We start from the raw sequence: 57,671 nt of genomic DNA, 5'->3' as shown, positions 1-57,671 counted from the left end.
TGTTTAGCAGATTTAGTTAGTTCAGTTTGCGCGTATGCTCTGCTAAGGTCTCTGCCTTTGCCCGTCACCTTCTCATGTCCAGCGATTCCCCATCCATGCTTCTCCAGGTGCATCGGCTCAATGTCGATTATGGTGCGCACCGCGCCGTACGGGATCTTTCTTTCGATATTGCAGCGGGTGAATCTCTCGCGCTGGTGGGCGAGTCGGGTTGTGGCAAATCCACCACTGCCATGTCGCTGATGCGCCTGTTGCCTAAGCATGCGCTCACGCAAGGCACGGCGCGTTTCGAGGGCGTCGATCTTCTGAGTGCACCGGAAAGTCGACTCGCGGACTTGCGCGGCAGTCGCATGTCGATGATTTTTCAGGAGCCAATGACCTCGCTCAATCCGGTGCTGAGCATCGGCACGCAGGTCGCGGAAGCACTCATCCTGCACCGGGGTATGTCGCGTACGGCGGCGAAAAAGCGTGCGATCGAATTGCTCGATCTGGTGCGCATTCCCGAGCCCGCGCGCCGTGCGGACGACCATCCGCATCATCTTTCCGGCGGGCAGCGCCAGCGCGCAATGATCGCTGCGGCAATTGCGTGCGAACCCGTGCTTTTGATCGCCGACGAACCCACCACCGCACTCGACGTTACCGTGCAGGCAGGGATTCTGCGTCTGCTCGATGACCTTCGCCGCGATCTGTCGATGGCGCTCCTGCTCATTACCCACGATCTCGGCGTGGTGTCGGACTGGGCGGATCGCGTGATCGTCATGCACGATGGTCAGTCGGTCGAGGCGGGCCCGACGCGCGAGGTGCTCGATCGTCCGCGTCATGCCTATTCGCGCGGCCTGCTGGGCGCAGCGCTGGACTTGTCCGCCGACAAGCACTACCGCGATGCGCGTCTGCCTGAGATTCGGGCCGTGCTCTCGCCGGCAGGGAAGCCGGATTTCGCCCTCCATGTGCCGGAGCGTGCTGTACGGTCAGACCTGCCTGCAAGCAACGCGCCTTTCCTCTCGGTAGACCACGTGAACACGGTCTATGCGACCTCGCGTGGCGCGCGTCATGTCGTGCGTGACGTATCTTTCGATATCTCGCGGGGCGAGACGCTCGGTCTCGTCGGCGAATCGGGGTGCGGCAAGTCTTCGCTCTCGCGCACCATCATGCGCCTGATCGAACCGCAGTCCGGACGCATAGTGCTCGATGGCGCGGACATCGCGAAGTTGTCACGGCGCGAACTCGTCCCGCACCGGCACAAGATGCAGATGGTGTTTCAGGACCCGTATGCATCGCTCAATCCGCGCAAGACGATCGGGCAGATTCTGGCGTTCGCACTCGACGTGCAAGGCACCGTGCCCAGACGCGATCGCGAGCGCAAGATCAACGCCATGCTGGATGCGGTCGGTCTGCCCGCAAGTGCCGCGAAGCGTCATGCGCATGAGTTTTCGGGCGGCCAGCGGCAGCGCATCGGCATTGCGCGGGCGCTGATTCTTGAACCCGCGCTGCTAATTTGCGACGAACCCGTGTCCGCACTCGATGTTTCCATTCAGGCGCAGATCCTGAATCTGCTGTGCGATCTGAAAGATCAGTTCGGGCTCTCGATGTTGTTCATCTCGCACGATCTCGCCGTCGTGCGATATATCGCCGACCGCGTGATGGTGATGCAGGACGGACGGATCGTGGAGCGAGGCGGTCACGACGAAATCTGGTCGAAGCCGTCGCATCCTTATACCCGCGCGCTGATTGCGTCGGTGGCCGGGCAGCGTCACGGTGCGAGCAGCGATCCGGTCGCTGCCTGACACGGCTTCAGCGCTGCGCCCGTAGTCCGAACAGCGCGGCGAGACCATCGCCGAGCAGGTTGAGCGCCAGCACCGTCACCAGTATCGCGATGCCGGGCAGCGTCGCGATATACCAGTCCGTGCGCAAGACCTCGCGCCCCGCGCCGACCATGTTGCCCCAGCTTGCGACGTTGGGATCGCCCAGGCCAAGGAAGGCGAGGGCAGACTCAGTGAGAATGGCCGTGGCCACCAGCAAGGTCGAGGACACGAGCACCGGCGTCAGCGTGTTCGGCAACACCTCCGACAGGATGATTCGCAGGTCGCTCGCCCCTAGCGCGATGCTGGCCTGAACCATTTCCCCATGCCGCAGCTTCTGAGTTTCTGCGCGCACCAGCCGCGCGAGATTCGGCCAGGACGTGACACCGATGGCAAGTGCGATCGTCAGCACTGAGGGCTGCACGATGGCGACGATGGCGAGCGCGAACAGGAACGGCGGCACGGTCTGGAAAAACACCGTGATGCGGTTGATCTCGCGGTCCGCCCAGCCGCCGAAATATCCACCGAACAAGCCCGCCAGAACACCGAGCACGACACTGATGAGCGTTGCGGCAGCAGCGATCAGTAGCGACGCACGCGCGCCGTACAGCAGCCCGGCCAGAATATCGCGCCCGAGCATGTCCGTGCCGAGCGGAAAGGCCGGATCCTGCCCAGGTCGGAGGAAGGGCTCGGCGACAAGTTCGAGCGGGTCGCCGGGACGCAGCCAGTGTGCGAACAGCGCCGCGGCGATCACGCCCGCCAGCATGACGCCACCGATCAGCGCGGACGGTGCGCGCAGCCAGCGCCAGGAACGGGTGAGACGAGTAAGCGAAAGATCGGACATGAACGTTCTCAGACGATGCGCGGATCGAGCCAGCGGTTCACGGCGTCGGTGGCCCAGTTGACCAGCACGACGAGGACCGAGCTGCAGAGCAAGATGCCGAGCAGCACGTTAAGATCGCGGCGCACCAGCGCATCGAAGGCAAGACGTCCGAGGCCGGGCCAGGAAAACACGGTCTCCACCACGACCGCGCCGCCGATCACCGAGCCGATCTGCATGCCGAGCATCGTCACGAAAGGAATCAGCGCATTGCGCAGTACGTGCACGCGAAACAGACGCCAGGGACGCACGCCGCGTGCAATGGCGGTACGGACGTAATCTTCGCGCCGTACTTCGATGATGGTCGCGCGAATCAGCCGCGCATAGGTGGCGACATAGAACAGCGCGAGCGTGACAGCAGGCAAAATCAGATGATGGATCACGTCGACGACATGCGCCCAACCGTTGAGCCCCGATGAGATGGTCTGCATGCCGCCGACCGGCAGCCAGTCGAGCCACACGGAGAACACCACCACCAGCATCAGGCCGGTCCAGAACAACGGCGTCGCGAAACACAGCAGCGACAAAGCAGAGATGACGACATCGACCCATCTGCCCGCATACCACGCCGCCAGTGCGCCGAGCATGACGCCGACCAGCGCAGCGAGCAGCACGGCGGCGCCCATCAGCAGCAAAGTCGCGGGCACTCGATGCCAGATCAGTTCGGCCACCGGCATGCCTTCGCGAAACGAATAGCCGAGATCGAGATGCGCGAGATGACCGAGGTACTTGAAGAACTGCACGTAGAGCGGCTGATCCAGCCCGAACTGCTGGCGCAGCGCGGCGAGATACGCCGCCGACGCCCCGCCGGACTCGCCGGCGATGACCTGAGCGGCGTCGCCCGGCGCGAGTCTGAGCAGAAAGAAGTTCACCACCGCGATGCCGAGCACCACGCCCACGAGTTGCACGACGTGGCGCAGCGCGACGGACACCCATCGTGCGGCGCGCTGCGGGCCGGATAAGCCGAGATCGCTCATGTTTTAGGGATGCTTCGACGGGTCGGTGTACCAGACGTTCTTGAACGATCCGTAGACCTGATCGACGCCCGAGACCGTATCGTTCAGATCGGCCGAATGCACGGTGAAGAAGTGCAGTTCGAGCAGCGGCAGCGAGGGCAGGTCGGTCTGCACCTGACGCTGAAACTGCTTGAAGAGTTTCACGCGTTCGGCCTGATCCCCGGACGCCTGCGCTTCGCGGATCCATTGATCGACCTGCGCATTGCGGTAGCCCGAGCCATTGGTGAACGGAATGTTCTTGCCGATGCTGTCCGACTGATATTCACGCGTGACGCCCACTTGCGGATCGGAGAAGCCTGCATACCATTGGATCGTCACGTCGTAATCGCGGTCGCCATAGATGCGGCGCGTATAGGTCGGTGTGTCCTGATTGCGGATGTCGGCATCGATACCGATACGCTTGAACGCCTGCTTGATGAATTCTGCGCTGCGCAGGAATTCATCGCCATAAGGCAGATAGTCGATGGTCAGCTTGAAGCGCGTGCCGTTCGCCCCCGCCTTGTAGCCGGCCTGATCGAGCAGTGCATTGGCCTTGGCGACATCGTACGGATACTGCGGCACGTTCGGCTCGAAGAATTCGGTCAGCGTCGATACCACCGGGCTCACCGCCGGTTTCCCGAATCCGGACCAGACCACCCGGTTATACGCATTGCGATCGATGGCCAGATAAAGCGCCTGTCGGACGCGAGCATCCTTGAGTTGCGGGCGCTCATTATTGATATCGAGGAACAGCCACGGCGAGAGCCATTCGTAACCCTTGGTATCGACCTTGAGCGTCGGCAGCTTGGCGAGGCGCTGTGCATCGCGCGCGGGGACCGGGCTGAGCGGCGCATATTGCACTTCACCCTTTTCGAGCGCGGCAGTGCGCGCGCCGCCATCGGGAATCACGCGGTAGATGACCTTGTCGAGATACGGCTTGCCCTTGTCCCAGTAGTCCGGATTGCGTTCGAGCAGGATGTAGTCACCCTTCACCCACTTACGGAAGATGAACGGTCCCGTGCCGACCGGCTTGTTGTTATACGGATTGTTGAGAATGTCCGTGCCTTCATACAGATGCTTCGGCAGCACTTGCGCGCCGTTGCTGTTGAGCGAACTCAGCACCGCGAGCGAAGGCTTCGAGAAATGCACGATGACGGTGTAATCGTCGGGGGTATCCACGCTTTCCGCATTGGCGAACAGCGCCTGATTGCGCGGATGATATTTCTTCCAGACGTTTTCGAGTGTCCACTTCACGTCTGCCGAGGTGAAGGGCTTGCCGTCGTGCCACTTCACACCTTGACGCAAATTGAGCGTCAGCGTCTTGCCGTCCGGCGAGAACGCCCATTTCACCGCAAGGCCGGGTTTCAAGTGAAACGCATTGTCGTATTCGATAAGACCGTCGAAGACATTCGTACTGAAGATGCCGGTTGGCGACGACGTGCTCAGAGCCGCCGTCAGGATCACCGGCTCCGGCTGTGCGATGACCGTGAGCGTGCCGCCGCGTTTGGGCGTCTGCGCATGAACGCTGCTCAGGCCCGCGAGGAAAAGCGCCGCGATGGCGAGCGGCCGCGACCAGCGCTGCAGGAGCGTGGGCGAACTGTTGATGGACACGTGTGATTCCCCTTGGATCGATTTAATGTTCGTGGCGCGTCCGATAACTTTCCAGGACGGGCGGGACCGCACGATAGCAACAAAGCGCGCTATGCCGAACCAATTAAATCTGCGCTGCATATGACGGTTCGATGCGCACCGGTGGTGCATCGAACAGCACTGCGCAATGCGTACGAATGGTGTACGGTTCGCCTCTGCGACACAGAACTCCTCTCAATCTTCACGCCATGACCCATCAAGCCGAAGCCCGCTCACTCGCCGCGCTCGAAACGCGCAATGCCCACGCGCAGGCGTTTCGCCGCCTCTCGCAGCCGCACTGGAATGACGGCTTGTTATCGAGCCGCGACAAACACCTGATCGCCGTGGCGGTCGCTCAGGCGACGCGCTGCGAGTACTGCATCGAGCATCACGCGGAAATTGCCAAACGACTCGGAGCGTCGCTCGACGAACTGATCGCGGCGTCCTACATCACGGCAGCGCTGGAAACGTATGGTCGCGGTACGTTGCGCATCGACGAAGATCTGCGCGTCGGGCAGCCTGATTCGGCGCTGACGCAGACGGCGATCGGTGCGAGCCGCGATGAATTCGCAAGCGCAGTATTGCGCGACGACACGCTGCCCGTTGCGTTGCGTCTGGTCACGGCAGCCGCCGTTGCGCAGGCACAGGACAATCAGGCCTTGCGCGCACAGCTTCATACGCGCGCTGTAGAGAGCGGCGTGTTGCCGGGAGCACTCGACGAAGCCTACGCAGTCGCCGTGATACTGCGCGCCGGGGTGGTCTACGCCCACACGCTGCCGATTGCGAATTTATTCAAGGCATCCTGAATTTTGTGACAGTCCAGGTGGCGGAGTATTCGCATATAAGAAGCCCCGCATCGCGCGAAGCGACGCGGGGTTGCATGAAGCGGGCAAGCGGACAGAATCAGAAGTCGAAGCCCGGACCGCCCGCGCCGGGACCGCCGGGTGACGCAGCCGGTGCGGCATCCTTGGGCGCTTCGTGGATAGTTGCATCCGTCGTCAACAGCAGACCCGCCACCGACGCCGCGTTTTGCAAGGCCGTGCGCGTGACCTTGGTCGGATCGAGCACGCCGGCTTCGACCAGATCGCCGTACTCACCGGTTGCGGCGTTGTAGCCGAAATTGCCGGTGCCTTCGGCAACTTTAGACACCACCACGCTCGCTTCCTCGCCCGCGTTCGATACGATCTGACGCAGCGGCTCTTCGAGTGCACGCAGCACGATCTTGATCCCCGCGTTCTGATCCGGCGTTGCGCCCTTCAGATCGGCGATGGCCTGCTTCACGCGAATCAGCGCCACGCCGCCGCCGGGCACGATGCCTTCTTCCACTGCCGCGCGCGTGGCGTGCAGTGCGTCGTCCACGCGGTCCTTCTTTTCCTTCACTTCAATTTCCGTCGCGCCGCCCACCTTGATCACGGCCACGCCGCCCGCGAGCTTCGCCACGCGTTCCTGCAACTTCTCGCGATCGTAGTCCGACGTGGCTTCCTCGATCTGCGCGCGAATCTGCCTCACGCGTGCTTCGATATTCTTCGTGTCGCCCGCGCCGTCGATGACAGTCGTGTTCTCCTTGCCCACTTCCACGCGCTTGGCCTGGCCCAGTTCAGCGAGTGTGGCTTTGTCCAGCGTCAGACCCGTTTCTTCCGAGATCACCTGGCCGCCCGTGAGAATGGCGATATCTTCGAGCAAGGCCTTGCGACGATCGCCGAAGCCCGGCGCTTTAACGGCCACCGTCTTGAGGATGCCGCGAATGTTGTTCACGACTAGCGTAGCGAGCGCTTCACCTTCCACATCTTCCGCGATGATGAGCAGCGGACGCCCCGCCTTCGCCACCTGCTCGAGCACCGGCAGCAGATCGCGGATATTGGACACCTTCTTATCGTGCAGCAAGATATACGGCTCGTCGATGGCTGCGACCTGGCGGTCCTGATTGTTCACGAAGTAGGGCGACAGATAACCGCGATCGAATTGCAGACCTTCGACCACATCGAGTTCATCGGCGAGCGACTTGCCGTCTTCCACCGTGATGACGCCTTCCTTGCCGACGCGATCGATCGCTTCCGCAATGCGCTGGCCGATCGATTCTTCGCCGTTGGCGGAGATCGTGGCGACCTGCGCGATTTCCTTGCTCGTGGTTGTCGGCTTGCTGATCTTCTTCAGCTCTTCGACCGCAGCGATCACGGCGCGATCGATGCCACGCTTCAGATCCAGCGGATTCAGGCCTGCCGCAACATACTTATTGCCTTCGCGAACGATGGCTTGCGCCAGCACCGTCGCCGTGGTCGTGCCGTCGCCGGCGAGATCGCTGGTCTTCGATGCCACTTCCTTGACCAGTTGCGCGCCGATATTCTGCAACTTGTCCGCAAGCTCGATTTCCTTCGCCACCGACACGCCGTCCTTGGTCACGATCGGTGCGCCGAAACTGCGTTCGAGCACGACATTGCGGCCCTTCGGACCCAGCGTGACCTTCACGGCGTTGGCGAGAATATTGACGCCCTCGATCAGTTTCGAGCGGGCGCTGTCCGAGAAAACAATGTCCTTTGCTGCCATATCCGACACTCCTTATTTTGCGTTCACGACTGCGACGATGTCCTCTTCGCGCAGCACGAGCAGTTCGTTGCCATCGACCTTGACGGCCTGTCCCGAGTATTTGCCGAACAACACGCGGTCGCCCACCTGTACATCCGGTTCGACGCGCTTTCCGTCGGCATCGCGCCGGCCGGGTCCGACGGCGAGAATCTCGCCCTGATCGGGCTTCTCGGCTGCACTTTCGGGAATCACGATCCCTGACGCAGTGCGCGTTTCCTGGTCCAGTCTTTTGACGATCACGCGATCGTGCAAGGGACGCAAACTCATCTGCTATTCCTCCGGCGGCTACGGTTGATCTATCTGAATTGGCACTCTCACGAGGCGAGTGCTGACGGAACTGCGAGTATAGAAAGCACGACCGGACGGACCAAATACGCGTTTCTCGGATCGATAGCGTCGAATGCGCGCAATGCAAATCATCGCCGGCGGCCGGCGTGCATGCGCGCTTCTATACAAATGAAAATTGCTTGGTTCGGCTTCGGGACCGCACCTCGGACAATTGATTTTGATGGCTATAGACGGCCTTGTTTTACGAAAGCGTCATCAGCAATCCTGCGCCGCCGGGGTCCGCGCTAGCGGGTCCGGGCGGGACGGGTACGGGCATTCCGGGCAATGCGATCCCGCAAGGCATAGTGCCCGGTGCGAATCTCGCGCCCTCGTCACCGCTTCATGTGCTGGCGCTCGGGAACCGCGTGCCTGCGCTTGCCCCGCATGCGGTTGCGCATGACGGCGTGCCGGATCTCGTGCAAACGGTCGCGCCTGCGCTCGAACCGCGTTTTGGTGGCGCCGCGCTCGGTACGGAACCGGTGGAGGCGGAACGTCCGGCGGCATCGCAAGCAGTGGCGTCGGGCTATTATTTTTGGAGTGAAGGCGGTCAGCCTTCGTTTCCGCAGCGCAACGGCCTGAAATCGATCGATACGGAATCGTTTGGATTCCATAACGAGGATTTCCTGAAGTCGTTGTCATTGGAACCACCCGTCGCACCAGCCTCCGCGCCGTTTTATTTCACCGACGACTCGCGCACGCACGCCAAACCGCTTGCGCCGTCGGCGCATCCGCCATTCGACCTCAACGCCATTCGTCGCGATTTCCCGATACTTCAGGAGCGCGTGAACGGCAAGCAACTGGTCTGGTTCGACAACGCCGCGACCACGCAGAAGCCGCAGGCGGTGATCGATCGGCTCGCGTATTGCTATGCGCACGAGAATTCGAATATCCATCGTGCGGCACATACCATCGCGGGGCGCGCGGCCGACGCCTACGAAGGCGCACGCGATACCGTGCGGCGCTTTATCAACGTGGCATCGACGGATGGAATCATCTTCGTGCGTGGCACGACGGAAGGGATCAATCTGATCGCGAAGTCGTGGGGCGTGAAGAATGTCGGCGAAGGCGATGAGATCATCGTGTCGCATCTGGAGCATCACGCCAACATCGTGCCGTGGCAGCAACTCGCGGCGCTGAAGGGCGCGAAACTGCGCGTGATTCCCGTCGATGATTCCGGTCAGGTGAAGCTCGACGAGTATCAGCGCATGCTCAACGGACGCGTGAAGATCGTATCCGTGACGCAGGCGTCGAATGCGCTGGGCACGGTCGTGCCGGTGCAGGAAATCGTGGCGATGGCGCATCGTGCGGGTGCGCGTGCGCTGGTGGATGGCGCGCAGTCTGTATCGCATATGCGAGTAGATGTGCAGCAGATCGATGCCGACTTTTTCGTGTTCTCGGGCCACAAGGTTTTTGGACCGACGTTGCATCGACGCGGTGTATGGCAGGCGTGACGTGCTGGAAGATATGCCGCCGTGGGAAGGTGGCGGCAATATGATTCAGGACGTCACGTTCGAACGCACCGTGTTCCAAGGGCCGCCGAATCGCTTCGAAGTAGGGACGGGCAATATCGCGGATGCGGTGGGTCTGGGCGCGGCGCTGGATTATGTCACGCGTATCGGCATCGAGAATATCGGGCGATACGAACATGATCTGCTCGCGTATGCCACCAACCTGCTTGCGCCGATTCCCGGTGTCAGATTGATCGGCACGGCGAAGGATAAAGCGAGCGTGTTGTCCTTCGTGTTGAAGGGGTATGAGACGGAAGAAGTGGGTAAGGCGCTGAACGAAGAGGGCATCGCGGTGCGCTCGGGGCATCACTGTGCGCAGCCTATTTTGCGGCGATTCGGCGTGGAAGCGACCGTGCGGCCGTCACTCGCGTTCTACAACACGTGCGATGAAGCAGATCGCTTCGTCTCGGTAATGAAGCATCTGTCGGGACGTCGTTGAAGCAAAGCGCGGATGGTGATGCGACTCACCTCGCACATCATCTGCGCTTCGTTTATGGAGGGCCCCGCAACTGCATGGCGAATGCAGTTTGCATTCCGGCGCGCGCGATTTCCTTATATCGCGTCAGCGCATAAGCGTATGAAAAGATCGTCAAACGGCAGGGCGGCCCGAACCTTAGACTCTAGGGTTAGCCATTTTTACCCGGACTCCCATGCCCCGCCAGATCCGTCTCAACGCGTTCATGATGAATTGCGTCGGCCACCTTGCCCCTGGTCAATGGACCGCACCGGGCGACCAATCCGTCTCCTATCTGAATACGCGCTATTGGGTCGACCTTGCGCAAACGCTCGAAGCCGGCCTGTTCGACGGTCTTTTTCTGGGCGATGTGACCGGCCTCTACGATGTCTACGGCGGCAGTCCGGACGCCGCATTGCGCACCGCCGCGCAAACGCCGATGAACGACCCCGTACCGCTGATTCCGCTGATGGCGCACGCAACACAGCACCTCGGCTTCGGCGTGACGGTTTCGGTCGCCTACGAGGCGCCGTATCTGCTTGCCCGGCGGTTCACGACGCTCGATCACCTGAGCCAGGGACGTGTGGCCTGGAACGTCGTCACGTCGTATCTGCAAAGCGGAGCGCGCAGTCTTGGCCAGAACGAACTGCGCGCGCACGACGAGCGCTACGATCGGGCCGACGAGTTTCTCGAGGTTTGCTACAAGCTCTGGGAAGGAAGCTGGGAAGATGCCGCGCTTCAACGCGATGCATCACGTGGCATATACGCCGACCCTGCGCGCATCCACTCTGTCGAGCACAAAGGCCGCTATTTCGATAGCGAAGGCATTTTTCAGTGTGAGCCATCACCGCAACGAACGCCGCTGCTGTTTCAGGCGGGCGGGTCGGCGCGCGGCACTCGCTTCGCGGCGCGGCATGCCGAATGCATCTTTCTCGGCGCGCCGACGCGTAATGGTCTGCGCAGTTCGGCGCGCGCCATCCGCTCGGCACTGAGCGAGGCGGGGCGCGAACCGGACAGCGCGCTGCTGTTCGCCATGCTCACTGTGATCGTCGATGAAACCGCCGAGCGCGCGCAAGCCCGTTACGCCGCGTATCGAGAACGCGCGAGCGACGAGGGCGCGCTGGCGCTGCTGTCGGGATGGACCGGCATCGATCTGTCGCGCTACCGGCCGGACGATACGCTCAGCTATGTCGATACCGACGCCGGACAATCCGCGCTCGCGTCGTTCAGCAAACTCGATCCGGAACGCGAATGGACCGTGCGGGACGCGGTGGAGTTCGTGTCGATCGGTGGCCGCGGCGCGGTCGTGGTCGGCGATGCCGCTCAAGTGGCCGATGAACTGCAGGCGCTGGTCGAAGAAACCGGCATCGATGGTTTCAATCTGACCTGGGTCGAGTCGCCGCGCACCTTTCACGACATCGTGCAATACCTCGTACCGGAACTTCAGCGGCGCGGCGTCTACAAGCAGCATTACGCCGAAGGCACGCTGCGCGAAAAGTTGCTGGGGCAAGGTGCGCGTTTGCAGGCGCCGCATATCGGCGCGAGTTTCCGGCGCGGTTGATCCCGTACACGCGGGCTTCGGACCGCGTGCGGCGCTTCGTTCTTGCTTCAGTCCGGAAGCACCGGCTCTCCGAGTGTGAGCATCAGCCGGTTGGCCCACGCAAACATCGCCACCGCGTAGGACAGGTCGAGGATCTCGGGCCGGGTCAGCCCCGCCGCCGCGAGTGCGGCGACAGACTCTGCATCGATCGATTCCGGTGCGAGCGTGAGATCGATTGCATAGCGCACGATGGCGCGCTCGCGGTCGGTGGTGCCGGCCGTCTGCGGGTCGGCGAAGACCTGTGCGATCACATCGTCCCGCTTCGCGAGTTGAGTGAAGCGCTGCGCATGCACCGATGCGCAATACACACAGCCGTTGACGCGCGACACGACCGTGGTGGCCAATTCGCGCTCGGCGCGTGGCAGACCGCGAGGCGCATACATGACGCTGTTGAACGCACCCGAACGCTGTTCGAGGATCTGCGGCTCGTGAGCCAGCAGAAGATAGTAATCGGACGTCTTCGCCTGCGGATGACTCTTTTCCAGTACGGCGATTTGCTCCGGCGTGGCCTGCGACAGGTCCGCCTTGTCCAGCCACGAAGTCCATCCGAGCGTCTGCGAAGTGAATGCATGGGAGCGCATCATGCCGACGCCTCCAGTGCCCGCAGCGCTGCCACGACCCGTACCTGATATGACACGAACGCCACCAATTGCGACAGCGCGACGATGGCAGGCGTGGACAGCCCGACGTGCTCGAGTTTGCCGAGCGCTGCCCGGTCGGCGCTTGCGTCGAGCACGCTCAGCGCGCGCGTATGCGCAAGAATCGCGGTAAGCCGGGCTTCCGTTCCGGCCGGTGCCAAGTCGTCGGCGATGAATGAATCGAGCACGTGTCGGACGTCGCCCGCTTCAATGGATTGCCGATAAAAGTCCGCAGCATCATATGCGCGGGCAAAATGTGCGGCATAGGCGGCTGCGGCCAATCTCTCGTCGAGAGAAAGCCCTGTCGCATCGGGTGCGAACAGCGCATCGAAGCTGCCCTGTGTGAAGCGTGATGCATCGCCGCGCGCGGCGCGTAACTCGGCCGTCGTGCCATGCGGTGCAATGCCGGCAAGCCGCGCGACGACATCGTCGTCGGAGAGTCGGAGGGGGGGAATCATCGAAGCTCCTTGAGAAAGGTTAAGGCGCGTCCGCGTCTCGCCATTCGTCGCCGAGCAACTCGGCTCTGTCGAAGGCTTCGAGCGCAGCGAAATGCCGGTCGCGGTCAGCATCGAACAGCATGGCGGCAATGCCGCGCGCCAGTCGCTGCGCGCCGTCGCTGATGGCGGGCACATCGCCCGCGACATTTCCGTGCGAAAGACTGGAGCAAAAGAATGAGCGACGTTGACAGTCGTGGCAGCACGGTTCGGGCGGCCGGCGCGAAGACGCTGGCAGCGTATCTGCGTGAAGAGATCGCGTCTGGTCGGTTGAGCGAAGGGGCGAAGTTGCCTGCCGAGCGCCTTTTGAGCGAGCAGTTTGGAGCATCGAGAGGGGCCGTCCGGAGGGTGCTCCAGGATTTGAAAGAGCGCGGACTGATCACGCAGTCCGTCGGCAGCGGCACTTTCGTGCGGCCCGGGGCTGCCAGTACATTCCCTGCGAGGATTCGCGAGCGAGCAGAACCGCCACCGGAGGACCAGACGAGTCCCGCTGAACTGATGGAAGCGCGACTCCTGATCGAACCGCTTATGCCTCGGCTTATCACCCGCAATGCGACGGGCGCAGATTTCGCAAAGATGATCGAATGCATCGAGCGCTCGGAGGCCGCGCAGACTATCGAGGAGTTTGAGCATTGGGACGGTCAGCTCCACCGAGTTTTCGCACTTGCAACGCATAACTCTTTTTTCCTCAAGATCCTTGAGTTGACGAATCGCGTGCGAGAGCAAGGCGAATGGGGGCGCCTTAAAGCGCGCTCGCTGACTCCGGAACGGCGCAAGGAATATGAGGCCCAGCATCGTGAAATCGTTGAAGCCCTCAGAGACCGCGACACAGATGCAGCGGTGAAGGCGCTTACTGAGCATCTTATTGGTATTCAGCACAACCTCTTTGGCTAGAAGAGAAACGCTAGCGCCAATTCATGCAACAGCGAGCTACAGGACTATCGACGTTATCCGACCGCAAAGCGTTGATCGCCTGTGCGTGGGGCCGTTCGCAGCAGTTCATTTAGTTCCCGCTTGTAAAAGCGTGCCAGCACGTTCGTACCGTGACCGCACGTGTCCTCGCTGCCAGGTATTAGAAGCAGCCGGCCGTTGCGCACAAATTGCAAGCCCGCTCCATCAGCGGTCTCCGGCGGACAGCGCTCATTGTCGGCGGCGTTAATGGCGAGGACCGCAGCCTCACGCTCCCTAGGTCAGGCACAGGGGTTATAACCGCGTGCGGCGTTCCACTGGTATGTAGCGTCGTTGGCATCGAGTTCGAACGGCTGCGCCAACCTATCGTCGACCGACTTATCGGCCAGTTCGATTGTCGGCGCCGCCTTCCGGCAGGCGAGGGTGCCACCGTTGGTCGCAGGGCGAAAATGGCAATCAAAAGCCGCAACGAACGTGGCTGACTGGGGTAGTCGTCGCCCCGGTACTCCGCATCATCTCGAAACAACTCGATAGGCATGCGGCGCGGCATCCCGCTGCGACCGGACATCTCCGTCGGATGTGACGCCATGAGCACGAGCGCGTCCATGAAATCCCCAGCTGACCGCGTCCGTTCAACGGCGGGCGCTTTCCATGCCGGACTCGCGGCTTCGCCCGGCGTCGGCCCACCCACGCCTGCTTCCACTGTAACCACCTTGTGTGCACGCGCTGCAAGACGCCATGGAGCGCTGGTGATGCGTCGTTTTCACGCGTTGAAGAAGAGGCAGCGGCACTGCGGGATCACCCCGGTTCTCTGTGCCGCAGACAATCGCTGTCGCCGCACGTCGATGCGAGGGGCGGCTCACCTTCCGATAGCCGACGTTGAGACGACGGCAGTGCGAGCGTCGCCTATGGGTCGGGAGGCGACACGCGCGCTGGTCGTCGATGACAGGCGGACCTCGCGTAACAGCTAGCCAAGGAAGCGAGGGCCGCGGAAAGGTGTGAAACGGCATCTTTCGATCGGCTCCGGAAACGCTGTCAAGCCAGTTGGCATCGTCGACAATTAGCGCTTTCGTCGCCTATGAACACGGGAGGGCGGTTATATGCCGGGGACAGCAGACCAAGTCCACACGAAGTAAGCGCGCATCGACACGCTGCTTCAAGGCAGGATCAGGAGGCGGTCAATCCCACGGGACTCAGCCCATCACAACCCCCTCACGAGCTGCGGCACCGCCTCGAACAGATCGTCCACGAGCCCGTAATCCGCGACGCTGAAAATAGGCGCTTCCGCGTCCTTGTTCACGGCGACGATGACCTTCGCGTCCTTCATGCCGGCCAGATGCTGAATCGCGCCCGATATGCCGACCGCGACATACAACTGCGGCGCGACGATCTTGCCCGTCTGTCCGACCTGCCAGTCGTTGGGCGCGAAACCCGCATCGACCGCCGCGCGCGACGCGCCGACCGCCGCGCCGAGTTTTTGCGCGAGCGGATCGAGCAGCGCGAAGTTCTCCGCGCTTCCCATGCCGCGCCCGCCCGAGACGACGATGCGCGCCGACGTAAGCTCCGGCCGCTCGCTCACCGCCATCTCGCGACGCACGAAACGCGCGCGCAGCGTCCCCGCGACGGCCTCTTTCGTGTCGACGGGAGCGCATGCGTCGGACAACGGCGCGGCATCGAATGCAGTGGTGCGGATCGTCAGGACCTTGATCGCGTCATCGCATTGCACGGTGGCGATGGCGTTGCCCGCGTAGATCGGCCGGTCGAAGGTATCGGCGTCGTGAATGGCGATGACATCGGAAATCTGCGAGGCATCGAGCTTCGCGGCGACGCGCGGCGCGACGTTCTTCCCCGACGCCGTCGCCGGAAAGAGCACATGCGTATGGGACGGCGCGAGCATCAGCACCTGTGCGGCGACGTTCTCCGCGAGACCATCGGCGAGATGCGATGCATCGACGAGCACGACGCGATCCACGCCTTCGATACGGCTCGCGGCATCGGCCGCGCCGCGCGCATCGTGACCCGCGACCAGCACGTGCACGGGCGCGTTCAACTGGCGCGCGGCGCTGATCGTATTGAGCGTGGCCGCCCTGAGGCGCGCGCCGTCGTGATCCGCAATGACGAGTGTGCTCATTCAAATGACCTTGGCTTCGTTCTTGAGTTTGTCGACGAGCGCGGCGACGTCGCTTACGCGCACGCCCGCTTTGCGCGCCGCCGGTTCGACGACCTTCAGCGTCTTCAGGCGCGGTGAAGGATCGACGCCGAGATCGGCGGGACTCAGCGTATCGATAGGCTTCTTCTTCGCCTTCATGATGTTGGGCAGCGTCACGTAACGCGGCTCGTTCAGGCGCAAATCCGTCGTCACGATGGCAGGCAGCACAACCTGGATGACTTCGAGACCGCCATCCACTTCGCGCGTGACCGTGGCGGTATCCGCGCCCATCTCGATGTGACTCGCGAAGGTCGCCTGCGGCCAGTCGAGCAACGCGGCAAGCAACTGGCCCGTCTGACCGGCGTCGTCGTCGATGGCCTGCTTGCCGAGAATCACGAGTCGCGGCTGTTCGCGCTCGACCGCGGCCTTCAGCAACTTCGCGACGGCCAGCGGCTGCAATTCCGCGTCCGTCTGAATGAGCACGCCGCGATCCGCGCCGATGGCTAGCGCCGTGCGCAGCGTCTCCGTGGTTTGCGCCGGACCGCACGTCACCGCGATCACTTCGCTCGCGTGCCCGCCTTCCTTCAGGCGAGTGGCCGCTTCGACGGCGATCTCGTCGAACGGATTCATCGACATCTTCACGTTGCTCATTTCCACGCCGCTTCCATCCGCCTTCACGCGGACCTTCACGTTGTAATCGACGACACGTTTCACTGCTGCCATGACCTTCATGGTTGCATTCCCTGGTTCGAATCCGATGAGAAAAGCGCGGCGCCGCGCGCCTCAGGACACCGCGCCGACGCCGTATTTGCCGGTCAGCAATGCGCCGGTCGCAAAGCGTTCGACGGAATACGGCGTGAGCGACACATCGGTCGGCAAGCCGAGCGCGGCCTGTGCGAGCACCTTGCCGACGGTCGGCGACAGCTTGAAGCCGTGCCCCGAAAAGCCATAACCGACGACGAGACCTTCGATGCCCGGCAACGCGCCGAGCACGGGATTCCAGTCGGGCGTGACGTCATACACCCCCGTCCACGACGACGCGATGCCCGCCGCCTCGTATGCCGGAAAGCGTTCGGCGACCTGCGCGCCGACTTCGACTACATAATCCATCGAGATATCGCCTTGCTCGATGTCCGCTGTGCCGAGCTTCTCGCCAGCAGTGCCTTCGCTAACGAGCATCTGATTGCCGCCGTAGCTGCGGCAATACAGCATGCCCGGCGATGCGAGGTCCTTGAACACCGGCATTGTGTACGTATAGGCCGCGCCTTCGCATTCGAGCGCGAGCACCGCGTGACGCTCGGGCGACACCGGCAGCGTCGCGCCGGTCCAGCCCGCGAGTTCCGGCGTCCAGATGTTCTGCGTGCTGACCACCATCGATGCCGCGAAATCGCCCGCGCTCGTCGATACGCCACGCACCCGGCCGTTCTCAATCAGCAAGCGATTCACCGTGACGTTCTCGCGGATCGTCACGCCGCCGCGCCGCGCGGCGCGCGCGAAACTCGTCGCCGTGAGATAGGCGTCGGCGAAACCGGCTTCGGGCTCGAAGCCGATCAGTGCGGCATCGTCGAAACGCGCGATCGGCATGAGTTCGTGCGCCTGTTGCGCGCTCAGCAATTCGAGCGGAATGCCTTGGCTCTTCTGCTGTTCGAGCGATGCGCGCAACGGCTCGACCTTGTCGCCATCGGCCGCGACGATCATATAGCCGCTCTTGACGATGCCGCACGATGCTTCGTCATCGCCGAGATAGGCCGCGAAGTCGTTGAACACGGCCCACGACTTGCGCGCGAGCTCGACGTTCTCCTTCACCGAATAATGCGTGCGCAGAATGCCCGACGATTGCGACGTCGTGCCCGCGCCGATAGTCGCGCGATCCAGCACGAGCACGCTTTTCGCGCCCAGCTTCTGAAGATGAAACGCGACGGAACTGCCGATCACGCCGGCCCCGATCACCACCACGTCATAGGTATTCACTGTTGCGCGTCCTTTCTCATGCGGATGATGATGCAGTGTGCCGCGTCGCTGCCGCGATGCCGCATCCATAAGCGAAAACGATGCTAAGCAGAAGCGATTTCACGCAGCGCCTTCGAGTCCCTTCATGACTTCCGCCTGCACCGTTTCCCAGATCGATTTCTTCATCTCCAGATACGCGGGCGAAAGCTGCACTTCGGCGCTGCGCGGCAACGGCAGATCGTTGCGGATGTCCTGCACGATGCGCCCCGGCTTCGCGCCCATCACGATCATGCGCGTGGAGAGCATCAGCGCTTCGTCGATGGAATGCGTGATGAAGACGATGGTCTTGCCGCTCTTTACATAGAGCGACAGCAGTTGTTCCTGCAGCACTTGCCGCGTCATCGCGTCAAGCGCGGCGAAGGGTTCGTCGAGCAGCATGACGTCCGGATCGTTCGCGAGCACGCGCGCGATCGATACGCGCTGCTTCATGCCGCCCGACAGCTTGCCGGGATAGCTGTCCTCGAAGCCCTTCAGTCCGACGGCTTCGATATGACGCCGCGCCGCCTCACGCCTTTCGGCCTTGCCGACGCCGCGCATCTTCAGCCCGAACGCGACGTTCTCGCTCACGGTCTTCCACGGAAAGAGCGCGTATTGCTGAAATACCATGCCGCATGCGGGCTCGACATCCTTCACTTCCTTCCCGTTGACGAGCACGCGGCCCTGCGTCGGCTGTTCGAAGCCGGAGATCATGTTGAGCATCGTCGATTTGCCACAGCCCGACGCGCCGAGCAGCACGACGAACTCGCCCTTCGCGATATCGAGATCGACTTCCTTCAACACCTCCAACGCGCCATAACGCTTCGCGACGCCTTCGAGCCGGATCATCGGATGATTCATCGTTGCCATGACAGCACTCCGCGTTCGATGAGCCGGAACACGGCATCCGTCAGGAGCACCGTGATGCTGATGAGCACCATGCCGAGCACGACGGTATCGGTCTGGAAGAACTCGCGTCCGTTCATGATCATGAAGCCGAGACCCTGTTGCGCCGCGACGAGTTCGGCCGAGATCACGCAAGTCCACGAGAGTCCGAGAATCACCTTCATGCCCGACAGAATCTGCGGAATGCAGCCGGGCAGAATGACTTCGAACATGACCTGCCAGCGGTTCGCGCCGAGATTGCGCGCCGCGCGGATGAAGATCGGATCGATGCTGCGCGTCGCGTCGATCACATACAGCAGTGCGGGCGCGAACGAGCCCATGAAAACGATGCTGTACTTCTGTGTTTCGGTGATGCCGAACCACAGCAGCGAAAGCGGAATCCAGCTCATTGACGGCAGCGGTCGCAGGAACGACAGCAGCGGATCGAACACCGCGCGCGCCACACGCGACGTGCCGAGCATGATGCCGAGGGGTATCGATACGACCGCCGCCGCGAGAAAGCCGACCATCACGCGGCGCGTGGACGCGAGCACGTTGTCGAAGAGCGAATGCTGATTCCACATGCGGATGCCGCGCGCCAGCACTTGCGATGGCGCAGGCAGAAAGACCGCTTCGACGAGACCCGCGCGGCACACGAGTTCCCACAGCAGCAGAAAGCCGATCAGCGAGCACGCGCTGACGACGAGCAGGCCGCCGCCTGCCCATTTACGATTCGATGCCATCCGTCGAGGCTCACAGATAAGTTGCGTTGATCCAGTCCGCTACCTTCGGCGACTGATCGATCTGCTTCAGATCGACGAGCATGTCGGAGAGCTTCTGAACGCCATCGACGAACGGTCCCGGCTTGCCGCCGCTGCCCACGAAAAGCGCTTTCTGCTGCGCGTGCGAATACCACTGCGTCTGCTTGAGAATCGCCAGTTGCTCGTCTTCCGACAGATTCGTGAGCGTCATCAGAATGGGCGCCGCCTTTTCGGGGCTTTGCGTCATCATGTCGCTGGCCTGCGCGATGCCTTGCAGAAAGGCCTTGGGCACCTCGGGATGCGCGCTCGCGAACGCCGTGCGCACCAGCAGCACGTCCGGTCCCGGCGTCAGTTGATACGGCTTGTAGAGCGAGAACGACGAATCGTCGAGCAGGAGCTTGGTGTCGGGCAGCGCCTTGATGCGGTCGAAGGTCGGCGTCCATGCGGCGGCGGCATCGATCTGATGGCCGCGATAAGCGGTAAGCAGTTCGTTCGCGGGCAGATTGATGATGCTCACGTCCCTGGCCGGGTCCATGTTGGCCTGACGCAGCACGTCGAGCAGCAGCACATGCGAACTCGATGCATACGTGACGCCGATCTTCTTGCCCTTGAGATCCGCGAGCGACTTCACGCTGCTGCGCACGAGCAGCCCTTCGGACTTGCCGAAGTTATTGGGCGTGGAGATGAGCTGGAACTGCTTCGCGCCGTTGGCCATCAGCGCGAGCGCCGAGACGACGCCCGTGCCCGCGATATCGATATTGCCCGCCATCACCGCGCCCATGCGCGCCGAGGACGTCGAGAACGATTGCCAGCGGCAGTCGATGCCGAGCTTCGTAAAGATATCGGTCTTCATCGCGACATACGCCGCGTAGTGGCCGAGCCAAGCCGAGCCGCCGTAATTCACGGTCGTCGCCGCGCGCGCGAGCGGCGCGAATCCCGCGCTGAAACCCGCCGTGGCCGCAGCCGCGCCGATCCAGGATGCCTGCTTCAGAAATGTACGGCGATTGCTTGTCATCGTTATGCCCTGTCTGAATGTGAGGTGGGTCCGGCGGTCTGTTTCCGATGGTAGTGGCGAACGTCGCCCGGCCATTAAGCCATCTGACCGAATCAGAAACTCTTATGTTTTGAAGCAGTTCCGCTAATTTCATGCTGCGCCGCGCGCATCGAGGTCATGCGCGTAGACGTCGAACAGTTCGGCGGGCATGCCGGGCAGGGCGGCGAGCAATCCCGGCGCGATCACGTCGCGCGCGACGGCGATGGACTCGCGCGACACGGCATCGGCCATCGCGGACCATTCGGAGCGGCGCGTGAGAATGTAGAAGTGTCGATGTCCGATGCGCGTGGCGGGCAGCGGCACGACCGTCACGTCCGGCAGATGCGCGCGCGATTGCCAGAGACACAGCGGCGATGTGATCGCGCAGCCGAAACCGGACGCGACGAGACTGAGCAGCGGATCGGTGTCGTCGAACTCGTAGCGGTTGGGCGCATGGAAGTTCATGTGCCTGACGAGCCGCTCGACCTGTTGCCCGATTAGCGAGCGTCCCGTGTAACGCAACAGCGGCAGGTCGCGTACGACGTCGTGAAAGTCGCGCGGCTTGCGGCCCGCGCCGAACGTTCTCGGCGCAACGGCGACGAACGTCTCCGAGAACAGCGGACGCAATTCGACGCGGCGCGGATCGAGCGTTGCTTCGGTGCAGATGGCGAGATCGAGTTCGCGATTGGCGAGTTGTTCGCTCAGCGTCGGCGTGAGGCCGGACCACATCGAAAGCGTCTTCATGCGATCGGACAGGCGCTGCACGAGATGCGGCCCGACGCTCGCCGCGAACGAATCCACGCAGCCGATGCGCAGACTCGGCGCACCTTCGCTTGTCGCGTTGCGCACGTTATGCGAAACCGCCTGCGCATGTCCGAGCAGCGCGCCCGCCTGTTCGAGCAGAATGCGGCCCGCCGCGTTCGGCCGCACCGGCCTGAACTCGCGATCGAACAGCGCCACGCCCTGTTCGCGTTCGAGTGCCGCGATGAGCTGGCTCACCGCGCTTTGCGTGACGCCCAGCACGCGCGCGGCCTCGGTCATCGAACGCGTTTCGCAGACCGCGACGAACGCCTGCAATGCACGCAGGTCTACCCCGACGAAAGTGTTTCGCATGGTTTCCTCCCGCGCCCATTCTGCCGTATAAGCCTCGTCGCGCTCTGTTCGCACGGGTATTTTCGCGGCGATAATGACGGGCAGACGCATCGAACAAGGCGCCTTCGCTTAGGCGGAGGTTTTCATGGTCCATCTCACGCGCCGCGCTTTGATCTCTCACTCTCGTTCGTCCGATGCCGGGCCGCGCCGGTTCGTGTTTCTGCTCGCGGACGGCTTGTCGATGATGAGCCTGTCGTCCGCCATCGAGCCGCTGCGCTCGGCCAATCGCCTCGCGGGCGACACGCTTTACGACTGGACGCTCGTGAGTCTCGACGGCGAGCCGGTGCATTCGTCGAGCGGCATTGCGCTTGCGGCGCGCATGTTCGACGACGTCTACAAGGACGCCGATTACGTGTTCGTCTGCGGCGGCCTGCGTCTCGCGCCCGCGCTCGAACCGGCCTTCGTCGCGGCGTTGAAGCGCGCGGCGCGCACGCAGGCGGTCATTGGTTCGCTTTCGACGGCGACCTATCTGCTCGCGCTTGCGGGCTTGCTCGACGGCTACCATTGCACGATCCACTGGGAGAATCTCCCCGCGTTCACGGAGGCGTTTCCCGATCTGATATGCAGCAGCAAGCTGTTCGAGATCGATCGCGACCGCATGACGTGCTCGGGTGGCATCGCCGCGATGGACATGATGCTGCATCTCATCAAGACTCAGCAGGGCAGCGATCTCGCGGTGCGCGTCGCCAATCAGTTTCATCACGAACGCATGCGCGATACCGCCGACGATCAGCGCGGCTGGCGCGATCAGAATCACGCGAGTTTGCCGCGCGGCATCCGCCGGGCCATTGAAATGATGCGCGCGCATGTCGAGACGCCGTTGCAGATCAACGATATCGGCTCGGCCATCGGCATGACGTCGCGGCAGATGGAGCGTCTGTTCCTGCGGCATCTGAACGCGACGCCCGCGCGCTATTACGTGCAGTTGCGGCTGGAGCGCGCGCACGACATGCTGACTTATTCGAGCGTGCCCGTCGCCGATGTCGCCGTGGCGACGGGATTCGCGTCGCCGTCGCATCTGGCGCGCTGGGTGCGTCGCGCGTACGGCATCAGTCCGACGGAGTTGCGCGCGGCGCAGCCGAGATCGTGACGCGCTTATGCGGTTTCGAGCACTGGCGCCGTGGCTCGCAGCGGCAGCGGCAGCCAGCCTTGAAGTTCGCGCCAGTGCGGTTCCAGATGCGCGAAGCGCGCAAGCGACAGCGACGAGAGATCGGCGAATCCGCATCGCCCGTCGACGACCAGATCGCGGATCGCGTGGCCGCTCGCCGGCGACAGGCCGAAGCCCACGCTCGATAACGTCGCGACCGTCACGTTCTCTTGCGCAACCGGACGATCGATCACGGGCCGTCCATCCGGCGTGTTCTCGATATAGCCCGCCCAACTGCGGATGACCTTCGCGTGCGCGGCCTTCGGCAGCAGCGCCGCGAGCCGTGCTGCGATGCTGCATTGAAGCGGCGTCGAATGCGCACGCACGTTGCGCACGTCATCGAGTCCGATCCATTCGTGCGGACCGCCGCCGAACGCGAGATTGCCGCGCAGCGTCTGCCGTCCGTAGAGGCCGTTGCCGTCGACGCCGCCGAGCGGCATCAGCGGAAGCGGCTCGGTGACGATCATCTCCGCGCGCGCCGCCGCGAGCGGCACGTCGATGCCGAGTTGCGCCGCGAGCACGCCCGTATGCGGACCGGCCGCGATCACGAGATGATCGCAGGCGAAGTCTTCGTTCGGTGTCTGCACGGCGCTTACGCGCCCGCCTTGCGTGACGAAGCCTGTCACCGGCGTATGCTGCAGGATGCGCGCGCCGTGATCTTCCATCGCCCACGCATAAGCCTGCAACGTGCGATGCGGATTCGCATGTCCGCCGAAGTGATAGAAATAGCCGGCATGCACGTTGTCGCCCGCAAGCGGCACGAGTTCGCGCACCTGCCTGGCATCGAGCACTTCGGAGCGCAGGCCGTGATGCTCGCCGTTTTCGAGCGCCCGGCGATACAGCCTGAACTGCTGCTCGTCGAGCGCAATGCGGATGCGCTCGCGGCAAAACTCCGTCGGATAACCGAGCAGGTCGTCCATCATCGGCCAGAGTCGTTGTTCTTCCATGAAGAGCGGGCTGTGATGATGCGAGCAGCCGCCGCCGTTCCGTCCTGACGCGCCCCAGCCGATCATGCCCGCTTCGAGCACGAGCACGTCGATGCCCTCGCGCGCGAGCCACCATCCCGCGGAGAGCCCCGTCACGCCGCCGCCGACGATGACCACCGAGGCGCCCTTGAGTTTGTCTGCTGTCGATGTGTTCATGCTTGCGCGCCTTCGATTGCGTGATTGGCCTGGTTATGTCGACGTAAAAACGACGCCGCTATTCGCTCGCCACCGGTTCTCCGGTCTGCCGCGTGCCCGCTCGATACAGCGGATCGACGCGCCAGAACGGCACCCATTGCGACGCCATGCCGAACCAGCTATCCCAATGCGAGCCCGTCGACGAGGCTTCGGCCACGTCCGCGAGTTGCCGCAGCGCGAGCGGACGCACCGGCGCGCGGAACGTCGCGAGCGGAATGCGCGGCAGCGCGCAGCCGGAGCCGATCGCGAGCAGCGCCGCCACTTGTTCGCGGCATCGGCGGCCCTGACACGGACCCATGCAGGCGCGCGTGAGCCGCTTGACCGCATCGGGATTCGGCGGGCCGCTGCGTGCGAGTCCGGCGACGCCGCGCGTGTCGTGCGCCGCGTCGGCGGGATGCCAGTCGAGATAACGCGGCGGACGCACGTCGAGGATTTCGCGCGCAGTGACTTCCTCGCACTGGCACACGAACGGCTCGCCCGCCGCGTCGAGCACGCTCGCGCGCACCCACGCCACGCGCGACGCGGCGATGTCGTGCGCGGGCGCGTCGGGCTCCGTGACCTGCGCGGTGCCGCAAACGCCCGGAGCATCGAGCGCCGAACGCGCCGCGCGCCGGCCTTCTTCCCGCGCGATGCCGTCATCGCGGCTCTTCGATGCCCACACGCCCGCGCAGTCGCCCGCCGCATACGCGAACGGCAGCGACGTGCGCTGCATCGCATCGACATTGGCGACGTGACCGCCGCGCGCGGCATCGAATGTCGTGGCGCAACCGGCCGCTTCGAGCAGTTCGATCGCGGGCAGCGCGGCGACGCCGAGCAGCACGGTATCGCATTCGAACGTGACCGATGCGTCCGCATGGGGCGATGCCGCTTCGACCGAAGTGACGCCGTACGCATCGCCGCGCGCGTGCCGCACGACGTGCCGTGTGAGCAAGCGCGCGCCGCCCGCTTCGAGTTGCGACGCGAGCGCGGCATCGCCGACGATCGCATCGGACTGTTCGATCACCGCGACGATCCGCACGCCGCGCGCCATCAGATCGACGGCGATGTTCAGCGCGTGCGTGTCGCTGCCGACCAGCACGGCGCGGCGCGCATCGAGTGCGCCGTAGAGCACGGCGAGCCGCCACGCGGCGCTCGCGCCCATCACGCCGGGACGCTGCCAGCCGTCGAAGGCGAGGCCCATGTCGCGCCGTCCGGATGCGACGATCACCTGTTTGAAGCCGATGAGCCACGTACGCGATGCATCGGCGAGACCGGCAACGTGCGTGTCCATCCACGCGCTCGCCGGGCCGTGCGGAAAGAGGCCCCAGACCGCCGTGCCGAGCTTCACGTCGACGCCCGCTTCCAGCGCATCGCCGAGTTCGGGGCGCGCGGCGAGCATGGCTTCGAGCATCGCGTTGGCGTTGCCGGCCACGGCGCCCATGCGGCCGCCGAAATGCAGCGGCACGTCCTCGCCCATCGTGTGGAGCGGCACCGGGTTTTCATCGACGAGCGTCACGCTGACTCCGCGTCCCGCCGCTTCGAGCGCAGCCGCGATGCCCGCCGGGCCCGCGCCGACGATCAGCAGATCGGTCGATTCATCGACGGGCGGCGCCTTGCCCGCGACGGATGCGGGATCGTAGAAGGGCGTTTGCATGGCTTGGTTGTCCATCGGGACTCTCATTGCGTAAAGTTGGGCGCGTTCAGCACGAGTTCGCATAACGTCGACGCGCTCGCGTGAGGTTCGGCGAGCGCGTCGACGGCGGCTTCGAGTTCGCTTGCGAAGCGTGCGCCGAAGCGCGCTCCGGTCAACGCGCGGAACTTGCCGCGTTCGGCTTCGGGCGTCATCGGGCGCGCGGGATCGCCGCTCGCCTGCATCGCGCCGGAGTCGAGGCGCCGGCCATCGCGCAGTTCGACCGTCACGCGCGCCCAGCGCTCGGCGGGAAACGCCGCGTTGAAGTCCGCGCGCTCGTGCGTGACGAAGCGCGGCAGCAGCGCGCGCACGGCGGGATCGATCAGTCCTCCATCGCCGATAGTGTCCGCATCCACGCGGCCATGCAGCAACGCGGCGGCGACGGGAAACAGCACGCCGTATTGCGCTTCCTCGGTGGTGCGCGGCGCGTCGGACCACAGGCGCTTCGCTTCGTGGAAAGTTTCGATTTCCACACGTTCGATGCTGGCCGCGTCGAAGGCGGCCTGCGCGCGCACCGCGAGCGCCGCCGCAATCGACGGATGCGCCCAGCGGCATACCGGATACGGCTTCACATACTGTTCGAGGATCACCCAGCGCTCGCCGAGATCGGCAAACATCGCGGGCGCGTCGCGTTCGACGGTCGTCGCCGGCGCGCCGGTGAAGCCGCGCGAGGCGAGCAGCGCCGCGCTGATGCCCGCGAGCGCGCCCCAGCACGAGCCGTCCTTCAGCATCGTCGGATGATCGATGCAGCGCATCATGTCCGAGCGCGGCCCGTGATACTCCGCGATGCCGAGCGCATGACGCGTCATCGGCACGTCGAAGCCGAGCGCGCGGCTCGCGATGGCCGCCGCCGCAAGCGCATTCCACGCACCCGACGTGTGATATTCGCGGCTCGTCGCATGCAGCGCGATGCCCGCGCGGGTGCCGAGTTCGTAGCCGAGCACCGTCTGCACGATGAACTCGCGCCCGCTCATGCCGGGCACGCGTTCGGTCATCGCGAGCAGCGCGGGCAGCACGGTGACGCCCGCGTGCCCCTTGGTGAGCGCGTGGCCGTCGTGGCCGTCGAAACTGTCGATGGTCGCCGCGCCCGCGAAGGCCGCTCCCGCCGCGCTCGCGATGCGTCCGTCGAACAACATGCGCGCGGGCGTGCGGCCCGCCGCGAAGCAATCGAGCGCGTGTTCGCGCGCGATCGACGACATGCGCGTCGATGTGCCCGCCGCCGCGACGGCGAAGAGGTCGAGCAGACGGCGCTGCGCATCGCGCACGACGGCATCGGGCAGCATGTCGAAGCGCAACGCGTGCGTGAAGCGGCTGGCGTCGTCTTGAAGCGGCGGAGCTGGCTTCATCATCGGAAGGCGATTTCGACGTCGGTGGATGGACGGCTGGAGCACGCGAGAATGAAGCCCTGCGCTTCCTCGGCGGCCGATAATCCGCCCGCGTGCTGCATCGATACGACGCCGGACACGCGGCGCACCTTGCATGTGCCGCACAAGCCGCTCGCGCAGCCGCACGGAATCACCACTTGCTGACGCGTCGCGGCGACGAGCAGCGTTTCGCCCGCGCGCACGTCGAAGCGTTTATCGCCCAGCGTGGCGTGATGAACGGCGTCTTGCGATGGCAAGACATCGCGTTGCGACGCCTCGACGGGCACGGGCCCGAAATGCTCGATATGAAACGCCGCGCGTCGTGCGCCTTCGGCCGCGTGAATCTGCCGGATGTTCTGCATGAAGCCCGCCGGTCCGCAGCAATACACCGTGCGGCGTCCGAAGTCGGGCGCGACCGCCCAGAGCGTGCCGCGCGCGATGCGTCCACGCAAGCCGAACCAGCCCGGCGCGGGCGCGCTCAGCCACACGCTGACCGTCAGATTCGGCATGCGCGACTGAAGCGCCGCAAGTTCATCGGCGAAAAGGATGTCGGCGGCGTTGCGCGCGCTATGCAGCCACGCGACATCCGCATCCGGCTGGCTATGCGCGAGCGTGCGCAACATCGACATCAGCGGCGATGCGCCCGATCCCGCCGATACAAACGCAAGCGGCGCCGCGTTCGCTGCGTCGAGCGTGAAGCGGCCGAGCGGATAGCGCGCGTCGATGTGCGTTCCCGGCGTCAGACGCTCGTGCAGCCAGCGCGTGGCGACGCCGTCCGCCTGCGCCTTGATCGTGAGTTCGAGCACGTCGCGCTCAAGGGGCGACGACGCGATCGAAAACGTGCGGTCGTGACGCACGCCGTCGATATCGAGCGTGAGCAGCATCGCCTGACCGGGCGCGAAGCGGCGCGCGCCGTCCGCGTGCGGATCGCGCAGGCGAAACGTCTTGACGCCCGGCGCTTCATCGCGCACGGCGATGCATTCGAGCGTGCGCGCCTGCGCTTCGTCGGACACGATTAGTGTCTGCGCTTCGATCAGCACGTCAGCCATTCGACACCTTCAGTTCGATCGAACGATGCGCATGCGTGCCGTCGAGATACGACGCGAGCTTGTTCGCATACCAGTTGGTGAAGTTGCGCAGCATGAATTCGGACGGCGCATACGGACCCGGCGTATATGCGATGGACCCGACGCCGAGCTGATTGTTTGCCGCGAGCCGCGCGTCCTGCGTGTTGGTCGCGTTCCACACCGAGGTCAGCTTGTCGATGTCGTAATCGACGCCTTCGACCGCGTCCTCATGCACGAGCCAAGTCGTGCGCAGCATCGTGCGCGACGCCGACAGCGGCAGAATCCGGAAGTGAATGATGTGATCCGCGAGAAAGTGGTTCCAGTTGTTCGGCACGCGGAACATGCGCACCGAACCGAGATCCGGCTCGGTGAGATCGCCGAGCAGCTTCGCGCACGCGGGCGATCCGTCCGGCGTGAACGACACCGCGCCGCGATGAAATGGCAGCCGGATGCAGCGGAACTCGTCGCCGCCATCGGCGGGCAGATGAGGCAGGCCGTGACGTTCCCACTTCGCGGCTTGCGCGTCCATCAGCAAACGGAAGTCGCCCGAGCCGGCGGGATCGTCGGGCAGGGCGAATTCGATCAGCGTCGCGAGCAGTTCCGGATGATTGCCGGCGCAGTGATAGCACTCGCGATTGTTCTCGATGACGAGCTTCCAGTTCGCGTCCTCGATCATCGTCGAGACGGCGGCGACTTTCGTGCGCCACGGCTGATGCGGCGCGATGTACGGCGTCACGGCGTCGCGAAAGCGCGCGATGTCGGGCGGCGTATCGGCGAGGCAGATATAGACCATGCCGCACACGATTTCGACATGCACGGGCCGCAAGCCATACGCTTCGCGCTCGAAGCCCGCGGGCATCTGCCGCGCATGCAGCAGCGAGCCGTCGAGTTCGTAGACCCACTGGTGATACGCGCACGTCAGGCGATGCGCGCGGCCTTTTTCATCGAGACAGATGCGCGAGCCGCGATGCCGGCACGTATTGAAGAACGCGCGAATCTCGCCGTCGTTATCGCGTAGCACGATCGCGGAAGTCGGACCGATTTCAAGCGTCAGATAATCGCCCGGCTCGCGCAACTCGCAGACATTGCACGCGAAGAGCCATTCGTCGTTGAAGACCGCGTCGATATCGAGCTGGTGAAACGCGTCGTCGGTATAAAACGGCTGCGGCAGCGAGAAATTGTCGCGGCGTTGCGCGAGGGCGGCGCGCACGCGCGTCGGGTCGATCATCGTCATGCTCTCCGTGCGAACGATCAGTTGAATCGATTGTCTGCCGCCGTTTTCGCCGATGCCAACAGGCAGACGACCAACCCGATCACGAAACCGACACGATGTCGTTTCCGGGCGCGCGCTGCGCGAGAATCGTGTCGATGGCGCGGGCGTCGCGGACCGTCGGCAGATCGAAACGCGCGTTGCGCACAGCGTCGTAATCGAGCGATGCAACGACGAGCTCCTCGCACGGCGACTCGCTTTGCGCGAGGATTTCGCCGCGCGGACCGACGATGCGCGAGCCGCCCCAGAAATGCAGCGCGCCTTCCCGGCCGACGCGATTCGCGAACACGACCGGCAAGCCGTAGACGAGCGCATGCGCGCGCAACACGGTCTCCCAGCCGCGCGGATTGTCGAATCCGGTGCCGACGGCTTCGATGGCGGAACTCACCGGCGCGGCGCACAACGTGGCGCCGTCGCGCGCGAGGCGATGCATCAGCGCGGGACTCCACAGGTCGGCGCAGATCGGCGTCGCGACGCGCCAGCGCGGATCGCCGGGCAACGCGAACTGATCGAGACGTTCGCCGTGTCCGTAGAACTTGCCGTCGTCGAGCCGGCCATATGTCGCCAGCGCAATCTTTCGATGCACGTGCACCACGCGCCCCGCATGCAGCGTCGCGACGCTGTTGTAGAACAACGCGCCGGGCGCTTCCTCGATGAAGCCTACGACCGCGCACAGCGACGTGCAGTCGCGCGCGAGTTCGAGCAGCACGCGGTCGTCGCGCGTGATGGCGAGCTTCAGCGCGTGCTCGCCCGCCCCGTGCCCGGCGAGCGACAACTCGGGAAACACGAGCAGCCGCACACCGCGCGCGGCCGCCTGTTCGATCATTCGCCGATGCGATGCGAGGTTCGCCGCGAGATCGCCGGCGACCGTTTCGACCTGCGCCGCCGCGACGAGCAAGGGTTCCATCGCGCGCATCGGTCAGAGCAGGCCGGCGGACTTGAGGAACGCGCCCGAGACGTCGCTGAGCGACTTCTTCTGCACGTCGACTTCGGCGTTCAGGCGCGCCATCGTCGCGTCGTCGAGCTTGGCGGAGAGCGCGTTGAGGATGTCGGCGAGCTTCGGATTGGCGTCGAGCGTCGCCTTGCGCACGACCGGCGTGAGCGCGTAGGCGGGGAAGAAGTTCTTGTCGTCGCGCAGCACGATGAAGTTGAACGCGGGCACGCGGCCATCGGTCGTGAAGACGAGCGCGGTGTCGACCTGACGATCCTTGAGCGCCTGATATGTGAGGCCCGAATCCATCCGCTTGATCTGGGACGGCTCGAAGTGAAACCCGTATTCCTTTTCCAGCGGACGCAGGCCGTCGGGCCGCGCGTAGAACTCGGAATTGCACGCGAAGGTCAGTGCCTTGCCGCTGTTGAGCACCTTCGCGAGATCGCTGAGCGTCGCGATCCCGAGCTTCTGCGCGACGTCGCGGTTCATCGCGAGGCCGTAGGTATCGTTCGCCTTCGAAGGATCGAGCCAGACGAGACCCTTCTGCGCATCGAGTTCCTTCACGCGCGCGTAGGTCTGCTGCGGATCGAGCTTGTCGGTGACTTTGTTGTAGGTGATGAGCGACGTGCCGGTGTATTCCCAGTACACGTCGACTTGTCCGTTCTCCTGCGCCTGGCGCAGCACCGTGCTGCCCATGCCGTCCTTCTTCACGACATCGAAGCCCTTCGCCTTCAGCAGTTCCGTGGTCATTTCCGCGAGCAGGACCTGCTCCGTGAAGTTCTTCCCACCGACGGTGATGGTCGATGCCGCCCGCGCGGACTGGCTCGCGCCGAACGCGCCGAGGGCGAGCGCGAAGAGCGTTGCGCCGACGAGGCGCGACCACGGCTTGCGTGACAAAAGCGGCTTGAACATGGGCTTCGGTTCCGGGAGAAGGATCAACGTTGAGGACTGACGCCGCGCGGCACGAGCCAGTGCTGCAGCTGCGCGACGAACAGGTCGGTGGCGACCGCGAGGAGGGCGGTCGGAATGGCGCCGGCAAGCAGCATCGGGAAATCGTTCAGGTCGATGCCGGTGAAGATGAGTTCGCCGAGCCCGCCGCCGCCGACGAGAAACGCGAGCGGCGCGGTGCCGACGGTGATCGCGAGCGCCGTTCGCACGCCTGCGAGAATCACGAACATCGCGTTCGGCAGTTCGACCTTGCGCAGAATCTGCCATTGCGTCATGCCGATGCCGTTGGCCGCCTCGATCATCGCGGGCGGCACGGCGCGGATGCCTTCGTAGGTGTTCATCGCAATGGGCAGCAGCGTGGCGAGCCACAGCGCGAGAATTGCGGGCTTCGCGCCGATGCCGAGCACGCTCATCGCGAGCGCGAGGATCGCGAGTTTCGGCACGGCCTGGCCCGCGTTGAGCGTGAACATCACCAAATGCGCGGCGCGGCCGTTGCCCGGACGGCTCAGCCAGATGCCCACCGGAACCGCGACGAGAATCGCCGCGATGCCCGCGATCAGCACCATCAGCATTTGCTGGCCCGCCTGATACACGATGTCCGCGCGATACTGCCCGATCGATGCAAACCAGTTGTCCGCACGCGCCGATGCGCAGAGCAGCGCGATCGCCGCGCCCGCCGCGATGCGCGCGAAGCGGGGATTCATCGCGCCGCTCCGATCGCGAGTTCGGCTGCATCTGGCGCGGCCGCGATCGCGTGCGGCGACGCCTCGCCCGACGCGCACGCACCGCGCGCCATCGACGCGATGCGTTCGTGCGTCACGTAACCGATGAAGCGTCCGTCCGCGTCGACGGCCGGCAGCCAGCTTGCGCCGTGCGCGAGCAGCATCGACATGACCGAGCGCAGGTCGTCGCTCGCGCGCACGACGGCGGGCAGCGCGCGCACTTGCGCGGCGTCGAGGGTCGCGCCGCCGGCGGCGAGTTCCATCGGACCGACATGGCCGACGGGCTTGTCCTGCGCGTCGAGCACGACGAGCGTATCGGCGAGATGATCGCGCAACAGCGCACGCGCATCCGCGCTCGGAAAACCGCAGCGGGCGACGCGCGCCGGTTCCAGCGCCGCATCGGCCGCGCGCATCAGGCGCAGACGCTTCAACGCGCGGTCGGCGCCGACGAAATCCGCGACGAACGCGCTCGCCGGACGCGCGAGCAGTTCGTCCGGACTCGCCATCTGCTCGATCCTGCCGTCGCGGAAAATTGCGACCTTGTCGCCCATTTTCATGGCCTCGTCGATGTCGTGGCTCACGAACATCACGGTCTTCCTGAGGCTCTTCTGGATGTGGCGGAACTCGTCCTGAATCGACGTGCGGTTGATCGGATCGATCGCGCCGAACGGCTCGTCCATCAGCATGACCGGCGGATCGGCGGCGAGCGCGCGCGCCACGCCGACGCGCTGCTGCTGCCCGCCCGACAGATCGCGCGGATACGCGGGCATGTAGGTCGCCGGATCGAGCGAGACCATCGCGAGCAGCGTTTCCGTGCGCGCGCGGATGCGCGGCTTGTCCCAGCCGAGCATCTGCGGCACGAGCCCGATGTTCTCCGCGACCGTCATGTTCGGAAACAGGCCGACCTGCTGGATCGCGTAGCCGATGCGCCGCCGCAGCTCGACGATGTCGAAGCCCGCCGTATCGGCGCCGCCGATCAGGATCTGGCCCGAGGTCGGCTGCACGAGGCGGTTGATCATCTTGAGCGTCGTGGTCTTGCCGCAGCCGGACGGGCCGAGCAGCACGCACAGTTCGCCTTCCTCGACGGTCATCGAGATATCGTCGACGACCGGCTTCGCGCCGCGCGACTCGAAGCGCTTCGTCAGGTTTCGAAGATCGATCATCGTGCCTCCGCCGATTGGACCGCCGTGCTGGTGAAAGGCGCGGTGCGCCGCCAGAGAAAACGCGCGCGGCGCGGCCGCATGCCTTGCGGCGTAAGACGCCATTGCAGCGCGGCGAGGCCGAGATCGGCGAGGATCGCGAGCAGCGCGACAATCACCGCGCCCGCCACGAGCTGACGCGGGTCCGACTGCGAAATGCCGCGGCTGATGAGCCGCCCGAGCCCGCCCGCGCCGATATACGTCGCGATTGCCGCGATGCCGATGTTCATCACCACGGCCATGCGCACGCCCGCCATGATGATCGGCACGGCGATCGGCATTTCAACGCGATAGAGCCGCTGCCACGGCGTCATGCCCATGCCGAGCGCGGCTTCGCGCAGCGCGGGATCGAGATTGCGGATCGCCGCGTAGGTGTTGCGCAGGATCGGCAACTGCGAATAGAGAAAGAGCGCGATGGCGGCGGGCAGAAAGCCGATGCCCTGGCCGATCAGCGACAGCACCGGAATCAGCAGGCCGAAGAGCGCGATCGACGGGATCGTCATCAGCATCGCGGCGGTATAGAGCACGACGCGCGCGAACCGCTCGTTGAGCGTGATGACGATGCCGAGCGCGACGCCCGTGACGATCGCGCAGCCAACCCCGGCCAGCACGAGCAGCACGTGATCGACCAGCATGTGCCCGATCGATGCCGCGTTATTCCAGATAAAAACCAGCGTATCCACTGCGGCCTCCCGCGCATCCCGATGCCAGCGTTGGTCGAATGTACCGGGCCAAAATCGGTAGAACCGGCACAAACTCGACATCTGTTGTCACTAATCCGACGCGGCCAGGATAAGTCGGGCATCGCGCATCCATTTTGCATAAGGCAAACTGATGCTCGTTCCCGCCGCTTCCGCTGATAAAGCGAAACGCGCGCATCCGATGAATGCATGATGGGCGCCGCCCATGCCCGCCATGAATAGGCAGAATTACGGAGCTTCGATGAGACGCATCCCAACTCCGCTCGACCTGCGCGCGCTGCAGGCGTTCGTGGCGGTCTGCGAGACCGGCTCGATGACGGCGGCGGCGCGCCGCCTCGGTCTGAGCCAGAGCGCGGTCAGCCAGTCGATCGCGGCGCTGGAGCGCGAACAGGGCGCGGGCCTTTTCGATCGCGACAGCCGTCCGCCGCGTCCGAATCGCGCGGGGCTCGCGCTGCTCGAGCTCGCCGGCCCGCTGCTCGATCACGCGCAGCGGGTGAGCGCGCGCATCGGCGATGCGTCGCTCGCGCTCGCGCTGCCCTTGCGGCTCGGCTGCGTGGATTCGTTCGCGGCGACCGTCGGCCCCGAACTGATCCGCGCGATGTCCGGCCCCGCACGGCAGATCGCGTTGTGGTCGGGTCTGACGCCCGGTTTATCGGCGCAGATGCACGCGCGCAAAGTCGATGTCGTCGTGTGTACGCAGACCGCGCTGAACGACACGCGCATCGTCGAGGTGCCGTTGTTCTCGGAGGCGTTCGTCGCCGTGGTGTCGCGCGGCTGGCTCGAGGAACGCGAGGCGCTTTCGCACGATGCATCGGCGTGGCGCGCGCTCGCCGATGAGCTGCCGCTGATCCGTTATACGGCGCGCTCGGTCATCGGCCAGCAGGTCGATCGCTTCGCGCGGCATCTGGGCATCGACAGTCCGCGCCAATACGAATTCGATGCCACCGATCCGCTGCTCAGTCTCGTCAGCGCGAAACTCGGCTTCGCCATTTCGACGCCCTTGTGCCTGTGGCAGGCGCGGCATTATCTCGACGAGATCGCCGTCTTGCCGCTGCCGGAAGGGCGACTCGCGCGGCGCGAGTTTTTCGTGCTGCATCGGCAAGACGAGTGGAAGGACTTCGTCGATGAAACCGTCACGCTCACGCGCCGCGTGCTCGATCACCTGATTCGCCCGGCACTCATGCGCGCCGTGCCGACGCTGCCGGACCATGCGCTGTCATGACTTCCTTTGCCTTGCTGACGACTTGACGGCGCGCTGTACCGGTTCGACATCGCCGCCACCGATGCGGCCGGGCCCATCGGCACCGCGAGCCGCGCGCGGGCAATCGTCGAGCGGTCCGCGATCGAAGCACGCGCCGCGAAACGCCGCCGCGCCGAATAACGCCAACACGGCAGAGGACCACACCTAACGTAGCAGTTCATTCGCCGACGCACGGTGTCTACTTCGATGAAGCGTTCGGGACGCTCCCGCTCGACGAAGTGCGGCGTCATCACGATGCGCTATGGGCATCTCACTGGCCGAATCTGCGCCCGATGTCTGCGTTCTTTCGGACGAAACGCGCGCGCTGGGCCGGCCGCGAGGACATCACGATAGACACGCTGCAGGAGATGCCCTTTACCGGGAAGGACGACTTGCGCGTAAGCCAGGAGAACGCGTCGCCGTATGGCGATCACGTCGCGTGCACGCAGAGCGGCATCGCGCGGCTGCATCGTACGCGGACGCGCCTTGCGCCGGCGTCTGGAGCGGCAGGATGTCGGGCACGTTTGGCGCGTGAAGGCGATTCCTTTCACGGTGAGCATCGGCGTGGCGACACGCGAGGCCGGCGAACGCGACGTGGATGCGCTCATGCGGCGCGCGGACCGGGCGTTGCATCACGCAAAGGCGGCGGGGCGTAATCGCGTCGAGGTCAGATGAACGCGGTGACGTAGTCTCCTGCTGGAAACCGTGGCCGTGTCGGGCAGAAGCACGACCTGCAAGAAGCGCGAGTCCGCGCTCAATCCGTGAACAACGCCTTGCGGATGATCGCGTGCACGCCCCAGTTGCCATCGACGACTTGCGTGACGCCGAAGTCCACCGCCACCGACATCAGCGAGATGGCTTCGTCTTCGGTGAGTCCCTTGGTGGACATCAGGAACCGCCGAGTCTTGATGAAGGCATCGCGCATGGCCTGATCCAGCGTGGACTTTTGATAGACCTCGCTTTGCGCGCTGGTGCCGAATTCGGCCAGATAGTCGGGATGGCTGAATCCGTGCAGCACCCATTCATCGGCGGTTTCGACGAGCGGATACGTGAGGTCCGCGAACGACTGCGAGGCAAGCGTGTGCTTCTTGTGCAGGATCAGTTCGAAGTGGCCGGTGAGCGAGCATTCGATGGCCGTGCCGCACAACTCGGAATCTCCTTGCGACGCATGCGGGTCGCCGATTGACAAGAGCGCGCCGGCCACGCCGACCGGCAGAAACACGCTTGCGCCCGGGCCGACGCGCCAGTTGTCGAGATTGCCGCCGAAGGCCGATGGCGGAATCGAATCGATCAGACCGTTCTGTTGCGGCGCCACGCCGATCACGCCGAAGTGCGGCCGCACGGGAATGGTCACGTTCTTCAGCACGTCGTGATTCTCGACCACGCTCGCGTGATCCACCGGCACGCCCGGATAATCGATGATCGGATGCAGCACGCCGAACGGATCGCGCTGCGGCGTCCAGCGATAGTTATAGACGGCGCGCGCATAGGCGCTGTCGTCGCGCGCATCGTCCGTGTGGATCTCGTAGATGGTTACGACTTCGCGCGGCTTCGGTTCGGTGAGCAGCTCGCGATAATGAAAGCCCCACCACGCCGCGACGTTGCTGCCAAACGCGCGGCCGTGGAACTTCGGATTCTTGCAGCGGCGAGGATGAATATCGACGATGCGCACTTCGAGCACATCGCCCGGTTGCGCGCCCGTCACCGCAATCGGCCCGGTGCAGATATGCACGCCGAAGCCTTCGCCCGCGCCGCGTCCATAGATGGAGGCGTTCATCGGGCCCGCGCCGCGACGGTCGACGTTCTTGCGTTCGGGTGTCCAGTGGAACACGCTCTCCGCACCGGGATCGCCCGCGATCATGCGGTCCCAGTCATCCGCAGCATGCTGCGTAAGCGTTTCGACCGTCACCGTATCGCCGCTCGCGACTTCGAGCGCGGGCTTGAGATCGTGGCTGAAATAGCCCCAGTGCACCGTGTTCGCCGTTGCGCGCAGCAAATGATGCCGCGGCCTGCCGCCCGTCCGCGCGGGCCGCGCTTGCACGGCATCGCTTTCTTCGCGCACGGCGACGAGCGTGTCGCCCGTCTCCTCACTGCGCGCTTGCGCGATCAGGCTTGCGGCGTTCACCGGCAGCCCGCGCGATAGCGAATGCACGAGATGGCGCGCGAGTTCCAGGTTCGCTTCGTGGCGGAACGTGCGAGGCGATGCGCCATAACGCTCGCGGAACACGCGGCTGAAGTGCGCCGGATCGTTGAAGCCCCAGCGAAAGCAGATGTCGGATATGGAGACTTTCTCCGAGAGCGGATCGGCCAGTTCCGCGCGGCAGCGTTCGAGGCGGCGCGAGCGCACATAAGTCGAAAAACTCTGTCCGGCGAGTTCGAACAGCTTCTGCACGTAACGCGGCGACACGCGTTCGTCTTTGGCGAGCGAGGCCACGCTCAGCGTTGAATCGGCGAGATGCGTTTCGATAAAGCGGCACAGTCGCGCGAACAACGCCGACTGCGGCGGCGTCAGCCCGTTGAACGAACCTTTGCGTTCCTGTCCGGCAAGACAGGCCACGAGCATTTCGGCGAGTGCGAGTTCGGCGGGACGCAACTCCTCCGCGCTCAGCGTTTCGAGGCTTTCCACGACAGAACGCAGAAAGCCCGAGAAGATGTGGCCGATGCCCGTCGCGCCCGGCAACAAGGCCACGCGCAGCGAGAGCGGCGAAATGACGCGCGCGTTGAAAGCGCTCTTGGGCGCCCGCACGATGAACGCGCGAAAGCGTCCCGCGAAAACCAGTGACGCGCTCTGTCCGGGCGCTGCATACGCGATGTCATGCGGGCTCACGCGCTCGCGCAGACCATCGGCGACGAGCGTGGCGTCGCCATCGATCAGCAGCACCAGCATGAGACTGTCCGCATGATCCGCGCTCATCTGCAGCGTCTGCGCGGCCGAGGCGATGGTCGTGAATTCGATGCCGCCCGCCGATACGCGCGATGTCAGCGTGCCGTGCAAACCGCGTTCGCCGCCTTCGATCTTGCCGCGCCATCCGAGACGTGCGAGCGCCGCGTTCCATTCACGCTGGCGTTCGAACTCGGGATACGACTCGGTGGTGAAGCGCGACAGGTTCAACGAAAACTCCACGGTGGGCGAAGCAGGAAAAGCATTCCAAAAGCAACCTTCACGCCATCGCGATGGTTGCGGCGCCGGGTGCATCGCGTATCGAAGACAGTGCATACATGTGCCATCGCGGCGCACGCCTGCACTTGCGCGCGTCACGCGACGCGCTGCGCCATGCGCTCTTGGATGAGCGTGCACGCCAATACCAGCAGTTGTGCGCAGCCAGTCAAGTTCGCAAGATTTCGGTCGCCTACGCTCTGGGCATCGCAAGTCAATCGTCATCAGCCGTCAGGAGCGTATCGATGCAAAGGAATCTCGTGGGCCGTTTATCTCGCGCAGGACTTGGCGCGCTGTGCGCGGTGTTGTTCGCCTTCGCGGGACAGGCGCACGCCGCCGCGCCCGCAGAGTGCAGCGCGTTGCAGGCGAAGTACCCGCAGTTCAAGGGCAAGACACTCACCAATGCAATCAACCCACATACGCCGGGCTATGAAGCGCTCGACCCGAACGATCCGAGCAAGTACATCGGCTTCGATATCGATCTGGGCGAGTTGATCGCGCAATGTCTCGGCTTCACGATGGCCTACAAGCCCGTGACCTTCGCCGCGCTGCTCACGACCTTGCAGAGCGGTCAGGCCGATATCGTCATCTCCGATATCTACGCGACCGAGGAGCGTGCCAAGGCCGCCGACTTCATCACGTACTCGAAGGTGTTCGACGGCGTACTCGTCGCCAAGGGCAATCCGAAGAAGATCACCGGCATCAACACATCGATGTGCGGCACGACCGCCGCCGAAAACACGGGCTATGTGGAAGTCCCGCTGATTCAGGCGCTGGCTCCGCAATGCAAGTCGGCCGGCAAGCCCGAAGCCACCGTGCAGCTCTACGACAACAACGCCAACTGCATCCAGGCCATTCTCGCGGGCCGCGCGGATACGTACATCAACGACGTGAACACAGTCGACCAGGCGGTGAAGGCGTATCCGGACAAGCTTGAGAAAGCGACTGCCGTGACCTTGCCGTACTTCGTGGGCATCGGCGTGCCGAAGGACAAGCCCGATTTCCGCGATGCCGTGATGGCCGCGCTCGTCGCCATTCAGAAGAGCGGCGCGCAGTCCGAGCTGCTCAAGAAGTGGGGCCTCGGCGTCGAGAATCTCGCGACGCCGCAACTCGTCGTTGCCAGGTAAGCGCGGAAGCATCGGCATATGGACCTGTTCCTTCACTATCTCGGCCTGCCTTATCTGCTCGACGGCATCCGCTTCACGATCACCGTCACCTTGCTCGGACTCGCGGGCGGCCTCGTGCTGGGACTCGTCCTTGCCGCCATGCAGCTGAGCCGAATCGGACCGCTCGCGGCCATCGCGCGCGGCTATACGGTGATTTTTCGCGGCACGCCGCTGATTCTGCAACTCGTGTTCGCCTACGACGCCCTGCCGCATATCGGCATCAAGCTGAGCGCCATCGGCGCGGCGGGCCTCGCGCTCGCCGCGAACGAAGCGCCGTTCATCGCGGAGATATTCCGCTCGGGCGTGCTCGGCGTGGATCGCGGACAGACGCTCGCGGGGCAGGCGCTCGGCATGACGCCTTCCGTGCTGATGCGCCGGATCATCGCGCCGCAGGCCCTTCGGTCGATGATTCCCGCGCTCGGCAACGAAACCGTCAGCGCGTTGAAGAACTCTTCGCTGGCTTCGGTTATCTCGGTGGGTGAACTGACCTTGCGCAGCACGCAGCTTGCATCGTCGACGTTCGACTTCTTTTCGATCTTCTTTGCGTCGGGTCTCTTGTATTTGTGTCTGACCGGCGCGATCGCCGCCATTCAACTGATGATCGAACGCGCGCTCGATCTGGACCGCGCCAGCACGCGCGGCGGCTTCTGGCGACGACGCCGGAGCCCGCCCGTACCGACGAAGCCCGCAGGCCCGACCGACCTGCCACCTGTCTTCGTCCCGGCGCCCGTCACACTTGGCGACCGCGCACGCCGTTACGACGCGCTGTCGCGTAACAGTACCGCGGTGCAGATAAGCGGCGTACACAAGCATTACGCCGAGCAGCCGGTGCTCAATGGCTTCGATCTCGACATCCGCTCGGGCGAAGTCGTCGCGTTGCTCGGACCGAGCGGCTCGGGCAAGAGCACGCTGCTTCGCTGCATCAATCATCTGGAACAGTGGGAAGAAGGCGAGATACGCGTGGGCGGACGTCGTCTCGGCTTTCGCGATGACGGGCGGCGCATGAATCCGCGCGAGCTTGCGAAGGAGCGCGCGAGTCTTGGCGTCGCCATGGTGTTCCAGCAATTCAATCTATTCGGCCATCTGACGGCGCGCGAGAACATTGCATTGCCGCTCGTCTGGGTGCATGGCGCGACGCTCGCCGATGCCGAGCGTCGGGCGGATGCCCTGCTCGAACGCGTGGGCCTCGCGCATCGCGCCGATGCGCTGCCGCGTCATCTGTCCGGCGGCCAGCAACAACGCGTGGCGATTGCGCGTGCGCTGGCGCCGAATCCGCGCGTGCTGCTGCTCGACGAGCCGACTTCCGCGCTCGATCCCGAACTCGTGGGCGAAGTGCTCGAAGTGATCCGCCGCCTCGCGCTCGACGATGGCCTGACGATGATCATTTCGACGCATCAGTTGCGCTTCGCCGATGAAGTGGCCGACCGCGTCGTGTTCCTGAGCGGCGGGACCGTCGTGGAGGACGGACCTGCACATCAGGTTTTGACGCGACCGCATCATCCGTTGACGGCGCGCTTTCTCAACGTGATGGGCGCGGGCAGTGCGCTCGAAACCGTGCACTGAATCACATCGATAACACACCCACTTGCCAAGGACGAGTCAATGAAGCATTACACGCTGCCCGTTTCATCATCCACCGTGCATTGGGGATACTTCAGCAAACGGGTAGAACCACGCCTCACGCTCAAGTCGGGCGACCGCGCCACCATCGAAACGCTGACGCATCACGCGAACGACGACCACGAGCGCATGATCGCGGGCGATCCGGGCGCGCAAAGCGTGTTCGAATGGACGCGCGAGCACAAGGCCGTTTCGCGGCGCGGCGCGGGTCCGGCCGAAGGACCGTTCCGCCTGGGCGCCGGCGAAGGCGTGGGCGTGCATCTGCTGACCGGTCCGGTGGCAATCGAAGGCGCCGAAGCTGGCGACGTGCTCGAAGTGCGCATCCTCGATGTCAGGCCGCGGCCCAGTTGCAGCGCATGTCACGCAGGCAAGTGCTTCGGCTCGAACGTGGCCGCGTCGTGGGGCTTTCAGTATCACGATTTGATCGAGGAGCCGAAGCCGCGCGAAGTGGTGACCATCTTCGAACTCGATACTTCCGGCGAACCGTATGCGCGCGCAGTCTACAACTATGTGTGGACGCCGCAGACCGACCCGGATGGCATCGTGCATGCGACTATCGATTATCCCGGCGTGCAGGTGGATCACCGGCTCGTGACGAAGCGCGAAAACATCTTGCCGGATATCCGCGTGCCGGCGCGACTGCATTTCGGCACCATGGGCGTCGCGCCCGCCGAAGCGGACTACGTCAGTTCCATTCCGCCGAGCTATACGGGCGGCAACATCGACGACTGGCGCATCGGCCGGGGCGCGACCATGTATTACCCGGTGGCGGTCGAGGGCGCGCTCTTCTCCGTGGGCGACCCGCACGCCGCGCAGGGCGACAGCGAGCTAGGCGGCACGGCTATCGAAACATCCTTGACGGGGGACTTCGAATTCATCCTGCATAAGAAAGCGGACCTCGAAGGCACGCTGCTCGAAGGGCTCACGCATCCGCTGCTCGAGACAGATCAGCAATGGTCGGTATATGGCTTCACGTTCCCCAACTATCTGGCCGAACTCGGGACTAACGCACAGGTAGAGGTGGCGCAGCATGCGAGCCTTGACAAAGCCATGCGCGATGCCTTTCGCAAGCTGCGCCGCTTCCTGATGACGGTGCATGGTTTAAGCGAAGACGAAGCCATAGCGCTGATGTCGGTAGCGGCGGACTTCGGCGTGACGCAGGTGGTCGACGCGAACTGGGGCGTACATGGTTCGATCCGCAAGGACGTGTTCGCGAACTACAGGAAGCGTTGATCTTCGTCAGGTTGAGATCGAACGGATGAAGCGTTGATCGGCGCGATTCAGGACCTCGATACCTCCCCTGTCGGTCCGACGACTTGATTGGTCCACTCAAACACGAACGCGCAGCCACCTGTGCCGCATCACGTCGCTCGCGTGCATCGCTTGCATGACTGAGACGAGCGGGCCTGTCCATCTATCCATGACGTCCACGAAACGCTCCCGAACGGACTGGCTGGTCGCGTCCGTTCGTATCGGCGGGCGAGAAGAGGGCATTGCCTGCACTCCGGCGATGCGCGTCGCGCACCAATGTGTTTCGTCGCCTTACCTGCGTTTTTGTCCGTCCGTGTCGCTTTTGAAGGGAACGGACATGTGGTCAGGCACGCCGCGCCAAGTATCGCCCGATGGCGGCCAAGCGCGGGAAATCGGAACGGAAGCCGCTAAAGCGTAAGCGTTCCTAATCGACGCACGCGAAGGATAACCCTCATGCGACCCGCCAAAGTGCCTGCCACCGTCATTACCGGTTTCCTTGGAGCCGGCAAGACGACACTCGTGAATCATCTGCTCGAATCCACGCGGCCGATGCAGATCGGCATCGTCGTGAACGAATTCGGCGAAGTCGGTATCGACGGCCAGTTGATCGTCGCCGATGAAAGCGCCGTGATCGAGATCAACAACGGCTGCGTCTGCTGCACGGTCCGCACCGATCTCGTCGCCAGCGTGCGCGACATGTTGATGCGCTTCGGCGATCGCCTGGAGCGGCTCATCATCGAAACGTCGGGCCTCGCCGATCCCGCGCCGGTGCTACAGACCTTTCTCGCCGATCCCGACGTGCGCGAGCGCGTGGAGCTGGAATCGGTCGTCGCCGTGGTCGATGCGATGCACGCGCGGGCCCAGCTTCATGACGATATCGCGCGGGAGCAAGTGGTGTTCGCGGACCGCATCGTCATCAACAAGACGGATCTCGTTTCGTCCGATGCCGTCGATGCGCTCGTCGCCGGGATTCGCCGGCTCAATCCGACTGCACGCATCGAGTACGCGCAGCGTTCCAGGATCGACGCGCATGCGCTTTTCGGCACGCGGAGCTTTTCGGTCGACAACCTGCTCGCCATCGAGCCGAATCTGCTCGACGAAGACAGCCACGATCATGAACACGACGACAGCATTGCATCGTGCGCGATCGTGGTGCCCGGCGGCATCGATGCGACGCGTTTCAACCGATGGATCAATCAGCTCGTGCAAACGCAAGGCACACAGCTTCTGCGCATGAAAGGCGTGCTCAACATGCACGACGAACCGCGACGCCTGCATTTTCACAGCGTGCATATGTTGCTCGACACCACGTTCGGCCGTGCGTGGATGCGCGGCGAAACACGCGAGAGCCGTTTCGTGATGATCGGCCGCAACATCGACGCCGCGCGAATGCGCGATGGACTTCTAAGTTGCATGAACTGAAGCCTTCATTCATTTCTTCTTCAAGGAGCTACGCATGAAAAAGCCAGAGGCATACACGGTGAGCATCGGCGTACTGGCGATCGTCGATACATGGCTCACCGGCACGATCTTTCCGGTTCCCGTCTGGGTGACGTTCATCGCGTGGGCGTCGTTCTTCGTGCTCGGCGGCGGGCGCGCGGGCTTCGTCAAGAGCGTGGCGTCGAATCTCACGGGACTCGTCATCGCTTCGCTTACCTTGCTCTGCATTGCGACGACGAGCGGCGGCGCGATGGCGGTGGCAGTTCTGGTTGGCATCGGCAGCGCGGCGATGGTTCAGGCGTCGAAGATCAAACTGCTCGACGTCTTGCCTGCGATCGTCTGGGGCTTCGCCTCGACGGTCGGCACGATGGTGGCCACAGGTAAGCCGATCACCACGGCGGGCATCGGCAATCCGGCGCTGGTCGCGGCCGCCGCGCTCGTTACCGGCGCAGTCTTCGGCTTCATTTCGGAAGTGGTTGGCGAAGCCCTGCAATTCAGACGCGAGCATCGGCTTGGATGAGACCGTTTCTACTTAAGCGGAGCACAACATGAAACTGCAACATCATCTCGGCGGCATCGAAAATCTGGGGCCGGTCAGCACCGAAAAGCGCGTATTCGTCGAGCCGTGGGAAGAGCGCATCTTCGGCATTCATACGGTCATGATGGCGGAGAGTGCGCATCTGTCGGACGCGCCGCATCGCTATCCGGTCGATACGCTGCCCACCGCCTTCAAAAGCAACTGGACCTGGGCGTCGCTGCGCACCGGCGCCGAAGACATGCAGCCGTTCGAGTACTTCAAATATCGCTACTACGAGAAGTGGCTCGGCGGCATCAGTCAGTTTTTCGTCGATCAGGGGTATGTGTCGGCAGAGGAACTCGCAGAGAAAACCGCCCACTACAGCGCGCACCCGGACGCGCCTTTACCCGATCGCCCCAATGCCGAACTCGCCGCGCAGATCGACGCCTATCTGCAGAACGGCGACTCGGGCTATCACGCGCTCGACGGCGCGGCGCGCTTTCGAGCGGGCGATACCGTGCGTATCGCCGATCCCGAAGCGGTGGACCACACGCGCTTGCCCGGGTATCTGCGCAACAAGACCGGCGTGGTGGATCTCGCCTATCCCGGCGCGTTCTCCTATTTCGTCTCGACGGGCGTGGACGGTATCGGCGCGCCGATGCCTGTGTATCGCGTTGCCTTCGACGCCACGTCGATCTGGGGCCCGGGCAAGAGCGAGCCGAACACGACGATTTACGCGGACCTGTACGAAGCCTACATACTGGCAGCCGACTGAACCCGAATACAAGCCAACCACGAGCGAACCCATGAGCGAACTCTTCGAATTTTCCGACGACCGCGAAGCATCGAGCGCCGCCAGAGTGCGGGCGCTGGAAGCCTTGCTGATCGAAAAAGGCGTGATTGCCACCGACTCCGTCGATGTCGTGCTCAAACACTTCGAGACGATGGCCGGCCCGTTCAACGGCGCGAAGATCGTCGCGCGCGCATGGGTCGATCCGGACTACGCGAGGCGTCTTGTCGAGGACACGCCGAAGGCAATTGCCGAACTCTCGCTTCCGCTCGGCATGACGGGCGCGGAAGGCGAGCATATGGCCGCGGTCGCGAACGATGCGAACGTGCATAACCTGATCATCTGCACGCTGTGTTCGTGTTATCCGTGGCCGGTGCTCGGATTGCCGCCCTATTGGTACAAGGACCCTGTATTTCGCGCGCGCGGGGTGCGCGAACCGCGCGCCGTCTTGCAGGAATTCGGCGTACAGGTGCCCGCCACGAAGGAGGTGAAGGTTTGGGACAGCAGCGCGCAGATTCGCTGGTTCGTGGTGCCCGAGCGTCCCGCAAACACGGAGCATCTGAGTGAGGAAGAACTCGCCGCGCTCGTTACGCCCGAGTCGATGATGGGCGTTGCACTCGTCGAAGCGCCCGCGGGCTAAGGAGCGTGCCATGTTCACGCGTTTCGAAGAATACGCTGCCGCGTCGATGCTCGGCGCACCGGATTCGCCGCCGCGTCTCGACGGCAAACTGCTTTTCACCACTCGCTGGGAGCGCGATGTGTTCGGCCTCGCACTCTCGCTATCGAAGGCGGGCTGCTTCGAGTGGGAGGATTTTCGCCAGAGCCTGATCGCGTCCATCGCGAAGTGGGAAGCAATCGAATGCGCGAATCAGCCGCGCTGGGACTACTACGAACGTTTTCTCGAAGCGCTGCTGAACGTGGTCGAGACGAGCGGCGTGCTGTCGCGCCGAGAGATCGAAGCTATCGTCGCGGCGCGCAGCCGCTAACCTTTTCTGACTCTTCCGGAGGTACTTCATGAATCAAGCTGTCTTGCATTCTAATGACACGTTCGAACCGATTCCGCTGCGCGAACTGCTGCCGTGGATGATCTTTGGCGAATTGCTGATGTTGCTGACGCTTTATTTCGTCGGCGCGGAGCAGGGTGCTACCGCGATCTTTCAGGGCACCGCCATTCACGAGTTCGTGCACGACGGACGCCATCTGCTGGGCTTCCCCTGCCACTGACGAGGAGACGACGATGGTCGGCAAACTGTTGATGCGCGGCATGCTCGTGGGCCTCATCGCGGGACTGCTGGCGTTCTGCTTCGCGCGCGTGGCGGGCGAGCCGCAGGTCGAACGCGCGATCGCTTTCGAGGTCCGTGAAGCCCACGAGCACGCTCACGCCGGCGATGCACCGGAGTCTCAAATCGTCAGTCGTGAAACGCAAGCGGGCGTGGGCTTGCTGACCGGCGTACTCGCGTACGGCGCTGCATTCGGTGGCCTCTTTGCGTTGTGCTTTGCTTATGCGTGGGGACGGGCGGGGAGCATGGGCGCGCGGCCGCTTGCGGCATGGCTTGCGCTCGCGGCTTTCACCGCCTTGGTGGTGCAGCCGGCGCTAAAATATCCGGCGAATCCGCCTTCGGTGGGCGCCCCGGAAACCATCGGCGTTCGCACCGCGCTTTATTTTTTCTGCATGGGGATTTCCGTCGCCATTACACTGCTGTCGATAGCTTTGCGCCAACTCCTCTCGCGCAAGTGGGGCGATGCAAACGCGACGCTCGCCGGTCTGCTCGCTTTCATGGTCATGACTGCTGCGATGCTCGCGCTGTTGCCGGCTATCGACGAAGTGCCCGCCGAGTTTCCCGCCTCGTTGCTGTGGCAGTTCCGGGTGGCGTCGATCGGCATGCAGGCGATTATCTGGACGGTCATCGGCGCCGCGTTCGGTGTGGCGGCAGAACGCATGACGCTGCCCGGCGCGGCGCGCGCGCGTCGAGGCATGCCCATGAGCAAGCCTGTTCTCAGAGGATCCGGATATCCGCGATGAAACGCATCAAGGTCGGAATGCTCGTCTTTCCTGGATTTCAACTGCTCGACATCGCCGGGCCGAAGGATGCGTTCGCCGAAGTCAAGGTGCTGAGTTCAGGCGAGTGCGAGTACGAAATGATGATGGTCGGCACGACGCGCGGCACCGTCCAGTCGTCGAGCGGCCTGACGACCGTGCCGGACCGTACCATCTTCGATCCGTGCCCGGAGTTCGACACCATCATCGTGCCGGGCGGGCTCGGCATCTTCGACGCCTTCGACGACCCGGCGCTGAGCACCTGGCTGCGCGCGCAGCATCGGCAGTGCCGCCGCGTGTCCGCTATCTGCAACGGGTTGTTCGCCCTCGGCTCGGCGGGGCTGCTCGACAACAAACTCGTGACGACTCACTGGATGGATGTGCCCCGGCTCGCCAGCACTTTTCCGAAGGCGCGCATCGAGCCGGATCATATCTTCGTTCGCGACGGCAGCATCTACACGACGGCCGGTGTCACGGCGGGCATCGACCTGTCGCTCGCGATGATCGAAGACGATTTCGGCCGGCAAATGGCGCTCGATGTCGCGAAATATTTGATCGTCTATCTGCGGCGCTCGGGCGGGCAGTCCCAGTTCAGTCCACTGCTGGAAACGCAGGCTTCGCCTGGTTCGCAGACTATCGAGGTCCAGCAATTCATGTTGGATAACCTGCATGTGGATCATACGGTAGCGTCGCTCGCGGAACGCGTGCATATGAGCGCGCGCAATCTCTCGCGCATCTTCGCCAAGGATTGCGGCATCACGCCGATGACTTATCTCGCCAATGCGCGTATCGATGCCGCGCGGCGCTACCTGGAAGCCACGGACTTGCCGCTAAGAGTCATCGCACACCGATGCGGCTTCGAGGACACCGACAAATTTCGGCGCACGTTCCTGCGCCGTCTGCAGATTAGTCCGGTCGATTATCGCAACCGGTTCAGATCGATGAACAAGCAAGAGTCGCTTAGTGCTGTTCATGAGTCTCGCCATCCCGAGATGGTGCGCTGAGACTGACTTTATGGCACTAAACGCGTGCATGGCCATGCACTTCTTCGGGGCTAATCGGCGCACTAAGATTTTAATTAAAGGTTAATTTTGGCGAGCCGTAAGAGGCGTAATAGATAGGTGGGCGAACATGATCGTGGGTGGCCATTCGCTGCCCTGTACGCGCCCGCCTGCATGACTTTTCTCGCACGTCTCCAAACGTCTCGCCCATGAAACGGAATCCTTTCTTCAAGCTGCTCGCGCGTTTGCGCGTGGGGCACAAGTTGTTGCTCATCTACCTGCTCGATCTCAGCGCGGTGATCTACATCAGCGGGATTCTGATTCACGAAAAGTATCTGGCGATTGATTTTTCGAACAAGGAGATCGTTGGCAACGCGTATGTTCACGAGGTGGAACATAGCATCACGTCCATCGCAATGGCGGGCGCGGGCAAACCGCCGACGCCGGCGCAACTCGATGCGGAGGTCGACAGGCTCATCCTTGCCGAGCAGCAATACGGCGCGCAGATGGGAAGCGCAGAGCCCAGCAACGCGCTGCGAACCGCTTTGCAGACGATGGCGCTCGAACGCGAACTCAGGATCGCGTCGACGGACCGGGCGCTGACCGCCTCTCGTGATCTGATAACGCGCATCGGTAATCAGTCGAACCTGATTCTCGACCCGGATCTCGACAGCTACTACGCGATGTCGCTCTCGATCTTGCGCTATCCCGCACTGCTGACTGCGGTGAACGGCATCGGCCGCCATCTGCACGACGGCGTTCACGTGCGCTCGCGAGAGGAAGTGCGTTCCCGCTATCTGGTCTTGGAAGGGCAGCTCGACGGCGTCATGCAGGGTTTGCGGTCGGACTACGCCGAGGCCGGCGCGGCCAATCGTCAATTCGAGCGCACGCTCACCCCGTCGTTCGATCGTATGCGCACTGCCGTCGAGGCATTCAGGCATGCGGCGCGCGTGGTGGTGGAGGACAACGTGGCGCCGGATGCAGCGGTGCTGATGACCGTCGACAGCGCGCAGCAAGCGCTCGTTCAAAGCGTAGACGACCTCTGGCGCGATACCGGCGAGCAGCTCGACGGCCTGCTGCATGCGCGCGTGCAAGCCCTGTTTTCGCGCATGTGGCTGCATTTGGGCACGGCGCTTTTTCTGCTGTGCGCCATCCTGACACTGGTCTATTGCGTCGCGCAGCAGATTTCGTCGCCGCTACGCAAACTCGCGCGCGTAATGGATGTGGTGCGCCGTACCGGCGACCACACGAAGCGCGCCGACTGGGACAGTCAGGACGAGATCGGCCAACTCGTGCGCGGCTTCAACGAAATGCTTGCGCAGCTGGACCGCGAACGCGTCGTGCAGAAGGAACTGGCGGCGACCGCCCGTGCGTCAGCCGCGCAATCAGCGCTCGTCGAAGCCACGCCCGTGCCGATGGTCGTCACCGCTATTCCCGGCCACGAGGTATTGCACGCCAATGCTCCGGGACTCTTCTGGCTCAATGGAAGCAGCACCGATCCGTGGGCCCAGGGCCTCGACTCCGCCACCCGCGCGCGCTTCTTTCAGCAACTTTCCGACCGCGAAGCCATCGACGAATTCGAAGTTCACTGGAAAGCCACCTCTCAGCCGAGCTGGGCGATGCTGTCGGCGCGCCGTCTCGCCTTCCAGGGACGCGACGCCATTCTCACCGCCTTCACACCGATCAATCAGATCAAGCTCATGGAGCAGCGGCTGGAACTGTGGGGCAAGGTGTTCGAGGCATCGTCCGAGGCGATCGTCATTCTGAACGCAGAGGCGCGTCTGCTCACTGCGAATCCTTCATTCTTTCGCGCGACTGGTTATCGGATCGACGACGTGGCGGGCAAGCCGCCGGCCTTCATCGACTCGCAGGCGCAGGACGACGAAAACGGCCCGCTGGGTAACCTCTTGCAACGCGTCGGGCGCAGCAGCACGTGGCACGGCGAGGCGCAGATAAGCCGCCGCGAGGGCGGTGACTATCCGGCGTGGCTCATGATCAGCGCAGTACACGACAAGCGCGGCACCGTATCGCATTACATCTGCACGCTTATCGACATCACGGACCGCAAGAAGAGCGAAGCGCGCATTCAGTTTCTCGCGCAGCACGACGTGCTCACCGAATTGCCCAACCGTGCGCTCTTTGCCGCGAAACTCGGGGTCGCCATTGCAGCAGCGCAGCGAACGCGGCAGCGCGTTGCGGTGCTGTTCATCGATCTCGACCGTTTCAAGAACATCAACGATTCGCTCGGACATCACATCGGTGACGGCTTGTTGCGATCCGTGTCGCGACGCCTGCTCAATGCGGTCGGCACCGACGACACCGTGAGCCGCCTGGGCGGAGACGAGTTCACGGTACTGCTCAACGGAGTCGGTCACGCGAGCGAAGTGGCGCGCAGCATCGAACAGCGGCTACTCCCGCTGCTTCGCGAAGCGCATGAAGTGAGCGGGTTGACACTCCAGGTTGCGAGCAGCATCGGCGTCGCACTGTACCCGGATGATGGCGAAGACATCGATACGTTGATGCAGAACGCCGACGCCGCGATGTATCAGGCCAAGTCTGCCGGCCGAAACCAGGTCAAGTTTTTCTCGGCCGACATGGCCGAACAGGCGCGTCATCGGCTCACGCTGGAAACGTGTTTGCGGACGGCTATTGAGTTCAGCGAGTTGCGGCTCGAGTGGCAGCCATGCCTCGAAGCGCGGTCCGGTGCGCTCGCGAGCGTCGAAGGACTGCTGCGCTGGAAGAGCGCGGTACTGGGTGAAATCGGTCCGGCGGTGTTTATCCCGGTGGCGGAGGACACGCGCCTCATCGTTTCCATTGGCGCGTGGGTGATCGAGGAAGCGTGCCGGCAGCTTGCCGCCTGGCGCGACGAAGCGGGCCTCGAAATACGCGCGTCCGTCAACATTTCGGCGATCCAGCTACGCGAGCCGGAGCTCGTTGCGGCGCTTGCCAAGAGTCTGCTCGCGCATGGCGTACCGCCACATTGCCTGGAACTCGAAATCACCGAGACGGTTCTCATGGATGGCGCCGAACACTACGCCCAAGCGATTCACGCGATTCGCGGGCTAGGCGTCAAGCTCTCGCTCGACGACTTTGGCACCGGCTACTCGAGTCTCAGCTATCTGAACCGGATTCCGCTCGACCGTCTGAAGATCGACCGCGCGTTTGTGCGAGACATGCTCGACGCGTCCGCTGATCTTGCCATCGTCAAGGCGATCGTCGATCTTGGGCATGAGCTTGGTTTGCGTGTGGTGGCCGAAGGTGTGGAAACCGGCCATCAAGCGCAGGTATTGCGCAAGATCGGCTGCGATGAGTTGCAGGGCTTCCTGTTCGCACCGGCTATCCCAGCCGAAGAACTCGTGCTGTGGAACAGGGCGCGGCAAGACGAAGCGCTCGATGCTTCGCCGGCTTGAGGCGATCCCATCGCCACATGCGAGTTCCGACTAGCCATTCACCAAGGCCGGCGCCGTGGAGCGGTCGAACCCGGCTGGAATGACGAGCGAGTCGATGGGTGTCGGCTGCAACGCGTGTGGCGTTGGGTCGGGGCAGCGGGCTTGGAAGTCACAGTTGAGCGGGTGCTCGCTGGCTCGGGATCGTCATTGAATACAGTCTAGCCACGGCGGCATGGTTGGAGAATCGCCGTCCGACGGCAGGCATTCTTCCGCAACTCGGTGCGAACGCCCATTGCTCGCCGGACGGTGCGCGCTCCACAACAACAGTTCGCGGGCGGCTTGCTTCGTTAGCTCCTAATGGCCCGCGCTTTGTCCGCCATCGACGTGCAGGATTTCGCCCGTGACGAATGACGCATCGTCGAGGAACAAGACGGCGTCGACGACGTCGCGCATTTCACCCATATGTCCGACCGGATGAAGCGCATTGAGCGCCGCATGCGTTTCCTCCGGATGCATCGGCGATTTGATGATGCCCGGCGATACCGCGTTGGCACGAATCCCGCGTTTCGCATATTCGATCGCCAGCGACCGCGTTGCAGCAGCGATGCCACCCTTGCTCAGCGAAGCCAGCACAGACGGTACGCCGCTAATTGGATGATCGACGAGACTCGTCGTGATGCTGACAACATGCCCGCTGCCCTGTTTTTCCATTTGCGCGACCGCACGCTGCGTGATGTTGAAGAAGCCGGATACGTTCACGCCTATGACCGCCGCATAGTCCTCTTCTTCATAAGCCGTGAAAGGCTTGGCGATGAAAATGCCCGCGTTGTTCACCAGCGTATCGACGCGACCGAAGCGCTCGACCGCCTGCGAGATCACCCGCTGCGCGGTTGCAGCGTCGCTGATGTCTCCCGCTACGGTGACAACATTGGGATCGTCGGACGGTTGGATGGACCTCGCGGTCGCGACGACGCGGTAGTCGCGAGCGCGAAGGGCTTTGACAATTTCCGCTCCAATGCCTTGCGAAGCACCTGTGACGACAACAACCTTCGTTTGCTGATTCATTTCGATTGCTCCAGTTCGTGGTTCATTGATTGACTGTCGGAAGCGCACGTGCGCGGCGTTCCGGTTGACATCAATGTAGGCGTTCCAGTGCCGCATTCGAAGGCACGGCGCATATCAACAGTTTTGCGCCGGTGTCACAAATGCGGCCCACGCCTTTAGGCCGGGAGAACCTGTGCAATCACCACGAGCACGACTGCAGCGTTGGCGGGCAGTTGCGAATGCGAAAAGGCAGACCTGGCGTGCCCCGCCTTGTCTCCGAGTACGGCGGCAAAGAGGTCAGACGCACCATCCAGCACCGCGGGCTGACCGTGGAAGCCATCGGCGGAACTTACATGACCTTCGACGCGTACGATGTGACTCAAGCGATCGAAGCCGCCAAGATGCCGCTCGATCTGTGCAAGGACGTTGAGGGCGGTCAGTTGGGCGGCGCGTCGGCCGTCTTCCACTGTGAGCTGCTCGCCGACGCGGCCGGTGTATGCCATCTTGCCGTCGGCAAGTGGGACTTGCCCGGAAATGAAAAGCAAGTCGCCGGCTTCGCTTACGGCGCGATAGCTTCCGAGTGGTTGGGGCGGTTCCGGCAAAGCGAGGCCGAGGCCGGCCAGTTTCTGTGCGACAGACATACGCTTCTCCTTCGGGGTTAATGAGCACAGCGTGTCACTTACCTTACTTCACGACATACTTACCGTAGTTGACCCACACGCAAATCTCAATTAACCCGATGCAGTCTTGACCAATGCAACAATCACATTTCTTGCGGCTAGTGCCGAACTTAGACTATGCAACGAAGATTTGATGACCTTCTGCTAGGCAGTATCGAGTTGTTCTGTCTTGCGGCGGAAGCCGGCAGCTTCACGCTCGCGGCCAACGCGGCAAGCGTCACGCCCGCTGCAGTGAGCCGCTCCGTTTCGCGGCTGGAAGAACGACTGGGCGTACGACTGTTTGTCCGAACCACGCGCCAAATCAGGCTTACCGATTCAGGCCGACGTTACTACGAGCAATGTCGAGATGCCTTATCTCAACTGGTGGAGGCGGAACGTGAAGCGACAGGGCAGCAGCGCACTCCGGCCGGCGTACTGCGAATCAGCGTACCCACACCGTACGGGCACTATCGGCTGCTGCCTTTGCTGCCTGCTTTTCGCGAGCGTTATCCGGATGTTCGCATCGAAGCGCATTTGAGCAACCGGAACATCGACTTCGCCGATGAGGGATTCGACCTCGCGATCCGGGGCCGCGCTCCGGATGACTCCAGCCTCATCGCGCGCAAGCTGGAAGATGCCGAACTGGTCGTGGTCGCATCGCCCTCATACTTGCGCCGTGCGGGAGTGCCGAAGTCTATCGACGACCTTGCGTCGCACGAATGCATTCAGTTTGAGATGCCGAGCAGCGGCCGGGACCTTTCGTGGGCATTTAACGACGGAGCACGTGAAGTCGAGTCGATCACGCGCGGGACGTACCGCACATCTGGGGATGCCCTCTCCGGGGTTACGCTCGTGCGCAGCGGGGCAGGATTGTTTCAGACCTATCGCTTCGTCGTCGACGAGGACCTTCGGGCCGGGCGGCTCGTGGAGGTACTTAAAGATCGCGGCGGCGCGTCCCGTCCGTTCGTCCTGCTGTATCCCCATGCACGCTATCTGTCTCTGCGCGTGAAGGTGTTTGTCGATTTCATAGTTGAGAAACTGCGCCGCGAGGGCGCCGTCACATCCTGAATGAGTTGGAGCGGGCGGAGCGATTGCGCTGCATACGATCGTATGAGTGCGCGCACTAATGTGTTGTCCTACACTTCTCCTGCTGACGAAAACGCTGCGCCCTGCATCCGACAGAGTCCTCGCCATGACCGATGATATCCATCCGCAACGCCGCCGTGTATCCGGTGGCTTTCCTTCGGGGATATGGCAGCACTCGTTTCCAATCGCCGAATGCGGCGCGCAATGGACAACATAGACACCGTCGCATTGTGTTCATCGGCAAGTACGTGCATCGGAACATCAGCGGAGGTATCGGCCACAGCTTGCCGCAGGAAGCCCCCGGGGCCTTCGCAAATGCCGTGCGCCGGGCAGTGAGTCTGTGACTCGCGAGTCGCTTCAAGATGTACGTGGCGCGCGCCGCAGGCGTTCGACACTACGCACGACGCGCAAGCCGGCCGCATCGTCGTTGCGTGCAGCGTTAAGCACGGATCCGAGGCGAGCTGGTACTGACCGGGCGGAAGTTTCATGGAGCGACTCTGCTTTCCGGACAAGATCGGGCAAGCTCCGCGCGGCCATCTTCTTCATTACCTGTCCGCGATGGATCTTTACGGTGACCTCGCTGAGATTCATTTCGTAAGCGATCTGCTTATTCAGCAAGCCCGCGACTACATACTTCATCACTTCCTTCTCGCGCACCGTCAGCGATCCGTACGCGGCAAAAACGCCGGCCTGCGCCTGTTCGCCTGCCAGGCGTTGCGCATCACCCTTCAGGGCGTGCGCGATCGCATCAAGCATGTTTTGATCACGAAACGGCTTTTGAAAAAAATCCAGCGCCCCGGCTTTCATTGCAGTGACCGTCATTTCAACGTCAGCGTATGCGGTCATGAAAATGATTGGTATGTGCAGGCCCAGTTGCGCCATGTCTTCCTGGAAACCAAGGCCGCTTTCGCCCTGCAGACGCACATCAAGCACGAGACAACTTGGCACATCGTCCTTAGGCCAAGCAAGAAAAGCGGTGGGCGATTCGAAGGTCTGGACGCGCAGCCCGACGGACCGCACGAGGCTCTGAAGAGTAAAACGAATCGATTCGTCATCGTCGATGACATAGACGATGGACGTCTCGCTCTCTGGCATTCTGCGGTCCAAGTTCGTATCGAAACGAGGGCTCATCATTTCTCCACTCAGGGTGATTAACGAACATCGCAACACTACGTTCCGATCATTTCTTTGTGCGAACGTCAGACGATAGAAGAACCGGTTCAAGGCGGTCGCATTTGCTTGCTGAACGTAGCGGGGGTCGTGAAGCGGTGAGCGGTCGCAAGCGAGTACTGTTTTGGTGCTCCGCCTAGCGGCGCCGCGACAAAAACGATCTTACTGATACTGCTGAATTGCCGTCTAACTTTAGCAGATATTTGCAGGGCCAATTCGCGAGTTTTCACAGATGACCCAATTCCCGATCAGACGCGTCGACGACTCGATCCAGCGATGTCATTAAGACCTAATACGTTGGTATAGAGCGGCCCTCCGGTCCGCAATTGTGAACGTATATTGGTGTAACCACGGCATCACGTGGCAAGACAAATCTCATTGGCCTCGGTGCGACCATGAAGATACTGATGGTAATGACATCGCATGACGAACTCGGCGACACGGGTAGGAAGACTGGCTTCTGGCTTGAGGAATTTGCTGCGCCGTACTACACCTTTCTCGATGCGGGAATCGAGGTTACGGTGTGCTCTCCCAAAGGCGGACAGCCGCCCATCGATCCGAAAAGCGATACGCCTGAAGGCAAGACGGACCTGACCGAGCGCTTCAAGCGTGATGTTGCCGCGCAGCACGTGCTTGCCAACACGACCGTACTGGCGGACATCGATCCGGACAAGTACGACGCTGTTTTCTATCCCGGTGGTCACGGGCCCTTGTGGGACCTTGCTGAGGATCCGATCTCTGTCGCGCTGATCGAGCGCTTTTATAACGCGGGCAAACCGGTGGCGTTCGTGTGCCATTCGCCCGGTGTGTTGCGCCACGTCAGATTCGATGGCGAGCCACTGGTTAAAGGAAGGCGCGTCTCGGGCTTCACGAACTCGGAGGAAGAGGCGGTGCAACTCACGCATGTCGTACCGTTCCTCGTCGAAGATGAACTGAAACGTCTAGGCGGCCGCTTTGAAAAAGTCGCTGACTGGCAAGCGCTGTCGATCATCGACGGCCGTCTCATCACGGGCCAGAATCCAGCGTCCTCGCAAGCGGTAGCGCGAGATCTGTTAGACGTGCTGCACAGATAGCCCGAGTGACCGAATCGGATATTCACTTCCCGGAGAGCGACATGAATCAAGAGAGCGCCGATGCGCAGATCAAGGTAGAACGTCGCAGCGCTTCATATTGGCGAGTAGTCTTCGATCGTCCACCATTCAACATTTTCGGGCCGGATACGATGCCACAACTGGGCGCGGTGGTGACGGCACTCGAAAACGACCCCCATCTGAAGGTGGTGGTTTTCGACAGCGCTGTGCCTGACTTCTTCCTCACCCATTACGACTTCGTCCCTCCGCTCGAAGTGACGGTGAATCTGCCGCCCGGCCCGACAGGCATGCCGCCGCTGCCGGACATGCTGGCGCGCATCGGGCGTGCTTCTGTCATCTCGATTGCGAAAATTCGCGGGCGTGCGTCGGGCGTCGGCAGTGAGCTGGCGCTTGCGAGCGATATGCGCTTCGCCAGCAACGAGCATGCGTTGCTGTCGCAATGGGAAATCGGCGCCGCGCTCGTGCCGGGAGGTGGTCCAATGACGCGTCTATCGCGGTTGATCGGACGGGGCCGCGCACTCGAAGTGTTGACGAGCGGAAACGACGTCGATGGTCCACTCGCTGAACGCTACGGGTATGTCAACCGCTCGCTGCCCGACGGCGAACTCGACGCATTTGTCGACGGTCTTGCGACGCGCATCAGTTTATTCGATAAGCAATCGCTCGGTGCCATCAAGCAGCTTGTCAACGCACAGACGCTGCCGCCAGACTCTGCGGTTGCGCCGGAGTGGGATGCGTTCATTGCGTCGGTCGGACGGCCGGCCGCGCAAGAAAAGATCGGCCAGTTGATGAAACTGGGCCTGCAGAAGGAGTACGACGTCGAAGCGCGACTCGGGCACTATACAGGCACACTCTGGCGTTAGTTGCTGCGCGGGGCAGGGCTTTGAGGTTGGTAGCGCTTCCCATGCTAGCCTGTGTCCGGTTTAGTGAGCGATGTGACCCGCACAAGAGTACAGGTGTGCATCGCGCTTGCCGGATATCAGCGAGATGAGGAGCGCCTCGAATGGATCTGACTGGCTTTTCGCTAGAGCCGC

Annotated in this window: 50 protein-coding genes and 4 pseudogenes (1 of these 54 cut by a window edge); 25 read left to right on the top strand and 29 right to left on the bottom strand. The window is 63.3% G+C overall.

Annotation, left to right across the window (positions count from 1 at the left end):
* The first annotated feature begins 95 nt into the window (after positions 1-95).
* The gene (locus BG57_RS12800) at positions 96-1,781 is read left to right on the top strand and encodes an ABC transporter ATP-binding protein (protein ID WP_229754057.1); all 1,686 of its coding nucleotides are present in this window, start codon (positions 96-98) and stop codon (positions 1,779-1,781) included.
* A 7-nt stretch (positions 1,782-1,788) separates the two neighbouring features.
* Here BG57_RS12800 and BG57_RS12795 read toward each other — a convergent pair whose 3' ends face one another.
* The 3 genes from BG57_RS12795 to BG57_RS12785 are packed head-to-tail and all read right to left on the bottom strand — an operon-like array spanning position 1,789 to position 5,282.
* Complete coding sequence (locus BG57_RS12795) at positions 1,789-2,640, bottom strand: ABC transporter permease (RefSeq protein WP_052005774.1); 852 nt, start codon at positions 2,638-2,640, stop codon at positions 1,789-1,791.
* Positions 2,641-2,648: 8 nt separating this feature from the next.
* A complete protein-coding gene (locus BG57_RS12790) occupies positions 2,649-3,653 on the bottom strand; it encodes an ABC transporter permease (RefSeq protein WP_052005773.1) in 1,005 nt (334 codons plus the stop codon).
* A 3-nt stretch (positions 3,654-3,656) separates the two neighbouring features.
* Entirely contained in the window at positions 3,657-5,282 is a 1,626-nt protein-coding gene (locus tag BG57_RS12785; protein WP_308743679.1) for an ABC transporter substrate-binding protein, read from the bottom strand.
* A 227-nt stretch (positions 5,283-5,509) separates the two neighbouring features.
* Here BG57_RS12785 and BG57_RS31175 point away from each other — a divergent pair, with 227 nt between their 5' ends.
* On the top strand, positions 5,510-6,106 hold the full coding sequence (locus BG57_RS31175) for a carboxymuconolactone decarboxylase family protein (protein WP_052005772.1): 597 nt from the start codon (positions 5,510-5,512) through the stop codon (positions 6,104-6,106).
* Between the two features lie 97 nt (positions 6,107-6,203).
* On the opposite strand, the gene groL is transcribed toward BG57_RS31175, so the two are convergent.
* Together groL and BG57_RS12770 are read right to left on the bottom strand one after the other, a co-directional pair.
* Positions 6,204-7,844 carry a chaperonin GroEL gene (groL, locus tag BG57_RS12775; protein ID WP_035963487.1) on the bottom strand — a complete coding sequence of 547 codons (1,641 nt, stop codon included), beginning with the start codon at positions 7,842-7,844 and terminating at the stop codon, positions 6,204-6,206.
* 12 nt (positions 7,845-7,856) lie between these two features.
* Entirely contained in the window at positions 7,857-8,150 is a 294-nt protein-coding gene (locus tag BG57_RS12770; RefSeq protein WP_035963485.1) for a co-chaperone GroES, read from the bottom strand.
* Positions 8,151-8,425: 275 nt separating this feature from the next.
* Between BG57_RS12770 and BG57_RS12765 the strand changes: the two are divergent.
* Positions 8,426-10,157 (top strand): annotated as a pseudogene (locus BG57_RS12765) (family 2A encapsulin nanocompartment cargo protein cysteine desulfurase); the annotation flags it as partial.
* 211 nt (positions 10,158-10,368) lie between these two features.
* Entirely contained in the window at positions 10,369-11,733 is a 1,365-nt protein-coding gene (locus BG57_RS12760; protein WP_035963482.1) for an LLM class flavin-dependent oxidoreductase, read from the top strand.
* 47 nt (positions 11,734-11,780) lie between these two features.
* On the opposite strand, the gene BG57_RS12755 is transcribed toward BG57_RS12760, so the two are convergent.
* The 3 genes and pseudogenes from BG57_RS12755 to BG57_RS33765 all read right to left on the bottom strand — a co-directional run.
* On the bottom strand, positions 11,781-12,356 hold the full coding sequence (locus tag BG57_RS12755; RefSeq protein ID WP_371875874.1) for a peroxidase-related enzyme: 576 nt from the start codon (positions 12,354-12,356) through the stop codon (positions 11,781-11,783).
* Positions 12,353-12,868 (bottom strand): CMD domain-containing protein, encoded by a 516-nt coding sequence (locus tag BG57_RS12750; RefSeq protein ID WP_035963480.1) that lies wholly within the window; start codon positions 12,866-12,868, stop codon positions 12,353-12,355. Before BG57_RS12750 ends, BG57_RS12755 begins: the two co-directional genes overlap by 4 nt.
* Before the next feature lie 19 nt (positions 12,869-12,887).
* A pseudogene (locus tag BG57_RS33765) lies at positions 12,888-13,073 on the bottom strand (FAD-dependent oxidoreductase); the annotation flags it as partial.
* Positions 13,074-13,081: 8 nt separating this feature from the next.
* Between BG57_RS33765 and BG57_RS12745 the strand changes: the two are divergent.
* Positions 13,082-13,798, top strand: a complete 717-nt coding sequence (locus BG57_RS12745; protein WP_035963478.1) for a FadR/GntR family transcriptional regulator — start codon at positions 13,082-13,084, stop codon at positions 13,796-13,798.
* A gap of 1,216 nt (positions 13,799-15,014) precedes the next feature.
* On the opposite strand, the gene BG57_RS12740 is transcribed toward BG57_RS12745, so the two are convergent.
* The 7 genes from BG57_RS12740 to BG57_RS12710 all read right to left on the bottom strand — a co-directional run bounded on the left by BG57_RS12740 (position 15,015) and on the right by BG57_RS12710 (position 21,740).
* The gene (locus tag BG57_RS12740) at positions 15,015-15,944 is read right to left on the bottom strand and encodes an electron transfer flavoprotein subunit alpha/FixB family protein (protein ID WP_035963476.1); all 930 of its coding nucleotides are present in this window, start codon (positions 15,942-15,944) and stop codon (positions 15,015-15,017) included.
* Positions 15,945-16,694, bottom strand: coding sequence for an electron transfer flavoprotein subunit beta/FixA family protein (locus tag BG57_RS12735; RefSeq protein ID WP_035963474.1), 750 nt, complete (start codon positions 16,692-16,694; stop codon positions 15,945-15,947).
* Positions 16,695-16,745: 51 nt separating this feature from the next.
* Positions 16,746-17,933, bottom strand: a complete 1,188-nt coding sequence (locus BG57_RS12730; RefSeq protein WP_035963608.1) for an NAD(P)/FAD-dependent oxidoreductase — start codon at positions 17,931-17,933, stop codon at positions 16,746-16,748.
* Positions 17,934-18,032: 99 nt separating this feature from the next.
* Positions 18,033-18,818: an ABC transporter ATP-binding protein gene (locus BG57_RS12725; RefSeq protein WP_035963472.1), complete on the bottom strand. Its 786-nt coding sequence runs from the start codon at positions 18,816-18,818 to the stop codon at positions 18,033-18,035.
* Entirely contained in the window at positions 18,806-19,576 is a 771-nt protein-coding gene (locus tag BG57_RS12720) for an ABC transporter permease (RefSeq protein WP_035963469.1), read from the bottom strand. The genes BG57_RS12725 and BG57_RS12720 overlap by 13 nt, the downstream gene beginning before the upstream one ends.
* 10 nt (positions 19,577-19,586) lie before the next feature.
* On the bottom strand, positions 19,587-20,609 hold the full coding sequence (locus BG57_RS12715; RefSeq protein WP_035963467.1) for an ABC transporter substrate-binding protein: 1,023 nt from the start codon (positions 20,607-20,609) through the stop codon (positions 19,587-19,589).
* A gap of 129 nt (positions 20,610-20,738) precedes the next feature.
* Positions 20,739-21,740 (bottom strand): LysR family transcriptional regulator, encoded by a 1,002-nt coding sequence (locus tag BG57_RS12710; protein WP_052005786.1) that lies wholly within the window; start codon positions 21,738-21,740, stop codon positions 20,739-20,741.
* Between the two features lie 124 nt (positions 21,741-21,864).
* Here BG57_RS12710 and BG57_RS12705 point away from each other — a divergent pair, with 124 nt between their 5' ends.
* Entirely contained in the window at positions 21,865-22,869 is a 1,005-nt protein-coding gene (locus BG57_RS12705) for a GlxA family transcriptional regulator (RefSeq protein ID WP_052005771.1), read from the top strand.
* A 5-nt stretch (positions 22,870-22,874) separates the two neighbouring features.
* Here the strand turns inward: BG57_RS12705 and BG57_RS12700 are convergent, their stop codons facing one another.
* From BG57_RS12700 to BG57_RS12655, 10 genes are all read right to left on the bottom strand, one after another.
* On the bottom strand, positions 22,875-24,068 hold the full coding sequence (locus tag BG57_RS12700; protein WP_035963465.1) for an NAD(P)/FAD-dependent oxidoreductase: 1,194 nt from the start codon (positions 24,066-24,068) through the stop codon (positions 22,875-22,877).
* A gap of 58 nt (positions 24,069-24,126) precedes the next feature.
* Positions 24,127-25,755, bottom strand: a complete 1,629-nt coding sequence (locus BG57_RS12695) for an FAD/NAD(P)-dependent oxidoreductase (protein ID WP_052005770.1) — start codon at positions 25,753-25,755, stop codon at positions 24,127-24,129.
* Between the two features lie 8 nt (positions 25,756-25,763).
* On the bottom strand, positions 25,764-27,125 hold the full coding sequence (locus BG57_RS12690) for an MmgE/PrpD family protein (protein WP_229754056.1): 1,362 nt from the start codon (positions 27,123-27,125) through the stop codon (positions 25,764-25,766).
* Positions 27,122-28,189 carry an FAD-binding oxidoreductase gene (locus BG57_RS12685; RefSeq protein ID WP_052005768.1) on the bottom strand — a complete coding sequence of 356 codons (1,068 nt, stop codon included), beginning with the start codon at positions 28,187-28,189 and terminating at the stop codon, positions 27,122-27,124. The genes BG57_RS12690 and BG57_RS12685 overlap by 4 nt, the downstream gene beginning before the upstream one ends.
* Entirely contained in the window at positions 28,182-29,441 is a 1,260-nt protein-coding gene (locus tag BG57_RS12680; RefSeq protein ID WP_075583128.1) for an aromatic ring-hydroxylating oxygenase subunit alpha, read from the bottom strand. Before BG57_RS12680 ends, BG57_RS12685 begins: the two co-directional genes overlap by 8 nt.
* Before the next feature lie 79 nt (positions 29,442-29,520).
* Positions 29,521-30,384: a nitrilase-related carbon-nitrogen hydrolase gene (locus tag BG57_RS12675; protein ID WP_052005785.1), complete on the bottom strand. Its 864-nt coding sequence runs from the start codon at positions 30,382-30,384 to the stop codon at positions 29,521-29,523.
* 12 nt (positions 30,385-30,396) lie between these two features.
* Entirely contained in the window at positions 30,397-31,320 is a 924-nt protein-coding gene (locus BG57_RS12670) for a glycine betaine ABC transporter substrate-binding protein (protein ID WP_035963462.1), read from the bottom strand.
* 23 nt (positions 31,321-31,343) lie between these two features.
* Complete coding sequence (locus BG57_RS12665) at positions 31,344-32,060, bottom strand: ABC transporter permease (protein ID WP_081850888.1); 717 nt, start codon at positions 32,058-32,060, stop codon at positions 31,344-31,346.
* Positions 32,057-33,241 carry an ABC transporter ATP-binding protein gene (locus BG57_RS12660; RefSeq protein WP_052005767.1) on the bottom strand — a complete coding sequence of 395 codons (1,185 nt, stop codon included), beginning with the start codon at positions 33,239-33,241 and terminating at the stop codon, positions 32,057-32,059. The genes BG57_RS12665 and BG57_RS12660 overlap by 4 nt, the downstream gene beginning before the upstream one ends.
* Entirely contained in the window at positions 33,238-33,960 is a 723-nt protein-coding gene (locus tag BG57_RS12655) for an ABC transporter permease (protein WP_081850887.1), read from the bottom strand. The genes BG57_RS12660 and BG57_RS12655 overlap by 4 nt, the downstream gene beginning before the upstream one ends.
* Positions 33,961-34,219: 259 nt before the next feature.
* Between BG57_RS12655 and BG57_RS12650 the strand changes: the two genes are divergently transcribed.
* Together BG57_RS12650 and BG57_RS12640 are read left to right on the top strand one after the other, a co-directional pair.
* Positions 34,220-35,200, top strand: a complete 981-nt coding sequence (locus BG57_RS12650; protein WP_035963460.1) for a LysR family transcriptional regulator — start codon at positions 34,220-34,222, stop codon at positions 35,198-35,200.
* Between the two features lie 504 nt (positions 35,201-35,704).
* A pseudogene (locus BG57_RS12640) lies at positions 35,705-35,893 on the top strand (diguanylate cyclase); the annotation flags it as partial.
* A 79-nt stretch (positions 35,894-35,972) separates the two neighbouring features.
* On the opposite strand, the gene BG57_RS12635 reads toward BG57_RS12640, so the two are convergent.
* The gene (locus BG57_RS12635; protein WP_035963588.1) at positions 35,973-38,330 is read right to left on the bottom strand and encodes an acetamidase/formamidase family protein; all 2,358 of its coding nucleotides are present in this window, start codon (positions 38,328-38,330) and stop codon (positions 35,973-35,975) included.
* A gap of 290 nt (positions 38,331-38,620) precedes the next feature.
* Here BG57_RS12635 and BG57_RS12630 point away from each other — a divergent pair, with 290 nt between their 5' ends.
* The 12 genes from BG57_RS12630 to BG57_RS12575 all read left to right on the top strand — a co-directional run bounded on the left by BG57_RS12630 (position 38,621) and on the right by BG57_RS12575 (position 51,608).
* Complete coding sequence (locus BG57_RS12630; protein ID WP_035963586.1) at positions 38,621-39,502, top strand: ABC transporter substrate-binding protein; 882 nt, start codon at positions 38,621-38,623, stop codon at positions 39,500-39,502.
* An 18-nt stretch (positions 39,503-39,520) separates the two neighbouring features.
* Positions 39,521-41,104, top strand: a complete 1,584-nt coding sequence (locus BG57_RS12625) for an amino acid ABC transporter permease/ATP-binding protein (protein ID WP_035963454.1) — start codon at positions 39,521-39,523, stop codon at positions 41,102-41,104.
* Between the two features lie 39 nt (positions 41,105-41,143).
* Positions 41,144-42,394, top strand: coding sequence for an acetamidase/formamidase family protein (locus BG57_RS12620; RefSeq protein ID WP_035963452.1), 1,251 nt, complete (start codon positions 41,144-41,146; stop codon positions 42,392-42,394).
* Between the two features lie 471 nt (positions 42,395-42,865).
* Positions 42,866-43,834 (top strand): CobW family GTP-binding protein, encoded by a 969-nt coding sequence (locus tag BG57_RS12615; RefSeq protein ID WP_035963451.1) that lies wholly within the window; start codon positions 42,866-42,868, stop codon positions 43,832-43,834.
* A gap of 34 nt (positions 43,835-43,868) precedes the next feature.
* Positions 43,869-44,372 (top strand): DUF1097 domain-containing protein, encoded by a 504-nt coding sequence (locus tag BG57_RS12610; RefSeq protein ID WP_035963449.1) that lies wholly within the window; start codon positions 43,869-43,871, stop codon positions 44,370-44,372.
* A gap of 28 nt (positions 44,373-44,400) precedes the next feature.
* A complete protein-coding gene (gene nthB, locus BG57_RS12605) occupies positions 44,401-45,144 on the top strand; it encodes a nitrile hydratase subunit beta (protein WP_035963446.1) in 744 nt (247 codons plus the stop codon).
* A 31-nt stretch (positions 45,145-45,175) separates the two neighbouring features.
* Positions 45,176-45,799: a nitrile hydratase subunit alpha gene (nthA, locus tag BG57_RS12600; RefSeq protein WP_035963444.1), complete on the top strand. Its 624-nt coding sequence runs from the start codon at positions 45,176-45,178 to the stop codon at positions 45,797-45,799.
* 10 nt (positions 45,800-45,809) lie between these two features.
* Positions 45,810-46,145 (top strand): nitrile hydratase accessory protein, encoded by a 336-nt coding sequence (locus BG57_RS12595; RefSeq protein WP_035963442.1) that lies wholly within the window; start codon positions 45,810-45,812, stop codon positions 46,143-46,145.
* A 28-nt stretch (positions 46,146-46,173) separates the two neighbouring features.
* Entirely contained in the window at positions 46,174-46,383 is a 210-nt protein-coding gene (locus tag BG57_RS12590; protein WP_052005766.1) for a CbtB domain-containing protein, read from the top strand.
* 13 nt (positions 46,384-46,396) lie between these two features.
* A complete protein-coding gene (locus BG57_RS12585) occupies positions 46,397-47,182 on the top strand; it encodes a CbtA family protein (RefSeq protein ID WP_035963440.1) in 786 nt (261 codons plus the stop codon).
* On the top strand, positions 47,179-48,201 hold the full coding sequence (locus tag BG57_RS12580) for a GlxA family transcriptional regulator (protein WP_035963438.1): 1,023 nt from the start codon (positions 47,179-47,181) through the stop codon (positions 48,199-48,201). The genes BG57_RS12585 and BG57_RS12580 overlap by 4 nt, the downstream gene beginning before the upstream one ends.
* Before the next feature lie 206 nt (positions 48,202-48,407).
* Positions 48,408-51,608 carry a bifunctional diguanylate cyclase/phosphodiesterase gene (locus tag BG57_RS12575; RefSeq protein WP_035963436.1) on the top strand — a complete coding sequence of 1,067 codons (3,201 nt, stop codon included), beginning with the start codon at positions 48,408-48,410 and terminating at the stop codon, positions 51,606-51,608.
* Positions 51,609-51,941: 333 nt separating this feature from the next.
* Here the strand turns inward: BG57_RS12575 and BG57_RS12570 are convergent, their stop codons facing one another.
* Both BG57_RS12570 and BG57_RS31550 read right to left on the bottom strand, forming a co-directional pair.
* Positions 51,942-52,652: an SDR family NAD(P)-dependent oxidoreductase gene (locus BG57_RS12570; protein ID WP_035963433.1), complete on the bottom strand. Its 711-nt coding sequence runs from the start codon at positions 52,650-52,652 to the stop codon at positions 51,942-51,944.
* A gap of 155 nt (positions 52,653-52,807) precedes the next feature.
* The gene (locus tag BG57_RS31550; RefSeq protein ID WP_075583127.1) at positions 52,808-53,272 is read right to left on the bottom strand and encodes a RidA family protein; all 465 of its coding nucleotides are present in this window, start codon (positions 53,270-53,272) and stop codon (positions 52,808-52,810) included.
* A 156-nt stretch (positions 53,273-53,428) separates the two neighbouring features.
* On the opposite strand from BG57_RS31550, the gene BG57_RS12560 reads away from it, so the two are divergent.
* Both BG57_RS12560 and BG57_RS33760 read left to right on the top strand, forming a co-directional pair.
* On the top strand, positions 53,429-54,358 hold the full coding sequence (locus tag BG57_RS12560) for a LysR family transcriptional regulator (protein ID WP_035963430.1): 930 nt from the start codon (positions 53,429-53,431) through the stop codon (positions 54,356-54,358).
* Positions 54,359-54,609: 251 nt separating this feature from the next.
* A pseudogene (locus BG57_RS33760) lies at positions 54,610-54,720 on the top strand (alpha/beta hydrolase); the annotation flags it as partial.
* Between the two features lie 13 nt (positions 54,721-54,733).
* On the opposite strand, the gene BG57_RS12555 reads toward BG57_RS33760, so the two are convergent.
* Positions 54,734-55,471 (bottom strand): response regulator transcription factor, encoded by a 738-nt coding sequence (locus BG57_RS12555; protein WP_308743678.1) that lies wholly within the window; start codon positions 55,469-55,471, stop codon positions 54,734-54,736.
* Between the two features lie 470 nt (positions 55,472-55,941).
* Between BG57_RS12555 and BG57_RS12550 the strand changes: the two genes are divergently transcribed.
* The 3 genes from BG57_RS12550 to BG57_RS12540 form a co-directional block, all read left to right on the top strand.
* Positions 55,942-56,619, top strand: coding sequence for a type 1 glutamine amidotransferase domain-containing protein (locus tag BG57_RS12550; RefSeq protein ID WP_035963429.1), 678 nt, complete (start codon positions 55,942-55,944; stop codon positions 56,617-56,619).
* Between the two features lie 41 nt (positions 56,620-56,660).
* Complete coding sequence (locus BG57_RS12545) at positions 56,661-57,500, top strand: enoyl-CoA hydratase/isomerase family protein (RefSeq protein WP_035963428.1); 840 nt, start codon at positions 56,661-56,663, stop codon at positions 57,498-57,500.
* Positions 57,501-57,640: 140 nt separating this feature from the next.
* Positions 57,641-57,671: the 5' end (the start) of an AAA family ATPase gene (locus tag BG57_RS12540; RefSeq protein ID WP_035963426.1), read on the top strand. It continues 5,924 nt past the right edge of the window; 31 of the gene's 5,955 nt are visible here — the first part of the coding sequence; the start codon lies at positions 57,641-57,643; its stop codon lies beyond the right edge, outside the window.

The sequence above is a fragment of the Caballeronia grimmiae genome (assembly GCF_000698555.1).
GTDB classification, from domain to species: Bacteria; Pseudomonadota; Gammaproteobacteria; order Burkholderiales; family Burkholderiaceae; genus Caballeronia; species Caballeronia grimmiae.
Note: the sequence above shows the minus strand (reverse complement) of the source record. Positions and strands in the feature narration are given on the sequence as shown.

Bases quoted from the DNA above. Each gene is read 5' to 3' on its own strand.
- BG57_RS12800 (WP_229754057.1), top strand. From the start codon at position 96: ATGCTTCTCCAGGTGCATCGGCTCAATGTCGATTATGGTGCGCACCGC.
- BG57_RS12795 (WP_052005774.1), bottom strand. From the start codon at position 2,640: ATGTCCGATCTTTCGCTTACTCGTCTCACCCGTTCCTGGCGCTGGCTG.
- BG57_RS12790 (WP_052005773.1), bottom strand. From the start codon at position 3,653: ATGAGCGATCTCGGCTTATCCGGCCCGCAGCGCGCCGCACGATGGGTG.
- BG57_RS31175 (WP_052005772.1), top strand. From the start codon at position 5,510: ATGACCCATCAAGCCGAAGCCCGCTCACTCGCCGCGCTCGAAACGCGC.
- groL (WP_035963487.1), bottom strand. From the start codon at position 7,844: ATGGCAGCAAAGGACATTGTTTTCTCGGACAGCGCCCGCTCGAAACTG.
- BG57_RS12770 (WP_035963485.1), bottom strand. From the start codon at position 8,150: ATGAGTTTGCGTCCCTTGCACGATCGCGTGATCGTCAAAAGACTGGAC.
- BG57_RS12760 (WP_035963482.1), top strand. From the start codon at position 10,369: ATGCCCCGCCAGATCCGTCTCAACGCGTTCATGATGAATTGCGTCGGC.
- BG57_RS12755 (WP_371875874.1), bottom strand. From the start codon at position 12,356: ATGATGCGCTCCCATGCATTCACTTCGCAGACGCTCGGATGGACTTCG.
- BG57_RS12750 (WP_035963480.1), bottom strand. From the start codon at position 12,868: ATGATTCCCCCCCTCCGACTCTCCGACGACGATGTCGTCGCGCGGCTT.
- BG57_RS12745 (WP_035963478.1), top strand. From the start codon at position 13,082: ATGAGCGACGTTGACAGTCGTGGCAGCACGGTTCGGGCGGCCGGCGCG.
- BG57_RS12740 (WP_035963476.1), bottom strand. From the start codon at position 15,944: ATGAGCACACTCGTCATTGCGGATCACGACGGCGCGCGCCTCAGGGCG.
- BG57_RS12735 (WP_035963474.1), bottom strand. From the start codon at position 16,694: ATGAAGGTCATGGCAGCAGTGAAACGTGTCGTCGATTACAACGTGAAG.
- BG57_RS12725 (WP_035963472.1), bottom strand. From the start codon at position 18,818: ATGGCAACGATGAATCATCCGATGATCCGGCTCGAAGGCGTCGCGAAG.
- BG57_RS12720 (WP_035963469.1), bottom strand. From the start codon at position 19,576: ATGGCATCGAATCGTAAATGGGCAGGCGGCGGCCTGCTCGTCGTCAGC.
- BG57_RS12715 (WP_035963467.1), bottom strand. From the start codon at position 20,609: ATGACAAGCAATCGCCGTACATTTCTGAAGCAGGCATCCTGGATCGGC.
- BG57_RS12710 (WP_052005786.1), bottom strand. From the start codon at position 21,740: ATGCGAAACACTTTCGTCGGGGTAGACCTGCGTGCATTGCAGGCGTTC.
- BG57_RS12705 (WP_052005771.1), top strand. From the start codon at position 21,865: ATGGTCCATCTCACGCGCCGCGCTTTGATCTCTCACTCTCGTTCGTCC.
- BG57_RS12700 (WP_035963465.1), bottom strand. From the start codon at position 24,068: ATGAACACATCGACAGCAGACAAACTCAAGGGCGCCTCGGTGGTCATC.
- BG57_RS12695 (WP_052005770.1), bottom strand. From the start codon at position 25,755: ATGGACAACCAAGCCATGCAAACGCCCTTCTACGATCCCGCATCCGTC.
- BG57_RS12690 (WP_229754056.1), bottom strand. From the start codon at position 27,125: ATGATGAAGCCAGCTCCGCCGCTTCAAGACGACGCCAGCCGCTTCACG.
- BG57_RS12685 (WP_052005768.1), bottom strand. From the start codon at position 28,189: ATGGCTGACGTGCTGATCGAAGCGCAGACACTAATCGTGTCCGACGAA.
- BG57_RS12680 (WP_075583128.1), bottom strand. From the start codon at position 29,441: ATGACGATGATCGACCCGACGCGCGTGCGCGCCGCCCTCGCGCAACGC.
- BG57_RS12675 (WP_052005785.1), bottom strand. From the start codon at position 30,384: ATGGAACCCTTGCTCGTCGCGGCGGCGCAGGTCGAAACGGTCGCCGGC.
- BG57_RS12670 (WP_035963462.1), bottom strand. From the start codon at position 31,320: ATGTTCAAGCCGCTTTTGTCACGCAAGCCGTGGTCGCGCCTCGTCGGC.
- BG57_RS12665 (WP_081850888.1), bottom strand. From the start codon at position 32,060: ATGAATCCCCGCTTCGCGCGCATCGCGGCGGGCGCGGCGATCGCGCTG.
- BG57_RS12660 (WP_052005767.1), bottom strand. From the start codon at position 33,241: ATGATCGATCTTCGAAACCTGACGAAGCGCTTCGAGTCGCGCGGCGCG.
- BG57_RS12650 (WP_035963460.1), top strand. From the start codon at position 34,220: ATGAGACGCATCCCAACTCCGCTCGACCTGCGCGCGCTGCAGGCGTTC.
- BG57_RS12630 (WP_035963586.1), top strand. From the start codon at position 38,621: ATGCAAAGGAATCTCGTGGGCCGTTTATCTCGCGCAGGACTTGGCGCG.
- BG57_RS12625 (WP_035963454.1), top strand. From the start codon at position 39,521: ATGGACCTGTTCCTTCACTATCTCGGCCTGCCTTATCTGCTCGACGGC.
- BG57_RS12620 (WP_035963452.1), top strand. From the start codon at position 41,144: ATGAAGCATTACACGCTGCCCGTTTCATCATCCACCGTGCATTGGGGA.
- BG57_RS12615 (WP_035963451.1), top strand. From the start codon at position 42,866: ATGCGACCCGCCAAAGTGCCTGCCACCGTCATTACCGGTTTCCTTGGA.
- BG57_RS12610 (WP_035963449.1), top strand. From the start codon at position 43,869: ATGAAAAAGCCAGAGGCATACACGGTGAGCATCGGCGTACTGGCGATC.
- nthB (WP_035963446.1), top strand. From the start codon at position 44,401: ATGAAACTGCAACATCATCTCGGCGGCATCGAAAATCTGGGGCCGGTC.
- nthA (WP_035963444.1), top strand. From the start codon at position 45,176: ATGAGCGAACTCTTCGAATTTTCCGACGACCGCGAAGCATCGAGCGCC.
- BG57_RS12595 (WP_035963442.1), top strand. From the start codon at position 45,810: ATGTTCACGCGTTTCGAAGAATACGCTGCCGCGTCGATGCTCGGCGCA.
- BG57_RS12590 (WP_052005766.1), top strand. From the start codon at position 46,174: ATGAATCAAGCTGTCTTGCATTCTAATGACACGTTCGAACCGATTCCG.
- BG57_RS12585 (WP_035963440.1), top strand. From the start codon at position 46,397: ATGGTCGGCAAACTGTTGATGCGCGGCATGCTCGTGGGCCTCATCGCG.
- BG57_RS12580 (WP_035963438.1), top strand. From the start codon at position 47,179: ATGAAACGCATCAAGGTCGGAATGCTCGTCTTTCCTGGATTTCAACTG.
- BG57_RS12575 (WP_035963436.1), top strand. From the start codon at position 48,408: ATGAAACGGAATCCTTTCTTCAAGCTGCTCGCGCGTTTGCGCGTGGGG.
- BG57_RS12570 (WP_035963433.1), bottom strand. From the start codon at position 52,652: ATGAATCAGCAAACGAAGGTTGTTGTCGTCACAGGTGCTTCGCAAGGC.
- BG57_RS31550 (WP_075583127.1), bottom strand. From the start codon at position 53,272: ATGTCTGTCGCACAGAAACTGGCCGGCCTCGGCCTCGCTTTGCCGGAA.
- BG57_RS12560 (WP_035963430.1), top strand. From the start codon at position 53,429: ATGCAACGAAGATTTGATGACCTTCTGCTAGGCAGTATCGAGTTGTTC.
- BG57_RS12555 (WP_308743678.1), bottom strand. From the start codon at position 55,471: ATGCCAGAGAGCGAGACGTCCATCGTCTATGTCATCGACGATGACGAA.
- BG57_RS12550 (WP_035963429.1), top strand. From the start codon at position 55,942: ATGAAGATACTGATGGTAATGACATCGCATGACGAACTCGGCGACACG.
- BG57_RS12545 (WP_035963428.1), top strand. From the start codon at position 56,661: ATGAATCAAGAGAGCGCCGATGCGCAGATCAAGGTAGAACGTCGCAGC.